General features: G+C 69.6%; 59 protein-coding genes, 1 tRNA gene and 2 pseudogenes (2 of these 62 cut by a window edge). 33 read left to right on the forward strand and 29 right to left on the reverse strand.

What is annotated here, in order from left to right; translation table 11 throughout:
* Positions 1 to 48, forward strand: the final stretch of a protein-coding gene (locus FCN18_RS00865; RefSeq protein WP_112265574.1) for a YbhB/YbcL family Raf kinase inhibitor-like protein. It extends 492 nt beyond the left edge of the window; 48 of the gene's 540 nt are visible here — the last part of the coding sequence; its start codon lies off the left edge, out of view; the stop codon is at positions 46 to 48.
* 216 nt (positions 49 to 264) lie between these two features.
* Here FCN18_RS00865 and FCN18_RS00870 read toward each other — a convergent pair whose 3' ends face one another.
* Positions 265 to 825 carry a TetR/AcrR family transcriptional regulator gene (locus tag FCN18_RS00870; protein ID WP_110334131.1) on the reverse strand — a complete coding sequence of 187 codons (561 nt, stop codon included), beginning with the start codon at positions 823 to 825 and terminating at the stop codon, positions 265 to 267.
* Complete coding sequence (locus FCN18_RS00875; RefSeq protein ID WP_112265576.1) at positions 822 to 1151, reverse strand: DMT family transporter; 330 nt, start codon at positions 1149 to 1151, stop codon at positions 822 to 824. The genes FCN18_RS00870 and FCN18_RS00875 overlap by 4 nt, the downstream gene beginning before the upstream one ends.
* A gap of 148 nt (positions 1152 to 1299) precedes the next feature.
* Between FCN18_RS00875 and FCN18_RS00880 the strand changes: the two genes are divergently transcribed.
* The 5 genes and pseudogenes from FCN18_RS00880 (at position 1300) to FCN18_RS00900 (ending at position 7491) form a co-directional block, all read left to right on the forward strand.
* Entirely contained in the window at positions 1300 to 3588 is a 2289-nt protein-coding gene (locus tag FCN18_RS00880; RefSeq protein WP_112265578.1) for a (Fe-S)-binding protein, read from the forward strand.
* A gap of 143 nt (positions 3589 to 3731) precedes the next feature.
* Positions 3732 to 4472: a DUF742 domain-containing protein gene (locus FCN18_RS40000; protein WP_228713544.1), complete on the forward strand. Its 741-nt coding sequence runs from the start codon at positions 3732 to 3734 to the stop codon at positions 4470 to 4472.
* A gap of 50 nt (positions 4473 to 4522) precedes the next feature.
* Complete coding sequence (locus FCN18_RS00890) at positions 4523 to 5128, forward strand: TetR/AcrR family transcriptional regulator (RefSeq protein WP_112265580.1); 606 nt, start codon at positions 4523 to 4525, stop codon at positions 5126 to 5128.
* Positions 5112 to 6736, forward strand: a pseudogene (locus FCN18_RS40810) (acyl-CoA dehydrogenase family protein). The gene FCN18_RS00890 and the pseudogene FCN18_RS40810 overlap by 17 nt, the downstream one beginning before the upstream one ends.
* The gene (locus tag FCN18_RS00900; RefSeq protein WP_112265584.1) at positions 6727 to 7491 is read left to right on the forward strand and encodes a crotonase/enoyl-CoA hydratase family protein; all 765 of its coding nucleotides are present in this window, start codon (positions 6727 to 6729) and stop codon (positions 7489 to 7491) included. The pseudogene FCN18_RS40810 and the gene FCN18_RS00900 overlap by 10 nt, the downstream one beginning before the upstream one ends.
* Here the strand turns inward: FCN18_RS00900 and FCN18_RS40660 are convergent.
* Positions 7488 to 7838, reverse strand: coding sequence for a CAP domain-containing protein (locus FCN18_RS40660; RefSeq protein ID WP_323808340.1), 351 nt, complete (start codon positions 7836 to 7838; stop codon positions 7488 to 7490). The two genes, FCN18_RS00900 and FCN18_RS40660, sit on opposite strands and share 4 nt — an antisense overlap.
* A gap of 7 nt (positions 7839 to 7845) precedes the next feature.
* Between FCN18_RS40660 and FCN18_RS40665 the strand changes: the two genes are divergently transcribed.
* Positions 7846 to 8229: a hypothetical protein gene (locus tag FCN18_RS40665; RefSeq protein ID WP_323808341.1), complete on the forward strand. Its 384-nt coding sequence runs from the start codon at positions 7846 to 7848 to the stop codon at positions 8227 to 8229.
* Positions 8230 to 8390: 161 nt separating this feature from the next.
* On the opposite strand, the gene dcd is transcribed toward FCN18_RS40665, so the two are convergent.
* The gene (gene dcd / locus FCN18_RS00910; protein WP_112265588.1) at positions 8391 to 8972 is read right to left on the reverse strand and encodes a dCTP deaminase; all 582 of its coding nucleotides are present in this window, start codon (positions 8970 to 8972) and stop codon (positions 8391 to 8393) included.
* Positions 8973 to 8991: 19 nt separating this feature from the next.
* The gene (locus FCN18_RS00915; RefSeq protein ID WP_137092795.1) at positions 8992 to 10227 is read right to left on the reverse strand and encodes an oxygenase MpaB family protein; all 1236 of its coding nucleotides are present in this window, start codon (positions 10225 to 10227) and stop codon (positions 8992 to 8994) included.
* Between the two features lie 120 nt (positions 10228 to 10347).
* Here FCN18_RS00915 and FCN18_RS00920 point away from each other — a divergent pair.
* Positions 10348 to 10421: transfer RNA gene (locus FCN18_RS00920), tRNA-Gly, on the forward strand.
* Between the two features lie 80 nt (positions 10422 to 10501).
* Here FCN18_RS00920 and FCN18_RS39635 read toward each other — a convergent pair.
* The 9 genes from FCN18_RS39635 to FCN18_RS00970 form a co-directional block, all read right to left on the reverse strand.
* The gene (locus FCN18_RS39635) at positions 10502 to 10687 is read right to left on the reverse strand and encodes a hypothetical protein (protein WP_206077781.1); all 186 of its coding nucleotides are present in this window, start codon (positions 10685 to 10687) and stop codon (positions 10502 to 10504) included.
* Between the two features lie 258 nt (positions 10688 to 10945).
* On the reverse strand, positions 10946 to 11218 hold the full coding sequence (locus tag FCN18_RS00930; RefSeq protein ID WP_137092797.1) for a hypothetical protein: 273 nt from the start codon (positions 11216 to 11218) through the stop codon (positions 10946 to 10948).
* A 676-nt stretch (positions 11219 to 11894) separates the two neighbouring features.
* On the reverse strand, positions 11895 to 12617 hold the full coding sequence (locus FCN18_RS00940) for a hypothetical protein (RefSeq protein ID WP_137092799.1): 723 nt from the start codon (positions 12615 to 12617) through the stop codon (positions 11895 to 11897).
* A gap of 201 nt (positions 12618 to 12818) precedes the next feature.
* Positions 12819 to 13289: a hypothetical protein gene (locus FCN18_RS00945; RefSeq protein ID WP_112265607.1), complete on the reverse strand. Its 471-nt coding sequence runs from the start codon at positions 13287 to 13289 to the stop codon at positions 12819 to 12821.
* A gap of 161 nt (positions 13290 to 13450) precedes the next feature.
* On the reverse strand, positions 13451 to 14710 hold the full coding sequence (locus FCN18_RS00950; protein WP_137092801.1) for a WXG100 family type VII secretion target: 1260 nt from the start codon (positions 14708 to 14710) through the stop codon (positions 13451 to 13453).
* Between the two features lie 22 nt (positions 14711 to 14732).
* Entirely contained in the window at positions 14733 to 15017 is a 285-nt protein-coding gene (locus FCN18_RS00955; protein WP_112265611.1) for a hypothetical protein, read from the reverse strand.
* Positions 15014 to 15367 (reverse strand): SAV_915 family protein, encoded by a 354-nt coding sequence (locus FCN18_RS00960; RefSeq protein WP_137092803.1) that lies wholly within the window; start codon positions 15365 to 15367, stop codon positions 15014 to 15016. The genes FCN18_RS00955 and FCN18_RS00960 overlap by 4 nt, the downstream gene beginning before the upstream one ends.
* 146 nt (positions 15368 to 15513) lie before the next feature.
* Positions 15514 to 16242 (reverse strand): class I SAM-dependent DNA methyltransferase, encoded by a 729-nt coding sequence (locus FCN18_RS00965; RefSeq protein WP_137092805.1) that lies wholly within the window; start codon positions 16240 to 16242, stop codon positions 15514 to 15516.
* Between the two features lie 3 nt (positions 16243 to 16245).
* Positions 16246 to 17064 (reverse strand): SDR family oxidoreductase, encoded by an 819-nt coding sequence (locus tag FCN18_RS00970; RefSeq protein WP_112266701.1) that lies wholly within the window; start codon positions 17062 to 17064, stop codon positions 16246 to 16248.
* Between the two features lie 46 nt (positions 17065 to 17110).
* On the opposite strand from FCN18_RS00970, the gene FCN18_RS00975 reads away from it, so the two are divergent.
* Positions 17111 to 17758, forward strand: coding sequence for a hypothetical protein (locus FCN18_RS00975; RefSeq protein ID WP_113644497.1), 648 nt, complete (start codon positions 17111 to 17113; stop codon positions 17756 to 17758).
* A gap of 36 nt (positions 17759 to 17794) precedes the next feature.
* Positions 17795 to 18010, forward strand: coding sequence for a hypothetical protein (locus FCN18_RS00980; protein WP_137092808.1), 216 nt, complete (start codon positions 17795 to 17797; stop codon positions 18008 to 18010).
* A 2-nt stretch (positions 18011 to 18012) separates the two neighbouring features.
* Here FCN18_RS00980 and FCN18_RS00985 read toward each other — a convergent pair whose 3' ends face one another.
* A complete protein-coding gene (locus FCN18_RS00985) occupies positions 18013 to 18573 on the reverse strand; it encodes a GrpB family protein (RefSeq protein ID WP_137092810.1) in 561 nt (186 codons plus the stop codon).
* A 250-nt stretch (positions 18574 to 18823) separates the two neighbouring features.
* Here FCN18_RS00985 and FCN18_RS00990 point away from each other — a divergent pair, with 250 nt between their 5' ends.
* The 4 genes and pseudogenes from FCN18_RS00990 to FCN18_RS01005 form a co-directional block, all read left to right on the forward strand.
* Positions 18824 to 19006, forward strand: coding sequence for a ribbon-helix-helix domain-containing protein (locus tag FCN18_RS00990; protein WP_112265623.1), 183 nt, complete (start codon positions 18824 to 18826; stop codon positions 19004 to 19006).
* Between the two features lies 1 nt (position 19007).
* Positions 19008 to 19373, forward strand: a complete 366-nt coding sequence (locus FCN18_RS00995; RefSeq protein ID WP_112265625.1) for a VOC family protein — start codon at positions 19008 to 19010, stop codon at positions 19371 to 19373.
* Positions 19374 to 19377: 4 nt separating this feature from the next.
* Positions 19378 to 20229 (forward strand): class I SAM-dependent methyltransferase, encoded by an 852-nt coding sequence (locus tag FCN18_RS01000; RefSeq protein ID WP_112265627.1) that lies wholly within the window; start codon positions 19378 to 19380, stop codon positions 20227 to 20229.
* Between the two features lie 50 nt (positions 20230 to 20279).
* Positions 20280 to 20836: pseudogene (locus FCN18_RS01005) on the forward strand (transposase); the annotation flags it as partial.
* Here FCN18_RS01005 and FCN18_RS01010 read toward each other — a convergent pair.
* Entirely contained in the window at positions 20837 to 21241 is a 405-nt protein-coding gene (locus FCN18_RS01010; protein ID WP_206077783.1) for a RidA family protein, read from the reverse strand.
* A gap of 83 nt (positions 21242 to 21324) precedes the next feature.
* Here FCN18_RS01010 and FCN18_RS01015 point away from each other — a divergent pair, with 83 nt between their 5' ends.
* On the forward strand, positions 21325 to 21816 hold the full coding sequence (locus FCN18_RS01015) for a protein-tyrosine phosphatase family protein (RefSeq protein WP_137092815.1): 492 nt from the start codon (positions 21325 to 21327) through the stop codon (positions 21814 to 21816).
* Here the strand turns inward: FCN18_RS01015 and FCN18_RS01020 are convergent.
* Entirely contained in the window at positions 21773 to 22114 is a 342-nt protein-coding gene (locus FCN18_RS01020) for an MmcQ/YjbR family DNA-binding protein (protein WP_112265633.1), read from the reverse strand. The two genes, FCN18_RS01015 and FCN18_RS01020, sit on opposite strands and share 44 nt — an antisense overlap.
* A 153-nt stretch (positions 22115 to 22267) precedes the next feature.
* On the opposite strand from FCN18_RS01020, the gene FCN18_RS01025 reads away from it, so the two are divergent.
* A complete protein-coding gene (locus FCN18_RS01025) occupies positions 22268 to 22996 on the forward strand; it encodes a VanZ family protein (RefSeq protein WP_137092817.1) in 729 nt (242 codons plus the stop codon).
* A 133-nt stretch (positions 22997 to 23129) separates the two neighbouring features.
* Here FCN18_RS01025 and FCN18_RS01030 read toward each other — a convergent pair whose 3' ends face one another.
* Positions 23130 to 23483, reverse strand: coding sequence for a VOC family protein (locus FCN18_RS01030; protein WP_137092819.1), 354 nt, complete (start codon positions 23481 to 23483; stop codon positions 23130 to 23132).
* 43 nt (positions 23484 to 23526) lie between these two features.
* On the opposite strand from FCN18_RS01030, the gene mug reads away from it, so the two are divergent.
* The 5 genes from mug (at position 23527) to FCN18_RS01055 (ending at position 28258) form a co-directional block, all read left to right on the forward strand.
* On the forward strand, positions 23527 to 24072 hold the full coding sequence (gene mug / locus FCN18_RS01035) for a G/U mismatch-specific DNA glycosylase (protein ID WP_112265639.1): 546 nt from the start codon (positions 23527 to 23529) through the stop codon (positions 24070 to 24072).
* A gap of 226 nt (positions 24073 to 24298) precedes the next feature.
* Positions 24299 to 25087 carry a LuxR C-terminal-related transcriptional regulator gene (locus FCN18_RS01040; protein WP_112265641.1) on the forward strand — a complete coding sequence of 263 codons (789 nt, stop codon included), beginning with the start codon at positions 24299 to 24301 and terminating at the stop codon, positions 25085 to 25087.
* Positions 25088 to 25255: 168 nt separating this feature from the next.
* Positions 25256 to 27100, forward strand: a complete 1845-nt coding sequence (locus tag FCN18_RS01045) for an acyl-CoA dehydrogenase (RefSeq protein ID WP_112265643.1) — start codon at positions 25256 to 25258, stop codon at positions 27098 to 27100.
* A gap of 138 nt (positions 27101 to 27238) precedes the next feature.
* Complete coding sequence (locus FCN18_RS01050; protein WP_112266703.1) at positions 27239 to 27520, forward strand: GlsB/YeaQ/YmgE family stress response membrane protein; 282 nt, start codon at positions 27239 to 27241, stop codon at positions 27518 to 27520.
* Between the two features lie 15 nt (positions 27521 to 27535).
* Positions 27536 to 28258, forward strand: coding sequence for a leucine-rich repeat domain-containing protein (locus FCN18_RS01055; RefSeq protein WP_112265645.1), 723 nt, complete (start codon positions 27536 to 27538; stop codon positions 28256 to 28258).
* Here FCN18_RS01055 and FCN18_RS01060 read toward each other — a convergent pair.
* From FCN18_RS01060 to FCN18_RS01095, 8 genes are all read right to left on the reverse strand, one after another.
* On the reverse strand, positions 28255 to 30150 hold the full coding sequence (locus FCN18_RS01060; RefSeq protein WP_228713546.1) for a VanW family protein: 1896 nt from the start codon (positions 30148 to 30150) through the stop codon (positions 28255 to 28257). The two genes, FCN18_RS01055 and FCN18_RS01060, sit on opposite strands and share 4 nt — an antisense overlap.
* A 24-nt stretch (positions 30151 to 30174) precedes the next feature.
* A complete protein-coding gene (locus tag FCN18_RS01065) occupies positions 30175 to 30468 on the reverse strand; it encodes a GroES family chaperonin (protein ID WP_199543389.1) in 294 nt (97 codons plus the stop codon).
* Between the two features lie 70 nt (positions 30469 to 30538).
* Complete coding sequence (locus FCN18_RS01070; RefSeq protein WP_137093307.1) at positions 30539 to 32350, reverse strand: NHL domain-containing thioredoxin family protein; 1812 nt, start codon at positions 32348 to 32350, stop codon at positions 30539 to 30541.
* Positions 32351 to 32483: 133 nt separating this feature from the next.
* Entirely contained in the window at positions 32484 to 32666 is a 183-nt protein-coding gene (locus tag FCN18_RS01075; RefSeq protein ID WP_112265649.1) for a hypothetical protein, read from the reverse strand.
* A 244-nt stretch (positions 32667 to 32910) separates the two neighbouring features.
* Positions 32911 to 35277 (reverse strand): translocation/assembly module TamB domain-containing protein, encoded by a 2367-nt coding sequence (locus FCN18_RS01080; RefSeq protein ID WP_113641101.1) that lies wholly within the window; start codon positions 35275 to 35277, stop codon positions 32911 to 32913.
* Between the two features lie 79 nt (positions 35278 to 35356).
* The gene (locus FCN18_RS01085; RefSeq protein WP_112265654.1) at positions 35357 to 36112 is read right to left on the reverse strand and encodes an amino acid ABC transporter ATP-binding protein; all 756 of its coding nucleotides are present in this window, start codon (positions 36110 to 36112) and stop codon (positions 35357 to 35359) included.
* Entirely contained in the window at positions 36109 to 36918 is an 810-nt protein-coding gene (locus tag FCN18_RS01090; RefSeq protein WP_112265656.1) for an amino acid ABC transporter permease, read from the reverse strand. Before FCN18_RS01090 ends, FCN18_RS01085 begins: the two co-directional genes overlap by 4 nt.
* A gap of 68 nt (positions 36919 to 36986) precedes the next feature.
* Positions 36987 to 37808 (reverse strand): ABC transporter substrate-binding protein, encoded by an 822-nt coding sequence (locus tag FCN18_RS01095; RefSeq protein WP_112266709.1) that lies wholly within the window; start codon positions 37806 to 37808, stop codon positions 36987 to 36989.
* 311 nt (positions 37809 to 38119) lie between these two features.
* On the opposite strand from FCN18_RS01095, the gene FCN18_RS01100 reads away from it, so the two are divergent.
* Genes FCN18_RS01100 through FCN18_RS01120 form a run of 5 tightly spaced genes read left to right on the forward strand, consistent with a single transcriptional unit; the run spans position 38120 to position 42318 of the window.
* Complete coding sequence (locus FCN18_RS01100; protein WP_112265658.1) at positions 38120 to 38695, forward strand: biotin transporter BioY; 576 nt, start codon at positions 38120 to 38122, stop codon at positions 38693 to 38695.
* Positions 38692 to 39948, forward strand: a complete 1257-nt coding sequence (locus FCN18_RS01105; RefSeq protein ID WP_228713548.1) for an AMP-binding protein — start codon at positions 38692 to 38694, stop codon at positions 39946 to 39948. The genes FCN18_RS01100 and FCN18_RS01105 overlap by 4 nt, the downstream gene beginning before the upstream one ends.
* Complete coding sequence (locus FCN18_RS01110) at positions 39945 to 41051, forward strand: thiolase family protein (protein ID WP_137092821.1); 1107 nt, start codon at positions 39945 to 39947, stop codon at positions 41049 to 41051. The genes FCN18_RS01105 and FCN18_RS01110 overlap by 4 nt, the downstream gene beginning before the upstream one ends.
* On the forward strand, positions 41048 to 41722 hold the full coding sequence (locus tag FCN18_RS01115; RefSeq protein WP_137092824.1) for an energy-coupling factor ABC transporter ATP-binding protein: 675 nt from the start codon (positions 41048 to 41050) through the stop codon (positions 41720 to 41722). Before FCN18_RS01110 ends, FCN18_RS01115 begins: the two co-directional genes overlap by 4 nt.
* Entirely contained in the window at positions 41719 to 42318 is a 600-nt protein-coding gene (locus FCN18_RS01120) for an energy-coupling factor transporter transmembrane component T family protein (protein ID WP_112265664.1), read from the forward strand. Before FCN18_RS01115 ends, FCN18_RS01120 begins: the two co-directional genes overlap by 4 nt.
* A gap of 6 nt (positions 42319 to 42324) precedes the next feature.
* Here FCN18_RS01120 and FCN18_RS01125 read toward each other — a convergent pair whose 3' ends face one another.
* Positions 42325 to 43743, reverse strand: coding sequence for a M20/M25/M40 family metallo-hydrolase (locus tag FCN18_RS01125; RefSeq protein ID WP_112265666.1), 1419 nt, complete (start codon positions 43741 to 43743; stop codon positions 42325 to 42327).
* A 138-nt stretch (positions 43744 to 43881) separates the two neighbouring features.
* Here FCN18_RS01125 and FCN18_RS01130 point away from each other — a divergent pair, with 138 nt between their 5' ends.
* The 6 genes from FCN18_RS01130 to FCN18_RS01155 are packed head-to-tail and all read left to right on the forward strand — an operon-like array spanning position 43882 to position 50565.
* The gene (locus FCN18_RS01130; RefSeq protein WP_112265668.1) at positions 43882 to 44670 is read left to right on the forward strand and encodes an ABC transporter ATP-binding protein; all 789 of its coding nucleotides are present in this window, start codon (positions 43882 to 43884) and stop codon (positions 44668 to 44670) included.
* Positions 44658 to 45437, forward strand: coding sequence for an ABC transporter ATP-binding protein (locus FCN18_RS01135; protein ID WP_112265670.1), 780 nt, complete (start codon positions 44658 to 44660; stop codon positions 45435 to 45437). The genes FCN18_RS01130 and FCN18_RS01135 overlap by 13 nt, the downstream gene beginning before the upstream one ends.
* Positions 45434 to 47272 (forward strand): AMP-dependent synthetase/ligase, encoded by a 1839-nt coding sequence (locus FCN18_RS01140; RefSeq protein ID WP_137092826.1) that lies wholly within the window; start codon positions 45434 to 45436, stop codon positions 47270 to 47272. The genes FCN18_RS01135 and FCN18_RS01140 overlap by 4 nt, the downstream gene beginning before the upstream one ends.
* Positions 47269 to 48165: a branched-chain amino acid ABC transporter permease gene (locus FCN18_RS01145; protein WP_137092828.1), complete on the forward strand. Its 897-nt coding sequence runs from the start codon at positions 47269 to 47271 to the stop codon at positions 48163 to 48165. Before FCN18_RS01140 ends, FCN18_RS01145 begins: the two co-directional genes overlap by 4 nt.
* Positions 48165 to 49259, forward strand: a complete 1095-nt coding sequence (locus FCN18_RS01150) for a branched-chain amino acid ABC transporter permease (protein WP_228713552.1) — start codon at positions 48165 to 48167, stop codon at positions 49257 to 49259. The genes FCN18_RS01145 and FCN18_RS01150 overlap by 1 nt, the downstream gene beginning before the upstream one ends.
* 16 nt (positions 49260 to 49275) lie before the next feature.
* Positions 49276 to 50565, forward strand: coding sequence for an ABC transporter substrate-binding protein (locus tag FCN18_RS01155; protein ID WP_137092830.1), 1290 nt, complete (start codon positions 49276 to 49278; stop codon positions 50563 to 50565).
* A 76-nt stretch (positions 50566 to 50641) separates the two neighbouring features.
* On the opposite strand, the gene FCN18_RS01160 is transcribed toward FCN18_RS01155, so the two are convergent.
* Together FCN18_RS01160 and FCN18_RS01165 are read right to left on the reverse strand one after the other, a co-directional pair.
* Positions 50642 to 51913 (reverse strand): aminotransferase family protein, encoded by a 1272-nt coding sequence (locus FCN18_RS01160; protein ID WP_228713554.1) that lies wholly within the window; start codon positions 51911 to 51913, stop codon positions 50642 to 50644.
* 14 nt (positions 51914 to 51927) lie between these two features.
* Complete coding sequence (locus tag FCN18_RS01165; RefSeq protein WP_137092832.1) at positions 51928 to 53337, reverse strand: M20/M25/M40 family metallo-hydrolase; 1410 nt, start codon at positions 53335 to 53337, stop codon at positions 51928 to 51930.
* Between the two features lie 366 nt (positions 53338 to 53703).
* Here FCN18_RS01165 and pdhA point away from each other — a divergent pair, with 366 nt between their 5' ends.
* Positions 53704 to 54910: the 5' portion of a pyruvate dehydrogenase (acetyl-transferring) E1 component subunit alpha gene (gene pdhA / locus FCN18_RS01170; RefSeq protein WP_112265680.1), read on the forward strand. Its footprint extends 11 nt past the window's final position; only the first 1207 of its 1218 coding nucleotides appear in the window; it begins with the start codon at positions 53704 to 53706; the stop codon falls past the right edge of the window.

Genomic DNA, 54910 nt, shown 5'->3' on the forward strand with positions numbered 1-54910 from the left:
ACGCTGGCCAGGGCCACCCTCACGCCGGTCTACGAGAACAAGGGCTGAGACCTCCGGCGTAGACCGAGGTAGCCGAGGGCCCCGAGCCCGAGCAGTCCGGCGGCGGTGAGGCGCGTGACGGTCCATCCGGCCAGTCCGTAGGCCGCCGCGCCCACCGCCGACCCTCGGTGGTGCCGCGGATCCGGCGGATGCTGCTCGGCCCCGACCCGGCCGAGCTGACGAGCGCGCTCCGCACGGCCGTCGAGCGGCTCACCCTGCCCTGAGTCAGCGGGGCTTGAGCAGGTAGTCCACGACGGGCCGCAGCTCCTCTGCCGTCGGTGGCTCGTCGTCGATGAGGCCCTGGATGAGCAACCCGTCGATCCCCGCGAGGAACACGCGGAAGGCCACCTCGTCGTCGTGGCGCACCATGGACGTCAGCACATCGAGCCAGCGCCGCGCCGCGGGCCGCAGCTCGGGGCGGCGTGCCGCGAGCAGGTACAACTCGTACTCGGCCATCGTGCGCCCCCGCCTCGGCCCGAGCGCCTCGGCGAGCAGGTTCGCCACCTCCTCGGCGCCCCGGCTGCCGCGCGAGCGCGCGCGGTCGATCATCCAGTAGACCTCGGTGGCCATGTCCCTCGCGCAGTCGATGAGGGTGGCGATGAGCAGGTCGTCGAGCGTCGCGAAGTGGTAGGTGGTCGACGTCGTCGGCACGCCGGCCTCCTTCGCCACGGTGCGGTGGGTGACGCCGGCGACGCCGTCGCGCTCGATCACCCGCAGCGTGGCCTCGATGATCTCCGTGCGCCGTTTCTCGCCGCGTACCTTGCGGCCGTCGACCCGCTGCCTCAATGCGCCGTCCTGCCCACCTCGAGCAACACCACACCGCCGATCACGAGCAGCAGTCCGGCGACCATCGTCAGGTTCATGGTCTCTCCCAGGAACAGCGTGCCGATGATCGCCACCAGCGCGACCCCGACCGCGGACCAGATCGCGTACACGACGGCGACCGGCATCCCCGCCTTGAGCACCTGCGCCAGCAACGTGAACGAGAGCGCGTAGCCGATGACGACGAGGATCGTCGGGCCCAGTTTGGTGAAGCCGTGTGAGAACTTCAGCGAGATGGTGGCCGTCACCTCGGTGAGGATCGCACCGGCGAAAAGAAGATACGCGCCCATGCGCCGAGAGTATCGGAACGATAGTCCCAATAGTAGCGAGTTTTCCACCACATCAGTGGGACTTCGCGCTGCGACATCGATTACTGATCAGTAAGAAGGGTTAGGCTCCCGAAACCCACCGCGAAGTCCCGAACCGAAAGGCCCGATCATGGGTGCACTGCAGATCACGCTCGGTGTGATCGGCGTTGCCGTCAGTGTTGTCGCTTGGGGTGTGTTCGTCGCCGGCGTCCTGCGCCAGATACGGATCATCCGACTCGGGCAGCCGGACGCGACGCGCAACGGTCCGTTCGTGCCACGCCTGAACACCCTGATCAAGGAGTTCGCGGCGCACACGAGGATGAACAAGCTCCGCCACGTCGGGCCATGGCACTGGCTGGTGATGTGGGGCTTCCTCCTCGGCTCGCTCGCACTGTTCGAGGCTTATGGGGAGACCTTCAACCCGCACTTCGCGTGGCCCATCATCGGGCACTGGGAGCCGTGGCAGCTGCTGCTCGAACTGCTCGGCCTCGGCACCGTGGTCGGCGGCGTCGCGCTCGCGATCATCCGCCAGGCCAACCACCCGCGCAGGGCCGACCGGCAGTCCCGGTTCGCGGGCTCCAACTTCAAGCAGGCCTACTTCGTCGAGGCTGTGGTGATCATCGAGGGCATCGGCATCCTCGGGGTCAAGGCGTTCAAGATCGCCAGCGGGATCGAGGACCCGGCCCTGTGGTCGAGCTTCGTCACCCAGCCGCTAGCCGAGCTCCTGCCCACGAGCACGGCGGCCGTGTCGATCATGGCGCTGATCAAGCTGCTATCGGGTATGATCTGGCTCTACGTCGTGGGCACCACGCTGACGATGGGTGTCGCCTGGCACCGGTTCAGCGCGTTCTTCAACATCTACTTCAAGCGCGAGGACAACGGCGGCGTCGCGCTCGGCAAGCTCAAGCCGATGATGAGCGGCGGCAAGCCGATCGACCTCGAGGAGGCCGACCCCGACGAGGACACCTTCGGCGTCGGCAAGGTCGAGGACTTCAGCTGGAAGGGCTGGCTCGACTTCTCCACCTGCACCGAGTGCGGCCGATGCCAGTCGCAGTGCCCCGCGTGGAACACCGGCAAGCCGCTGTCGCCGAAGCTCGTGATCACGCAGCTGCGCGACCACGCCTACGCCAAGGCGCCGTACCTGCTCGCCGGCGGCAAGAAGGACATGGCGGGCGACGAGGTGGGCCTCACCGGCGACAACCCGTACGCGGGCATCGACGTGCTCGCGATCGCGGAGGCCGAGCGCCCGCTCATCGGAGACGACGGCGGCGTGATCGACCCCGAGGTGCTGTGGTCGTGCACCACCTGCGGCGCGTGCGTCGAGCAGTGCCCCGTGGACATCGAGCACGTCGACCACATCGTCGACATGCGCCGCTACCAGGTGATGATCGAGTCGAACTTCCCGACCGAGCTGAACACGATGTTCAAGAACCTGGAGAACAAGGGCAACCCGTGGGGCCAGAACGCCAAGGACCGCATGGCCTGGGCCGATGATCTGGACTTCGAGGTGCCGGTGTTCGACGGGGACTTCGGCGACACCGAGTACCTGTTCTGGGTCGGCTGCGCGGGTGCGTTCGAGGACCGCGCGAAGAAGACCACCCGCGCCGTCGCCGAGCTCCTGCACATCGCGGGCGTCAAGTACACGGTGCTCGGCCCCGAGGAGACCTGCACCGGTGACCCGGCGCGGCGCGCCGGCAACGAGTTCGTGTTCCAGATGCTCGCGCAGCAGAACGTCGAGGTCCTCAACTCGGTGTTCGAGGATGTCGAGCAGACCAAGCGCAAGATCGTCGTGACCTGTGCGCACTGCTTCAACACCCTCGCCAACGAGTACCCGGACCTCGGCGGCGACTACGAGGTCGTGCACCACACGCAGCTGCTCAACCGGCTCGTGCGGGAGAAGCGGCTCACCCCGGTGGCGCCGATCGCGGAGGACGTCACCTACCACGACCCGTGCTACCTGGGCAGGCACAACAAGGTGTACGAGGCTCCGCGTGAGCTGGTGGGCGCGTCCGGCGCGGCGCTGCGGGAGATGCCGAGGCACGGCGACCGGTCCATGTGCTGTGGCGCCGGTGGCGCCCGCATGTGGATGGAGGAGCGCATCGGCAAGCGGATCAACGTCGAGCGCGTGGACGAGGCGCTCGGCACCGCGCCCTCCAAGATCGCGACCGGCTGCCCGTTCTGCCGCGTGATGCTCACCGACGGCGTCACGTCGCGGCAGAACGACGGCAAGGCAAGCGAGAAGGTGGAGGTCGTCGACGTCGCCCAGCTGCTGCTCTCCGCGGTGAAGCGCGGCGAGCAGAAGGTGCCGGTGCCGGTCGGCGCCGCCACGAGCGGCGGGGAGGCCGAGGCCGACGGCCGCGCCGACGTGCCGACCGACGAGGCGCCGACGGGCACGGCGCAGGCCGAGGAGGACAAGTAACCGAATGAGTCGTCGCCGGAGGCGCCGCTAAGCAGCGTGGCGGTGGACATGCCGAGTAGCATGGTCCCTCCTCGCAGCCGACGTTGCCCGCGAGGTAAGCGAGATCTGCATGACTTCTGCAGGCAGGGCGGACAAGCGTAGGCATGGGCACCCCCGGCGACGACGAACCGGACGAGACCGACGAGACCGACGTCGGTCCCACCGGTGCGCGCTTTCCCTCGTCCCGGCAACGTGCCCGGTTCGGTGACGACGAGCCCGAGCCCGTCGAGGAGACGCCGAAGCGAAAGCGCAAGGGCCGGAAGTCGACGAGGGTCGGCTACACCGGCGGCCGGTTTCCCTCCGCTTCCCGGCTGGAGAAGCTGGCGAAGGAGGAAGCGGGGGCCGCAACGGAGCCGGAGCCCGAGCCCGAGCCTCCTGCCGCGCCGGATCCGCCACCCGAGCCCGAGCCTCGTTTCCGTCCCGCCGGGAAACCGCCGCCGCGCAGCGAGCGCGTGTTCGCCACCGCGAAGGACTCCGACGAGGACGGCGTCGACCCGATGGAGGAGCACCGGCTGCGGGTGCGGCCGTACGTGCTCACGCGGGGCCGCACGCACGCGCGTCAGGACCTCGCCGTCGAGACCCTCATCTCCACCATCCCGGACGCGCCGTGGGGCGCCCAACAGCTCAGCTCCGAGTACCAGGCGGTTCGCAGGCTGTGCATGGAGCCGCGGTCGGTGGCAGAGGTCGCCGCGCTGTTGTCCGTGCCGCTGGGCGTCGCCCGTGTGCTGCTGAGCGACCTGGCCGAGGCGGGGCTCGTCCACGTGCACAGCAGCACGGCGAACTACGGCGGACGGCCCGACTTCACGCTGATGCAGCGCGTGCTCGAAGGGCTGCACAACCTCTGAACCAGCGCCGACGCTTGCCTGAAGAAGTGAATCGGTGCTTCACTTCTTGCATGGTGTACCGGCGCACTCCCCGGATCCAGGCCCGCATGGACTCCCAGCGGGCCGCGATCCTCGACGCAGCCATCGAGCTGCTCGCCGAGCGCGGCTACGCCGGGTGCTCCATGTCTGCCGTCGCCGCGCAGGCTGGCGTCGCCACCGGCAGCGTCTACCGGCACTTCCCCGGCAAGGCCGAGCTGGTCGCCGAGCTGTTCCGGCTCGTGGTGACGCGTGAGGTACAGGCCGTCGAGCTGGCCGCGGAGCAGCCCGGCACTGCGCCGGAGCGTGTGGTCGCCGTGGTGGAGACCTTCGCGAGCAGGGCGCTCAAGGCCCCGCGGCTGGCCTACGCGCTGCTCGCCGAACCGGTCGACGCGCCGGTGGAGGAGCAGCGGCTGGTCTTCCGCCGTGCCTTCCGCGACGTCGTGGCACGCCGGGTCGCCGAGGGCGTCCGCACCGGCATCCTCCCGCCGCAGGACGCCGAGATCACCGCCGCCGCCATCATCGGTGCCGGTGCCGAGGTGCTGACCGGCCCGCTCACCTCCGACAGCACGGACGCCGTGTCCGAGCTGTGCACGTTCACCCTTCGCGCGCTAGGAGCGACAGATGCCACCCACCCATGAGGTAACCAACCAGGTGCCGCTGCTGGCGGGTCACGACCTCGCCGAGGACCCCACGCTGCTGGAGGGCCTTCGCCGCGAAGGGGCGGGCTGGGCCGAGGCCGAGTTGCACGAGCTCGGCGTGCTCGCCGGCACCGAGCGGGTGCAGGAGTGGGGCAGGCTCGTCAACGAGAACCCGCCGAAGCTGCGCACCCACGACCGCGTGGGCAACCGCATCGACGAGGTGGAGTTCCACCCGCACTGGCACGAGCTGATGGACGTCGCCGTCTCACACGGCTGCACGCGGCGCCGTGGCGGCAGGACCGGCCTGGCGCACACGTCGCGCGCGCGGCCAAGTTCTACGTCTGGAGCCAGATCGAAGCGGGCCACACGTGTCCGATCTCGATGACCTACTCGGCCGTGCCCGCGCTGCGGCACAACCCCGACCTGGCCACGGCGTACGAGCCGCTGCTCGCCGCGAACGTCTACGACTTCGGCCTGCGCGAGCCGAGCACCAAACGCGGCCTCATCGCGGGCATGTCGATGACCGAGAAGCAGGGTGGTTCCGATGTGCGGGCGAACACCACCACCGCACGGCCCACAGGGGACGGCGGCTACGTGCTCACCGGACACAAGTGGTTCACCTCCGCGCCGATGTCGGACCTGTTCCTCACGCTCGCGCAGGCGCCGGGCGGGCTGTCGTGCTTCCTGCTGCCGCGCGTGCTGCCCGACGGCACCCGCAACCGCATCCACCTGCAGCGGCTCAAGGACAAGCTCGGTAACCGGTCCAACGCCTCGGCCGAGATCGAGTACGACGAGGCGGTGGGCTGGCTCGTCGGCGAGGAGGGCCGGGGCGTCCGCACGATCATCGAGATGGTCAACAACACGCGGCTCGACTGCGTGATCGGCGGCGCGGCCGGCCTGCGCTACGGCGCCGTGCGGGCAGCACACCACGCGCGGCACCGGCACACGTTCGGCCAGGCGCTCGACCGGCAGCCGCTGATGACCAACGTGCTAGCCGACCTCGCCGTCGAGTCGGAGGCCGCGACGATGGCGGCCCTGCGGCTGGCCGGGGCGAGCGACCGCGCCGCCGCGGGCGACCGGCAGGAGGAGGCGCTGCGGCGGCTCGCCCTCGCGGTGACGAAGTACTGGGTGTGCAAGCGCGCGCCCGCGCACGCGGCCGAGGCGCTGGAGTGCCTCGGCGGCAACGGCTATGTCGAGGAGTCCGGCATGCCCCGGCTCTTCCGCGAGTCGCCGCTGTCCTCGATCTGGGAGGGCTCCGGCAACGGCGCCGCGCTCGACGCGTTGCGCGCGATGGGCAAGCAGCCCGACTCGGTGGAGGCGTTCTTCACGGAGGTCGAGCAAGCCGAGGGCGCCGATCCCCGGCTCGACGACGCGATCGGCCGGGTGCGCAAGGAGCTGGCCGACCTCACTGACGTCGAGTTCCGCGCGCGGCGCGTGGTGGAGTTGCTCGCGCTGGTGTTCCAGGGCTCGCTGCTCGTGCGCCACGGCGACAAGGCCGTCGCCGACGCGTTCTGCGCCTCCCGCCTCGGCGGCGACTGGGGCATCGCCTTCGGCACGCTGCCCGCCGGTGTCGACACCCACGCCATCAACTCGAGGGTGTGGCCGTGAGCGTGCGAGTGGAGCGTGACGGCACCGTCACCACCGTGGTGCTGAGCAGGCCGCAGGCGCGTAACGCCGTCGACGGCCCGACCGCGGCGGCGCTGGCCGAAGCGTTTCGCGAGTTCGACGCCGACGACAGCGCGCACGTGGCCGTGCTGTGGGGCGAGGGCGGCACGTTCTGCGCGGGAGCCGACCTCAAGGCGCTCGGCACGCCCGAGTCGAACCAGGTGACCGAGGACGGCGACGGCCCGATGGGCCCGACCAGGCTCCGCCTTGGCAAGCCCGTGATCGCGGCCGTCTCCGGCTACGCGGTGGCCGGCGGGCTGGAGCTCGCGCTGTGGTGCGACCTGCGGGTGGCCGAGGAGGACGCCGTGTTCGGGGTGTTCTGCCGGCGCTGGGGCGTGCCGCTGATCGACGGCGGCACCGTGCGGCTGCCGAGGCTGATCGGCACGAGCCGGGCGCTGGACCTGGTGCTCACCGGCCGCCCGGTGCCCGCGCGGGAGGCGCTGGCGATGGGCCTTGCAAACCGCGTCGTGCCCACCGGGCAGGCGCGTGCGGCCGCCGAGGAGCTCGCCGCCCAGCTCGCCGCGTTCCCGCAGGTCTGCCTGCGCGAGGACAGGCTGTCGCTGCTGGAACAGGACGGCCTCACCGAGGAGGAGGCCATGGCCGGCGAGCTGCGGCACGGCTTCGTGTCGCTCGGCGCAGGGGCGCTCGACGGGGCCCGCCGATTCGCCTCCGGCGCCGGACGACACGGAGCCTTCTAGTAGCCGAAGTTCTGCGTCCAGTACCAGCCGTCGGAGTTCACGCCGACGCCGATGGTGGTGATGTCGCAGTTCAGGATGTTGCGGCGGTGGCCGTCGGAGGACATCCACGCGTCCATGACGGCCTCCGGGCTGGAAAGGCCCATCGCGATGTTCTCCGCGGCGGGCCTCGGGTGGCCCTCGTCGCGGATCCGCTCGTCGAAGGTGGTGCCGTCTGGTGAGGTGTGCGAGAGGTACTCGCGCTCGGCCATGTCGTCACTGTGCCTCTGCGCGGCCCTGGCCAGCCTGCTGTCGACGGTGACGGCCGCGCAGCCCACGTCCGCGCGCTCGTCGTTGACCAGGTCGACCACCCTCGCAGTGGACGACGGAGAGTTGCCGCCGGAGGACGACTCGGTCCTGGGACTCTGGGAGGAGGATTCGGGGTCGCTGGTGGTCGGGGCGGGTCGGTTCGGCGGGGAGTGTGGGGAGCGCGGGGGATTCGACGACTCGCTGGCGGACGAGGAGTCCGGGGTGGGGGATCGCGTCGTCTGCCCGTTGGCGGGCGCGGGTTGTCGCGTTTCGGGGGAGGTGGTGGTGCTGGAGGGCTGCGTGGGCGCCGCCGAGGTCGACTCCGTGACCGGAGCCGACGAGGCCGGGTTGGGGCCGGAACGTCGGATGGAACCGTTGAGGGGATCGTCCGCGGATCTGCCGGGCAGAGCGACGGGGGATTCGCCGCCCGGCGGACGCAACCACAACAGGTGACCACCCGCCGCAACCGCGACACCCACGAGCACACTCACCATCACTAAAAGTGATCGAATGCGTGAACTCGGGGTAGGCACAAGAGCGGAAGCTACCACCAAAGCGTGAGTTATTGAACCGTTATCTGTGCCGCATTTGCGTTGTAACCTGGCGTGATTTTCTCAGCGACGGGTGTCGATTCGGTCGAAGTTCTTGTAGGCGCGGCTGGGCGTCGGCCCGCGTTGCCCCTGGTAACGCGACCCGGCCTCGGCGGAGCCGTAGGGGAACTCGGCGGCGCTGGTGAGCCGGAACAGGCACAGCTGGCCGATCTTCATGCCCGGCCAGAGCGTGATGGGGAGGTTCGCCACGTTCGACAGCTCGAGCGTGATGTGCCCGGTGAAGCCGGGGTCGATGAACCCGGCGGTGGAATGGGTGAGCAGCCCGAGACGGCCGAGCGACGACTTGCCCTCGAGCCTGCCCGCGAGGTCGTCCGGCAGGGTGAACAGCTCGAACGTGGAGCCGAGCACGAACTCGCCGGGGTGCAGCACGAACGGGTCCTCGCCGGCCTTCTCGACCAGCGAGGTCAGCTCGTCCTGCTGCAGCTGCGGGTCGATGTGGGTGTACTTCGTGTTGTCGAACACGCGGAAGAAGCGATCGAGCCGCACGTCGATGCTCGACGGCTGGAGCATCTTCGGTGTGAAGGGCTCCACCCCGAGCCGCCCGGAGTCGAGCTCTTTGCGGAGGTCGCGATCACTCAGTAGCACGCGCCCACCCTATCCGGGCTCAGGCCGCGGGCTGGCTCTCGGTGCGCATGTGCCGCGCGTAGGTGGTGTCGACGCGGAAGATCTTGCCGAGGCGCTCCGCGTACCGCCGCCTCCCTGCGTCGCCGATCAGCTCCTGCAGCACCGTGGCGCCGGGCACCCACTGGCGAACGGTCTCCGCGGCGAAGTTGGTCGCGGCCGCCGCCAGCACTAGGCCCTGTGCGATGGGGTCGTTCGGCAGCCCGAGGAAGTCGGCGTTGGACTTGCCGAGCACGAGTCGGCTGATCGAGGAATGGACGCGAACGGAGACATGGGAGAGCACCTTGCCGACGGCCCCGCGTCCGGCACCGACCTGGGCGTGCGAGGCCAGCAGCGCGGCGGCGAGGCGCTTCGAGTCGTCGTCGGGGATGAACTCGGTGGTCGCGAGCAGCCAGAGCAGGCGCCAGGCGTCCCCCTCGGTGGCGGGCAGGATCTCCTCGTCGACGCCCATGAGCCAGCCGACGTAGCGCCAGAGGTGGATGATGTCGGCGCGCTCGCGGTCGGTGTAGCGGACGCCGAGCAACTGCATGCCGAGCACGTAGACGAGCGAGAAGAGCAACAGCGTGCCGACGGTCTGTACCTGGTTGACGGGCCGGTCCCAGGCGGCGTAGTCCCAGTCGGGCCGGCGGTTCATGGCGGCGCGGACGTGGGCGTGGACGAGCCGGACGCGCAGGGCGGAGGCGTAGCCGTGTGCGCCGAGCCGTAGCGCGCCGGGCGTGGTGACGTCGATCCACCAGTTGGCGGTCTCGACGAGGCGCCTGCTCGCCGTTCGCTCGATGGCACCGGTGCCGACCAGCGCCTTCGTCGCTCTGGACGCGAGGTACCCGCCCATGAGCGACATGTCGCCGAGCGGGAAGAGGCCGAGGATGCCGGTGCGGGCGATGGCGCGAGCACCCCGTTCGATCCGTTCCTGGTCGGCCCAGTACGGCGTGGCCTCGACGTCCCGGAAGAAGTCGGTCAACGCCGGAGGCGGATCGTCGAGGCTGTCGATGCCGTTCAGCAACGCCCGCTCGAACAGTCGCCGCCCCTCACCGGCGGGCAACTCGTCGATCATGGCGACGACGGCGTCGGCGAGGGGATCCTCGGCCTGTGCATGCTCGCGCAACCGCCGCACCTGCCGCTCGGTGCCCCGCAGATCGCCCGGAGCGAACAACCTGGTGGCGAGCCGGAAACCCCCCTGCCGCAGCAACTCCGGATCCGGCAACCGCTCGTCCGCCATCGCACTCACCTACCCGCGCCGACTTCAGACAACAAGTGTTGTCACTTTGCGCCGAAGTAGTCAAGAAGGGGAAGGCGGTGGCGAGCGAGAGATCGGCACCGTGTATGCTTTCGGTGCTCTGCGGATGTAGTTCAATGGTAGAACATCAGCTTCCCAAGCTGAGAACGCGGGTTCGATTCCCGTCATCCGCTCCAAGTCGAAACCCCCAGGTCACACACCGTCTGATGTGGACCTGGGGGTTTTGCTTTCGGAGATCAACTCGTCGACTGGGCCATTAGCGAACCGGCACGACCGCGCCAGCCGCCCCATCGTCCGGGTCGTCATCGTCCTGTGAGTTGGCCGCGTCCGTGCCCTGCCGGTGCTTGTCCACCAGCTCCGACAACCGGTCGGCGATCCGCTCGTCGGCATCGCTCGTGGCCCGCTGGTAGATAAGCGCAGCCCGCAAGTCGTTGTGACCCATCCGCGCTTCGCGCGCCGCCGCCGGAAACCGCGCGGCCTCCCGCTGACGCTCCGGCCGGCGCACCCGCCGCACGCCACCAACCAGCGAGGCCCTTGGCACCAGCGCGTCATCTCGCAGGCCCCCTTCTCGCCCGGTGATCGTCTTACGCCGAGCCGCCCGCATCAAGGGCGCCTACGGCGTCGCTACGCGATGAGCTGCGCTCACCCTTGAACCGGCCGCCAGAGCGAAGGGGCCGGGGAGGAACGGGCGGGCCCAGCCTCAGACACCGAGCGCGGACCAATCGGTGGCTGCGATCGCTGCCTGTAGATCCCAGGTTGGCTCGCCTGGTGTCGCCGACCGGCCGTTTTCGTCCCGGGCGACGACAACAAGGCCGCGCTGCTCACCTCGGAGAACCTCAATCGTGATCTCGATGGTGGTGCCGTCTGCTCGTCTTCGGTGGGCGCGATATGAGTGAACTATCTGCCAGACATCTGCCTTGGTCACATCGGCCAGTAGTGCGGCGATCTTCTCGTAATCCTGAATGTGAAGCATGCACGTGAGCCTAGACTGCACGCGGGCCATTAGCGGGCCATTAAGGCCGGTCAACCACGGTCAACAGCGGCGCCCCGCGCACATACTCGCCCGCAGGTCAGGACCACTTTCCAGCATGATCACGCTGGTTCCAAGCTGCGAACGCGGGTTCGATTCCCGTCATCCGCTCTCGTAGCGAAGGCTTAGGTCAGATGTTGTCTACTTCGGACCTGGGCCATCGTCGTTTCGCGATCAACTCGGCTCGCGTGCCATTAACGTGCCATAGCGAACCGGCACGGGCGCATCAGCGGCGCCATCGGCCGGTCGTCATCGTTCTGCGAGTGGACGCCTCCTGACAATCGGCCGGCGATCCGCTAGTCGGTATCGCTCGTGACTCGCTGATAGATCAACGCCGCACGCATGTCGTCTCTGCCCATCAGCGCATCAGGTCCATGGTCGAAGACCCGGCCTTGGACGCTCAGATGTTCCCAGCGTGCGGAGGGCATGGAAGTGTGGCCCGGCGAAGCCCATATCCACTGCGACCTTGGTCCACTTGGACCGCTGGTTGAAGTGGGCCGACGCAACGCGGTGCCGTCCCGGGCCCGGTGAACAGCAGCGACATGGGTCAAGGGGCGGCGCGCAAGCCCGCCGCTACCTACCAGCGAAGCCCTGGAACCCACGCGCGACCGGAAAGGCGTCAGGCGTCGATGCTCTCGTCGAACGGCACCCAGATACCGCGGGGATCAAGCAGGAGTATGAGGTCGTCGAGTGCTTCCGTAATCGCAGTCAGCCGTGGCCGCGCCCGCTCGAGGTCCGATATGTAGGCCGCGATGTCCTGCTTCAGGGACTGAAACCAGCGGGCAAACTTGGGGTCGTCGAGCCGGTCGACAAATTTGACGTAGCTGATGCAGCCGGGATCATCGGCCGGACGATCCGGATCGACCATCAGCTCACCCAGGGCCCACTGCTCGCCCCCGAGCAACATGAACGTGAGGTCACCGTCCCTGCTGGAGATCGCGCGCTGCACGGCGGCGAGCCGACGCACCAGCTGACGGTTCCGTTCCTCGTTACCCATATCGAGCACCCGGACGTGGCGCGATGTGATGTGCACCCAGCACAGATACCTGCCGATGCGGTACAGCGTCTCATTGATCGCGTAGCCGAGATATCGCTGGCCACGTTGTTCGTCCTCGGAGCTGAACTCTTTGACCTGCTCAGGATCCATAACATTGCGCAGCCGACTCGCCAAGGAGGAGGCGGCGGCCAGTAGTGGCCCGCTGTACCGGTCAGTGTGGTCCCGGCGTTCCTGCCGCCGCTGTTCGAGCAGCCTGCGACGCTCAAACCGGGCACCCAACACCACCGTGACGAGGGCGCCGCTGACCGACGTGAGCGCAGCAATGACGGCGAGCGCATTCCCCATCCGGGCAAGCGTACTGCACGGATCTAGCATGGACGTGCTGATTCGCCGATCCGTCCGGCGTGACAGCACAGCGGGGCGAGCATCGGCTTTAACAGCGCCATTCGCCCGCCACGTGCAGAATCGGCGGAGTCTCACCACACCCATCACGCCGGTGCCCCGACGAATTGGCGTGTCGTGCCATTCGCCGCGCCACGAACGGTCTCAAGCGCGCAGATGCGGCGGGAAGTCAAGCAACAGGTACTCCCTCGCACGCTTGTTGGTCTCGGCCCCGCCCGCATGCACCGAATGCAAGATCCCGTTGTAGACCAGGTCCCATAGCTCGTGGTTCTGCTGCAAAGCAAAGGTCTTCACGCGCACGGACCCGCCTTGTTTATCGGTCATGTCGATGACGTGCGCGGCGCCGTCAACAAATACTTTCACCGTGGTCAACTCATATGTCTTGATGAAGATATCCTTGCCTATGCCGAGCCAATCGGCCCCGGCGGACATTCTTCCAGTTCGCCCGGTCAGCAGGAACACGAATGGCCACGGTAGCAATATCAACCAGATCCACCAGTACCCAACCCAGCCAAATCCACCCTCCCTGATCACACAAAAGACAACGCCGATCAGGGTCAAGGTAAGACCCGCCATCAAACGTCCCGTGCGGTCAGGGTAGAACCATTCGAGCATTCGACCCTCGCCAGGCGGCGGCTGCATTACCTTCGAGATTGCGGCTCCCTGGCGGCGACCAGGTTTGGCGCCTTCCGCATCCAATGGAGCACGAGGCGGGCGCGGCTCACCCGTCAGAAGGTCGGGTTTCGGGGGAAGGCTAGAGATATCCATACGAACGCCTAGAACAGGTCGCCAAAGAAGTCACCGACGGCCTTTCCCGCCTTGCCGATCATGTTGCCTGCGTCGGAGAGGCGATCTCCGGCCCAATCCACCGCGTCACCTGCCATGTCGGCGATATCGTCACCCCACTCTTCAATAACGAAGCCGACTCCCGCCGAGACCACTGCGCCACCTGCGACGGCCCAGCCTACTGGCCCTCCAGCGGCGGCGATCCCCGCGGTAGCCAACGAACCAGCAACGAAGCCACCAACACCGGAAGACACCGCGGTCGGCGCGTCCTTGCCACCTGCGATGTCGAGTCCGATCCCAAGACCGGTGATGACGCCGCCCACAATCGGAAGCTTACTTCCTACCTTTGTCGCTCCACGCAAAATATGATTCGCAATTGGTTTCTGCGCCTGTTTGAAGTCAAGGTTTGTGGTCAATATGGATTTGACATTGGAGGGAAGTCTGTCGACCATACGGGCCGTTCGCGTCGCCACCGCCTTGTTCAGCTCCGCCTGCTTGGCGAGCCGCCGCTCGATCTCCAGGGCATCGGCGCGCACCTGCGCGAACGGATTCGTCCGACCGCTCTTGGCGTAGGCCGCAGCCCGCTCGATCGCCGGGTCCATGGCCCTCGCCGCGGCTCGGAAGTTGCTCGTGCGCTGCGCGACCGCGCCCGCAAGTCCGGTCGAGATGTCCGCGATGTTGATCGGCGCCTTCTCCGCGTACCCCTTCGCGAACTTGACGAAGGTGTTCTGCGAATCGATGAAGCTCTGGCGCGCCGGGGTCGCGACGCGTTCCGCTTCGACGTACGCCTTGACCTGCTGCGCATGAGCGGACTGCGCTTGCGTCGCCTGGTCGTGGATCTGCTGCTGACGTGGCGTCGGTTCCTTGTCGGTGGGCAGGGGAGCCGGAGCGGCCGGTGCCGGCCCGGGCTCCTCAATGATGTGGCCGTTGACGGTCAGGCCGCCCGCGCGGGCGATCTCGAGTGCCTGAGACATCCGCGACTTCGCCGTGTCGACGTCGTCGGCGTGCGAGTTCAGCGCGGCAGTGGTGCCGTTGAGGTCACCGACCAGTCCATCGATCTGCTGACCGAACCGAGTCATCGTCGACCGGAAGCCGTCCGACGCAGGCCCAGTCCATGTCGACTCCGAGTCACCACGGGCTCCATAGACCTGCGAACCCGTTCCGTGCGCCTCACCGGCTCGGGTCGACAACCACTGCGCCACCGTGCGGATGCTCGCCGCATTCGACTTGATCTCGGTATCGCTCGGCATCGCTGTCCCCCCAGAGACTTTCTCAGCGTCCGCCGGCCTTCTCGACATCGGCGCGGCTGTCCTGCTCGGCCGTTTCGTACGCCTCACGGCCCGAGTCGACGGCATCACCGGCGGCACCGCATCCTTCGACCACACCGGCGAGCGAGGTCGACAAGGCACCCACGAGCCCGTTGACAACTCCGCTGATCTCACCCGCGTCGGGAGGTGGCGGCGGCGAAGCCGCTCCTTCTTCCAAGGAGTTGGCGCCGTTGCGAAGCTTCGAGGCGATGCCGTCCAGGCCTCCAGGGTCGGCTGCGTATCCGTTCACGACTGTCCCCCTGAAACGGGCGCCTCCTGCCGTTGTTCGTCGGGCAGCACCGCGTTCCACAGCACTTCGGTCGCCCCGCTGCCACTGACGATCTGTTCCAGGTATTCGCTGCGCACCGAGAGCCACGGCTGCCGCTCGCCGCATCCTTCGACGAGCGCTTCCACTGACGTGTACGCGAGAACGACCAGCCGCCCGTCCTCGAGGCGCCGGAGCTCGACGGTCGCTTCCGCATCCCCCTGTCGCACCCGTTCGGACGGGAGGTAGACCAGGTCCGTCTCCGTAGCGCCCTCGTCCAAACCGATCACCGGCGGAGTCGGGACATTCCGTGCTGTCGAGTCGTCGCCGGGCACGTCGTCTCCCCTCGTCGTGTCCCAGTTCAGAGATACACACCCTGTGACCAGGCAACCTGATGCCCATGGTCTTCGGCGGGGGGCTAACACGACGTGACGCAACGTGCCCGGGTCTTGACGAAAAGCGACCGAAGGGGCGACTGCGGTCAGCGGGCGCGATAAATCGACACGTGTTTCGTGCTCGTGGCGTCGAACGGTCGGCGGTCCCAGTCTCCGTGGCGGTGCCCGAGCCGGAGGCCCGCCAGCTGCGCCATCAGGTCGAGTTCCGCAGGCCACGCGTAGCGCAGCGCCGCCGGGCGCAGCTGGTTTCCCTGTTCGGTCACGGTCACGTGCTGCGAGTCGACGCGCTGGTGCACCGGGTCGTGCCGCGCGATCTCATAGCTCGCCGATTCCCCTGTCACCGCCAGTGGCCGGACGTGGCGATCGAACCGTCCAGGGTCTGGGACGAAGCACTCCAGCACGAACGAGCCGCCGGGCTGCAGCACCCGGGCCACAGCGCGGAAGCAATCGACCTGCCTGGCCTGCGTGAGCAAGGCGAAGAAGCTGTTGGCCACCACGTAGACCAGCCGGAACGACCCCTCCACGGGCACATCGGCCATGTCGCCGACGGTGACGTGGATGGCCTGGCCGCCCGGCTTGTCGCGCATCCGCGCCACCATCGCCTCGGAGGCATCGACGCCGGCCACCTCGACGCCACGCGCGGCGAGTGGCACCGCCACCCGGCCGGTGCCGATCCCCAGCTCCAACGCCCGCCCGTCCTGCGCGAGGCTCGCCAGCAGCTCGACCGCGGGCGCCACGTCGGAACCACCGAACCGATCGTCGTACACCGACGCCCACGCCTCGCCATAGGAAGCCGGATCCTCGAACCGGGGCACCGCTCAACCCCTCGGGCGCCAGCGGCCGAAGCCGCCCTCGGTGTTGATGACCTGACCCGTCACCCAACGGGCTTCGTCGGTCACCAACCAGCTGATCAGCCGCGCCGGGTCGTCCGGCTCGCCGTAACGGCCGAACGGGAACATCGGGGCCACCATGCGCCACATGTCCTCGGTCAGGTAACCCGTGTCGACCGGGCCGGGGTTGACCGTGTTGAGCCGGATTCCCTGATCCGCCAACTGATCGGCGAGCGTGACCGTGATGCCTTCGAGCGCGGCCTTCGCGGCCCCGTACGCGACCTCGCCCGGCAACGGGCCGAGGCTCTGCCCCGAGGTCAGGAAGATCGCAGCGCCGCCTTCGCGACCGTCGTGCTGGTTGGCGAAGGCCTGCGCGAGCAGGATGCAGGACCGGGCGTCGACGGCCCAGTGCCGGTCGAGCTCGACGGCGGACAGTTCGCCGAGCGGCCCGTCGGCACCGGTCAGCGCGTGATTGCACACCAGGATGTCCACGTGCCCGAACTCGGCGACGGCCGCGTCCACGATCCGTTGCGGTGACTCGGGTTCGGCGAGATCGGCGTGCCCGTGCGCGACCTTCGCGGCACTGCCGGTGAGGCACGAGCGCACGCCGTCCAGCACCGCGTCGAGATCGTCGGCGCCCCAGTCCTGCTCGCGATCGTGCGGCTGAAAGTGCTGCAGGAACACGCTCGCGCCGTAAACTGCCAGGCGGCGGGCGATCGCGTACCCGATGCCACCGCGCCTGCTCACCCCGGTCACCACCGCGACCCGGCCCTCCAGCGGACGGGGATCTCGTTCCAGTTCACTCATCGCCGCGATCATGACATGCGGCCGGCCGAATGGAGACCCGCTGAACGTGCACCCTGTCTGGGACTCGCTCGAGGTCGAGCTGAACCGGTTGCTCGACGAGAAGCCCTGCCCGCTGACCAGGTTTCCCGATACCCGCGTTGACGACCACCGGCTGCCGCCGTTCGGCGTTCAGCTCGCGCCTTGGGCGTTGAGCGTGGCCGAGGAGCTGCATGCCCGGTTCGGCGACGACGTCGAACTGACCGTTGGTGCGCTGTCCTTCCCACCGCGCGGCGCCCGGGTTCCGGTGCCGGTGCCCGATGCGCCGCTCGGGGATTCTGCCGAACTGACCGTTGAGCTGAACGGACCGCTGTCCATCAGGTCCGGCCACACGGGCAGGCACGGGCTGCGCCTCACCAACCACACCGACCAGAGTGTGACGGTCCGAACGGGCAGGCACCTGACGGCGGTGGTCGTTGATCCCGCAACCCATCACGTGGTCGGCGGGTTTGCCGGTGCGCACCGTGGACCGTACGTCCGCTTCAAGGTCCCCAGTGGGGCAACGCGGGTGATCCCGCTGCTCGTCGGCACGGCGAGCTTAGACCGGGCGCTCGGCTACGCCATCCCGCCGGGCGAGTGGGCCCTGCGCACCGTCGTCGCGCTGGACGACGGCCGCAGCCTGCTCACACCCGCCTTGCCGTTCACCGTCACCGAGTAGCTACGGCTCCACCCAGCCCAACCGGAGATGTCGAACATGAGTGACGCGGTCCCGTGCCCCAGATGCCACGGTCAGGGCGTTGTCCTTACGGCCAAGATCGTTCGAACGCAGGAACTGATCCGCATCTGCGACGAGTGCGACGCCGTGTGGCCGCCCGACGCTGACCTCGATGTCCGTCGTTTCGTCGATTTCGGCACCTACATGGAGCGCCAAGGATTTCCCGGACTCTGGGACGAGATCGTCGAGCTGTGACGCTACGGCTCCCGCCAGCCCGCCCTGGCGAGGATCTCGAAGATCACCGGGCGTTTGGCCTCGGCGTAGTAGTTGATGTCCCGCCATTCGCGCTGGGCCAGCTCGCGCTTGGTGGCCTCGTACAGTTCGCGGTCACCCGCGTCGGCGCGGAGCCGGTCACGGAAGGCCAGGTACCGGTGCACCTCGACGTGGTCGGGCGGGTAGCAGTGAAGGTTCACGGGCTCGTCGGGCTCGCCCGCGCGGAAGCAGCGGTGGCCTGGTTCCCGCACCCGCAGGTCGTAGCCCGCCGCTTCGAGAGCAGGCAGGTAGGCCGGTTCGTCGTCGGGATCGGCGATGCCCACCACGATGTCGATGATCGGTTTCGCCGCAAGCCCTGGCACGGACGTCGAGCCGATGTGCTCGATGAGCCTCGCCCGGTCGCCGAGGATCCTGCGCAGTTCCGCGGCGCGGGCCTCGTAGTGGGCAGGCCAGGCGGGGTCGTAGTCGGCGAGGGTGACCGTGGTCGGGCTGAGCCCGCGCACGAGCATGCCGGACAGCTTCTCGTCGTCGAGTTCTTCGGACATCGGTGTACCTCCAAGCAGGTTGAGATCATGTCCTGGCCGGTTTTCGGGCTCATCACAGTTCAGGGTGTAGCGCTGGTCCGCCGGCTGCTTTCGATTGCTTAGAACTGCGGCGACTCCTTCCAGGCGAACAACTCGGATGAATCGGCCCGGATCGCCAGTGCTTCTGGAAGCGGCAACGCGATCGCTCCGCTCGCGGATCGGCGCCGGCCGTCTCTCCTAACCTAGGTTCCTAGCATGCTAGCATCGCGACGTGAGCACCGATGAGGTCAAGCAGTTCAACGTGTACCTGCCGGTGGAGCTGATCAAGCGCGTCAAGCACCACGCAGTCGAATCGGAGCGATCGCTGAGCTCGATCGTGACTGAGGCACTGGCGACCTATCTGGACCAAGCAGACGGCTCACAACCCGGATCCAGCGAGAGGATGAAGAACTGACATGGTGAGCGAGGGCATTGAGGCTCTGTTCCTGGAGACGCACAACTGGGGCAAGGCGGCCCGGTTCTTCCAGGCATTGGGGTACGAGATCGAGTTCGAGACCGATCATCAGTCCGGCCAACTGCGCAGCAAGGTCGGGCCGCCGGTGTTCATCGCCGAGATTCCCGAGGACCGCACTCCGGGCATGCAACTAGTGCTGAGGATCGCCGACGCCGAAGCAGCCGAGCAGCAACTGAAGGACCTTGGCCTCGAAGGCCCGTTCGAGCCGACGCACTTCGGAACCATGATGACCACCCTGCGCGATCCCGACGGGCGCGTGTGGGGCCTCCAGGCGCCGCTAAGCGGCCACACATCGGAACAGGCCTGAGGGCGTGTCCGAGGAACCCGACTCCACCGCAGTGCGTACGGCGCTGTGGCGAGGGCTGCACACGCTGGTGGACGATCCACCGCACGTTCTCGACGACGCGATCGGGGTCGAGATCGCGGGGGTGGATGAAACGTGGCGGGCACGTCCAGACATGGACCCTGCACGGACGCGCGCCAACCGCGCTTCGATCGTCGCCCGAGCCAGGGCCGTCGAGGACACGGTGATCGCCTCTGGTGCGGGCCAGTACGTCATCCTTGGCGCCGGCCTCGACACCTTCGCTCAGCGACACAAGGGCCCTGTGCGTGTCTTCGAGATCGACGCGGCCGCGACCCAGGCATGGAAGAGGGCGCGGCTCGTGCAGCTCGGGCTTTTCGACTCGACGCGGCTGCACCTGGTGCCTGTCGATTTTGAAGCCGGTGAATCGTGGCTCGACAAAGCGGTCGAGGCCGGACTGGATCCCGCAGTGCCAACGGTTGTCTCGATGCTCGGTGTGACCATGTACCTCACACCGGAGGCGATCTCGACGACGCTACGCCAGCCTGCTTCGCTGGCAGCGGGTTCGATCATGGTGTTCAGCTACTCACGACCGATCGAGATGGCACCGCCCGAGGTCCGCCCCATCCTCGAAGGCGCCGCGAAGGGCGCCGCCGCCTCCGGGCATCCCTGGCTGAGCCTGTTGACACCTGACCAGGCCGCCGGTCTTGCCCGCCAGGCGGGGTTCGCCGAGGTCGAAGTCGTGACCTCGACCGCGCTGCACGAGCGCTACTTCGCCCACCGCCGCGATGGCCTCAGCCCGGTCGGAGGAGAAGACCTCGTGATCGCCACAGCCGGTGGGGATCACCTCAGTCCAGAGTAGAAGTCCAGATTTCCCGAGGATCTCGAACTGCCCATCCAGAAGACCTCGACTTGCCTGGCGCTACTTTTGCACGCCTCGAACCCGACCGAGCCGTCCTCACGTGCGGGGTCGTCGAGCCCGATCAGTGGTTCCGACGCTGCGGCTGCGAGGGAAGCCCACGCGACACCGTGACCCGCCGGTTGGCACACGAGCCGCTGGGCTGGCGTCCGACGATGTTGGTGGTGCTCGTGCGCCGCTACCGGTGCACCGGCTGTGGGCATGTGTTGCGGCAGGACACGGCCTTGGCGGCCGAGGCGACAAGTACGTCACCGTGATCATCGACCTGACCGGCATCCGCAACGGCTCCGGCCCCGCCCGGCTGCTCCACATGGTCGAAGGCCGCTCCAAGCACGCCTTCAAGACCTGGCTCGCCGAACGTCCCACCGCGTGGCGCGACACGGTCGAAGTCGTCGCGATGGACGGCTTCACCGGCTTCAGGACCGCCACCACCGAGCAGCTCCCCGACGCAGTCGCGGTCATGGACCCCTTCCACGTCGTCCGCCTGGCCGGCGACGCACTCGACCGCTGCCGACGGCAGGTCCAACTTGCCATCCACGGCCACCGCGGCCTAAACCGCCGCTACGGCCTCCACCTCGACCAGCTGGTCGTCGTAGCCCAGCGCCGCGACGCCCAGCAGAGTGCTCGGCGCGTCGTGCTCGCCGAAACGGTCACGCACCACCTCCCACGCCGCGACCAGGTCGGGCTGGCGCGCCGAAGCCACGTACACGGTGGTCTTGACGACGTCGCCGAGCTTCGCGCCGGCCTCCGCGAGCGCGATCTCGAGGTTGTCCATCACCTGGCGGGCCTGACCGGCGAAGTCACCGGGTGCGACGGTGTTGCCCTCGGCGTCAAGCGGGCACGCGCCCGCGGCGAAGATCAGGCGATCGGCCTTGAGGGACACCGCGGAGGCGTAGGCGTACTCGGCGACGGACGACAACCGGGCACTACGGATGAGTCGGACGGCAGCTGTCACGGTTGGAACGCTATCGGCGGCCGCAACCGAATTCGGGCCGCGCATCGTTGCCTGCGTCTTCCGGCATTTCTCATAATCGGGACATGGCGAGCGCGGCACTGATCGGCGCGACCCGGCTGCCGGACGGCGTCTGGGTCCGCGGGCGAGGCCTCGGCAAGGCCTGGCCCGGCGGCCCGCCGCCCGAGTTCGGCCTCTACCTCGGCGCCCATATCCTGCGCCGCCGCCACGGCGCCTCGCTGCCCTGGGAACACGAGTGGGTGCAGTGGGTGGACGGGTGGTTGCCCTCGGACTGGCGCGCTGCGGCCGCGAGCATCGTCTCCCTGCACGAGCGCGCCAAGGCGGGCGCCGCCGTAGAGGTCGCCTGCCACGGCGGCATCGGCCGCACCGGCACCGCCATCGCCTGCATGGCGACCCTCGGCGGGCTGACCCCGCGCGAGGCGTTCATGTGGACGCGCAAGCACTACCACCGCTGGGCCGTAGAGGCGCCATGGCAACGCGCTTGGATCGGCTGGTTCGCCCGCAACGCCGAACTCAGCCGCCGTCCAGGGCCTTCCGCAACCGGGCCGGGGCTTTGAGCCGCCAGGACTCCTCGATCAGCTCGGTCAGCTGACCGGCGTCGACGAGCTCGAGGTTCACCAGGATCGCCCCGTACCCGTCGTAGTGCGGGGTCGTGTAGAACGCCGGGTCGCCGGACTCCAGCAGGGCGGCCTTCTCGTCGAGCCCGCACATCAGCACCAATCCGCCCTCCGCCTCGGCGCGAAGGCGGGCGAAACCCTTGCCCGCGACCTTCAGCGAGGGCGTGCGGTACCACGTCGACTCCTCGACTTCCGGCAGTTTCATGGCGATGGCGACCACGTCTTCCCACGTCGGCATGCGCCGATTCTCCGCCGGTTCCCTCACCGGGTCTTGGTGAAATGGGAACTCGCCATCCGGCCGGACGGCCATCGGCCGAATGGCCGACGCGGCAGTAGATCAGCGGCCCTTCGACCGAGGTCAACGCAGGTCAGCGAGCCATAGCTTGAGATCATGACTTGGGCACAGCAAACGGCACTCGGATACGGGCTGCTCGGCTTTCTCGTGGTGTGGGGCACTCTGCTCGTTCCACAGGTGCTGACGCAGTACGCGCGCTTCGGCCGCGTGTTGCCCAAGCGCATCGCCGTGACGGCGGGGGTGACGCTCTACGCGTGCCTCGCCGTCGCGGTGGTGCTGCTCCCGCTGCCCGGCCCCGGCACCCCGCCGCTCGCGCAGACGGTGCAGCTCGTGCCCTTCCAATGGGTCACCGACATCGGCACGGAGCTGGCGAAACACCACGAGCCCGCCTCGGCCGCCCTGTTCACGCAGACCTTCCAGCAGCTGGCGATGAACGTGCTGCTGTTCGTGCCGCTCGGGATCTTCGCCAGGATGCTGTGGCGCCAGGGCGCCGCCCGCACGGTGCTGCTCGGTTTCGGCGCCTCGCTGCTGATCGAGTTCACGCAGGTGACGGCCAACTTCGGTACCGCGCCGCAGGTCTACCGGATCTTCGACGTCGACGACCTCATGAGCAACACGGCCGGCGCGCTGCTCGGCTGGATCGCCGCCGCGCTGTTCGTAGCGCTGCGCGGGCCGTCGCGCGCCGTCAGCTCTGCGGGCGCTGCCCCAGCCGAGCCTGCAACCGTGCCGGTGCGAGCGGGTCGACCTCACCGAGCCGAGCCAACCTCGCCTGCCTACGCTGCGCGTGCCGTCGCGCGGCCCGGCGGTCTTCGAGCGCGACAGTGAAGGCGGCGGCCGTGAGGAACAGCACCGCGAGGCCGATGACCCATGCCAGTTGCACGCCATCCCCCTTGATGCGTCGTGTGCGGCGGATCACACAGAGTACGCAATCAAGTGTGGTTCGCGCCACCCTCGCTGGTCAGCGGCGCGGCAGGACGCAGAACTCGTTGCCCTCGGGGTCGGCGAGCACCACCCACGGATGGCGTTCCTCGTCGGCCAGCACGGCGGCTCCGAGCCGGATGAGCCGCTCGACCTCGACGTACTGATCGCCCTCCGCGGGCGCCAGATCGAGGTGCAGCCGGTTCTTGCCCGCTTTTTCCTCGGGCACCGGCTGGAAGACCAACGGCGGGTCGCCGTCGAGCTCCACGTACTCCACACCGTCGGCGTCGCGCCAGCGGCGCGGCTCCGGATAGGCGAGCGCCTCGCGCCAGAAGGCGGCGAGGCGCTCCGCGTCGGCACAGTCAACAGCGATGGCGAGCACCCGCGCAGGCATGGCGACTGAGTACCACAGCGCCCAAGCGGTCACACTCCTTTTCATGCCGCAACGGCCGACGAGGGAGCAGCTCGCCGCGGCGCATGGCCGCACCATCGACGATGTCATCGCGCCGGGTCTGCGTGTGCTGTTCTGCGGGATCAACCCGGGCCTGTACTCGGGGGCGACCGGCTACCACTTCGCCAGGCCGGGCAACCGCTTCTGGCCCGCCCTGCATCGCAGCGGCTTCACGCCCCGCCTGCTCGCGCCGAGCGAGCAGGCCGAGCTGCTCGGATTTCGCCTCGGCATCACCAACCTCGTAGCGCGAACCACGGCGCGGGCCGACGAGCTCACCGCTGAGGAACTGCGCGCGGGTGGCATAGATCTCACCAGGAAGGTAGCCCGCTACCGCCCCGGCTGGCTCGCGGTCGTCGGAATCACCGCGTACCGGGCCGCGTTCGGCAGGCCCAAGGCCGTGGTCGGCCCACAGGAAGAGCAGGTCAGCGGCGTGCCGGTGTGGCTACTGCCCAACCCGAGCGGGCTCAACGCGCACTGGACGCCCGCCAAGCTCGCCGAGGAGTTCGCGCGACTGCGCGCCGCCGCGCGGTGACCCAGGGTCGCGTGCACCAGGCGGCACATAGGCGCAGCTCAGCCAAGTGAGAGCCCCCCGACTGGGGGAAACTCCGTCATGGATTAATTGAATGGTCGTCCAAAGCGTCACGAGGTTGTTATCAACGCGTCCCAGCACCGGAGGACACGGGGCGACCTCAAGGGGGGCCGTGTTCACGGCAAGCGAGCGCGTTCCAGAAGCGGGGCGCGTTGGAGACGGAGTACGAATGACGCACAGCATGGACAGGGGCAGGCCAGGCCCGGCGCTCGGCGCGGCGGGGACCCGCGCGCTGACCGTCGCGGCACTGGATCCGGTGCCGATCTTCCGCGAGGGGCTCAACGCGCTGATCAGTCGCACACCGGGTCTGCGCTGGGTCGGCTACGCCACCAACCACCACGCCTCGTTGCAGCTGTGCGAGCAGCTCCGCCCCAACATCGTGATCGTCGACTCGGGGTTCGACCCGCACTGCCACCTGATCCGGCTACTGAGCGACGGCGACCCGACGCTGGTCATCGTCGTGCTGGTGCGCGAGGCGCAGCGGACGGCCCAGTTCCTCTCCACAGCGGTCTCGGCCGGGGCGCACGGGGTGCTGCTGCGATCGGCCGAGCCGAGGCGGCTGGCCGAGGCGATCCGCAGGGCGCACGTCGACCGCCGCTACATCGACCCGTCACTGGCGGCGCTGACCGCGCGGCCCAAGCGGCAGCCGCCGACCACGAACGGGCAGGCCATGAGTGCGGCGCACCGGCCGCAGATGCCGCTGTCGCGCCGGGAGTACCAGGTGCTGCAGCTCGTGGCGGAAGGGCTGGAGAACTCCGCCATCGCGAAGGTCCTGTTCCTGTCGGTGGAGACCGTGCGCACTCACGTCAAGAGCATCCTGCGGAAGCTGTCGGCCAAGGACCGCACCCATGCCGTGACCACGGCTTTTCGCAGCGGAATCCTGATCGCCAAGGCCGACGACTCACTCGGCGCGTCCCGCGAGGTCCTCTCGCCACCCGTCCAGAACGGGCCTACCTAGTGCCCCCCGCCGGAAGGCACTAGGCGATCTCTTCGTCACAAATGGGCGAGCTGCCTTGCCGAGGGTTACTTGCAGGTAATATTCTTGATGTTACCGGCGAGTAGGGCAGTGATGTCCGATCGAGGAGTGCCCAGCCGGAAACCCGAACGACCCGTACGGAGCGACGACATGGGCCACTACAAGAGCAACGTCCGAGACCTGGAGTTCAACCTCTTCGAGGTGCTCGGCGTACAGGAACGCCTCGGTAAGGGCGTGCTGGCGGAGTCCGACGAGGAGACCGCCCGCGGCGTGCTGTCCGAGCTGAACAACCTCGCCGTCGGACCGCTCGCCGAGTCCTTCGCCGACGCCGACCGCAACCCGCCGGTCTACGACCCCAAGACCTTCTCCGCGACCCTGCCGGAGTCCTTCAAGAAGAGCTACCAGGCGCTGTGGGACGGCGAGTGGTGGCGCATCGGCCTCACCAACGACCTCGGCGGCTTCGGCCTGCCCCCGACGGTGCAGTGGGCGGCTTCCGAGCTGATCCTCGGCGCCAACCCGGCGCTGTTCATGTACATGGCCGGCCCGAACTTCGCCATGATCGTCGACAAGAACGGCACCGAGGAGCAGAAGCGCTGGGCGCGCATCATGATCGAGCGCGCGTGGGGCGCCACGATGGTGCTGACCGAGCCCGACGCGGGCTCCGACGTCGGCGCGGGCCGCACCAAGGCCGTTAAGCAGGAGGACGGCTCCTGGCACCTCGAGGGCGTCAAGCGCTTCATCACCTCCGCCGACCAGGACATGACCGAGAACATCATGCACCTGGTGCTCGCCCGCCCCGAGGGCCCCGGCATCGAGACCAAGCCGGGCACCAAGGGCCTCTCGCTGTTCCTCGTGCCGAAGTTCCACTTCGACTCCGAGACCGGCGAGCTGGGTGAGCGCAACGGCGCCTTCGTGACGAACGTCGAGCACAAGATGGGCCTCAAGGTCTCCACGACCTGCGAGCTGACCTTCGGCCAGCACGGCACGCCCGCCAAGGGCTGGCTGCTCGGCGAGGTGCACGACGGCATCGCGCAGATGTTCCAGGTCATCGAGTACGCCCGCATGATGGTGGGCACCAAGGCCATCGCGACGCTGTCCACCGGCTACCTCAACGCGCTCGAGTACGCCAAGGAGCGCGTGCAGGGCGCCGACCTGACGCAGATGCTCGACAAGACCGCTCCGCGCGTCACCATCACGCACCACCCCGACGTGCGCCGGTCGCTCATGCTGCAGAAGGCCTACGCCGAGGGCCTGCGGGCGGTGTACCTCTACACCGCGTCGTTCCAGGACCAGATCTGGACCGGCGAGGGCGATGAGGAGTCGCTGAACCTGGCCGAGCGCGTCAACGACCTGCTGCTGCCGATCGTCAAGGGCGTCGGCTCCGAGCGGGCGACCGAGCAGCTCGTGCAGTCGCTCCAGACGCTCGGTGGCTCCGGCTTCCTGCAGGACTACCCGATCGAGCAGTACATCCGCGACGCGAAGATCGACTCGCTGTACGAAGGCACCACGGCCATCCAGTCGATGGACTTCTTCTTCCGCAAGATCGTCCGCGACAAGGGCAAAGCCCTCACCTACATCGCGGGGGAGATCACGAAGTTCATCGAGTCGGAAGCGGGCAACGGCAGGCTCAAGAACGAGCGCGCGCTGCTCAAGCAGGCGCTGGACGACGTGCAGGGCATGCTGGGCTCGATGATCGGCTACCTGACGGCCTCGCAGGAGGACGTCCGCAACACCTACAAGGTGGGCCAGCACACCGTGCGGCTGCTGCTCTCGGCCGGTGATCTGCTCGTCGGCTGGCAGCTGCTCAAGCAGGCCGAGATCGCGCTGGCCAAGCTCGACGGCGGTGCGTCGGCCAAGGACACCGCGTTCTACCAGGGCAAGGTGGCGGTGGCGTCGTTCTTCGCCAAGAGCGTGCTGCCGGAGCTGACCGCTCGCCGCGCGGTGGTCGAGGCCGCCGACAACGACCTGATGGACGTCCCCGAAGCCGCGTTCTGACGGCAACGCTCCCCAAGGCCACCTTTGGTGCGTTCAACGCACCAAAGGTGGCCTTGGGTGCGTTTACGGGCGGTTACCAGGGGATCAGTTGGGTACTCCTGTGTGGTCATTCGTTGACACGGAACAGGAGTGGAGACCATGGCTGTCTCGGGAATCATCTCCGCGATACTGGTCGGCCTGCTACTCGGCGTGCTGGGCCGGCTGATCGCTCCCGGTAAGCAGGGCATCCCCATCTGGCTGACGATCCTCGTCGGCATCGCCGCGGCGTTCCTCGGTACCGCGATCGCGCGCGGGATCGGCTACGCCGACACCGATGGATGGGACTGGCTTGAGTTCATCACCCAGCTCGGCATCGCCGCGATCGGCGTCTCGCTGGTTGCCGGCCTGTACGGCAAGAACAGGAAACGCCTGCGTACCTAGCTAGAGTGGTCCATCGTGGAGACGCACGCGCTGGACCTCGCGGGCAAGGGACTCAGCCGGCTTCCCGACTCGGTCAGGGAACTCACCGGGCTCAGGGAGCTGAACGTCTACCGCAACCGCCTCACGACGGTTCCGGACTGGCTGTGGGACCTCCGCGAGCTGCGCGTGCTGATCCTCGCTGACAACGATCTGACCGACCTGTCCCCACGGATCAGCCGGTTGTCGCGGGTACACACACTCGACATCGGCCACAACGCCATCACGTCGTTGCCCGACGAGATCGGCGAGCTGCCGAACCTCACCGAGTACCTGTACCTCAGCGACAACCGGCTGGTCTCGCTTCCGGAGTCCCTGTTCAAGCTCCACAGGCTTCGCTACCTCGGCGCCACAGACAACGCGCTCACCGAGCTGCCCGAGGCCGTCAGCGGCCTGACCGCGCTGCGGGAGCTGCGCCTCTACCACAACCGGCTCGCCGCGCTGCCGGAGTCGATCGGCGAGCTCACCGCTCTGCGGGAGCTGCACCTGCGCGGCAACCGCATCAGCAGGCTGCCCGACACCATCGGCAAGCTCACCGACCTACGAACGCTCGACCTGCGCGACAACGGGCTGCGCGAGCTGCCCGAATCGCTGCTCGGCCTGCCCAAGCTCGCCAAACTCGACCTGCGCTGGAACCGGGACCTGCGGGAACCCGGCTGGCTGCCGGAGCTGGAGGCGAACGACTGCGTGGTGCTCCGCTAGCGGCGGTCCCGGTCGGGCGGTGGCAGGCAGATCACCACCGGCCTCGGGGCGTAACGGACCTCCGTTGTCTCGCGGCCGGCCTCCCGGTTGGTCGCGACGTCGTAGCGCACCCGCGTGTCCGACACCGTGAAGCCGAACTCGCCGTCCGAGGGCACGCAGCCCTCTCGCCGCTCGCGCAGCACCTCGGGCCGCTCGAAGTCGGTCCGATCAGCGGTGGAGCTCTCGACGCGGTACTGCCGGGTGCCCCAGATCTTCACGGTGACGCCCGATCCGCCCGCGGTCGCGGTGATGCCCACGGCCTTGCGCAGGTTGTTGGTGAACGCGAAGTCGACCCGGGAGCCGTCCGAGCGCAGGGTGATCGCGTCGCGCGCGAGCGGGTAGCGGTCGTCGAAGTGCTCGTGCGCGGTGTGCCCGGCGTCGGCGAGGCCCGCGAGGTAGACGGCGTTGTAGAGCGTGCTCGTGAACTGGGAGACACCGCCGCCGAGCACGTCGGCGCCCGTGCCGTCCTCGTTCGCGGGCGCGAGCACATAGCCCTTCGACGCCGTGAGGGCGCCCGTGTGCGCGTTGAGGCTGAACGTCTCGCCCGGGCGCACGAGTGTCCCGTGCACGGCCTCGACCATCGCCGCGACGTTGCGCGCGGCGGGCCCGGAGACGCCGCTGGTGCTGAACTCGCCGATGACCTCCTTGACGCCGAGCCCCCGCACCGCCTCGGTGGTCACCTCCGGTTCGCGCACGTCGTAGACCACGGGCAGGTCCCGTCCCTCGCGCTTGCCCGCGACGTCGAGGAACGGCGCGAAGGTGCGCTCCCAGTTGATCCGCGTGCCCTGTTCGGACGGCTCGATCTCCGGCGAGGTGCCCACGAAGCGCAGCTCGGCGTCCCGTGCCTCCCTCTCGGTGCCGGCGAGCTGGGGCCGCACCACCTCCTGCAGCGGCGCGCGGTCGAGGGTCATGCTCAGCCCACCGCCCTCGGCGGGGGTGAAGCGCAGGGCCGCGCTGACGTTCCTCGGTGTGAGCACGGCCGTCCTGCCCTCGCCGCGCAGCGTCACCGGGCCGGATACCAGCGGGCGCGTCCGCTCCAGCGCGGCCTGCACGCCGGCCATCGTCGCCCGCGGAGACGTGACCGCAACCGGCAGCTCAACGACGCGATCGTTGAGCCAGCCCTTCTTCACGATCGCCATGGCGCCGTCGACGTCCGCGAGCCGCTGGCCCGCCTGCGGCCGGACGACGAACGGGCGGACCCCGCCCTCGTCGTCGCCGCCGACGCGGTGGAAGCCGATGTCGCCCTCCACCACCGGATAGTCGATCCGCTTGTCGGCGAGTGCGTGCAGCGCCTCCCGTAGCGTCTGGTCGTCGGCCTTGCTGACCACGCCGACCTCGCGAGAGGTGAAGAACGACGCGATGCGCGTGAAGGGGTTCAGCGGCTGGCTGCCCGCCCGGTCGACGGTCGCCCGCCAGTCCAGGCTGAGCCCGGCGCTCTCCGGCTCCAGCGTGGTCTCCACGTCGCCGGCCCGCACCGTCAGCGGCTCGGTGAGGCGTGGTTCGAGCTCCCGCCGGAGCGTGTCCTCCGCGGCGGACGGCGTCAGCCCGCCGACGTCCACGCCGCTGACGGTGACCCCGCGAGGCACGTCGCCCGCGCTGAGGAAGAGGTCCGCCGCGTACAGCAGCACGAACACCACGGCGGCGCCCCCGACCAGCATGAAGGCCCTGCCGAGGCCGCGCCGGACCCGCTTGCCGGTGGTGGGTGGCGGCGGCCTGCGCGGCTCGTCGGGCTGGAGGAGCTCCTCGATGAGCTCGTCGTCGTTGCCCACCTGGGGGTACGCAGAGAAGGCCTGGGGTGCCGCCTTGGGCATGGGATCGGTGTCCCAGTCAGGCCAGAAGTGTTCCTCCCGCACTCGACCCCCTCCACCGACGTACGCCTACAAGTACAAGCCTGTACCGTGCTCCGCCCGCTCGCTGGCCATGGCGTGGATGTCGCGCTCCCGCATCACCAGGTACGCGTCACCCTGGATCTCCACCTCCAGCTGGTCCTCCTGGTTGAACAGCACCCGGTCGCCGACCTTCACATTCCGTACATTGTTCCCCACGCCGAGCACGTTTCCCCAGGAGAGACGGCGAGCGACCTGAGCCGTTGCCGGAATCACGATGCCGCTGCTGCTGCGGCGCTCGCCCTCGTCCACCGGGACCCGGACGAGCACCCGATCGTGCAACATCTGAATCTCGAGCTTGGCATCCGGCGCGACGGGGTTCCTGCTGTCTGACACGGAGCTAATGCTACGTCCGTCAGGTGGCCGGGTTTCCGGCCATCACCAGGCGCAGGCTGCGCTCTCCGTCCGGATCGATGCGGATCGGGACGCCCCAGTCCTGCCGGGTGACGCGGCACGCCGGGTGCTCCGCGTCGCTGTCGCAGCTGGCCGCCTGAGCGACGACCTGCAGCACGCCCTCACCGAAGCCCTCCGCGAGCTTGATGGTGCGGGTCAGCTCGGTGCCGCTGCCCTCGCCCTCGGCGAGCAGGCCCGGAGGCGAAGCGCTCACCTCCAGCCGCGTGGACGGGCCGAAGCGGTCGTCGAGCCGTTCGCCGGGCGGTGGCACGAACACCACGGAGAAGTCCAGCGCACCGGGCGCGAGAACCGTCGGGGGCCTGCGCACGGCGAGCGCCTCGCCGTCCACCTGGCCCGCCGCCGAGGCGTCGAGCGGCCGCAGCCGGTGCGCCGCGGTCTCGACCACGAGCACCCCGGCGTCGGTGACGACCAGCCCGGCCGGCTCGGCCAGGCCGCTCGCCAGCGTGCTGACCTCGCCGGAAGCGGGGTCGTAGCGGCGGATCGCGCCGTTGTAGGTGTCGGCGATCGCCACCGAGCCGTCGCCGAGCACGGCGAGACCGAGCGGGTGCTGCAGCAGTGCCTGCGCGGCCTTGCCGTCGCGGTGGCCGAACGAGAACAGATCGGTGCCGACGGCCGTGTAGACCGTGAAGTCGTCACCCGACGGCTCGATCCAGCGCAGCGCGGAGGTCTCGGCGTCGACGAACCACAGCCGGTCCCTGCCCACGGCGAGGCCGGAGGTCTGGGCGAGGAACGCCTCGGCGGCCTTGCCGTCGCGCAGGCCCTCGACCGTGGTGCCCGCGAAGCGGCTCACGGTGCCCGCGGCCGGATCGAACAGCCCCAGCGTGTGGTTGCCCGCCATGGCCACCACGACGCCGCCCGCGGCGTCCCACCAGCGCACATCCCACGGGCTGGTCAGGTCCACGTCCAGCGCGCGGCCGGAGTCCGAGCCGTCCCGCCACTGCGCGCCGGTGCCCGCCACCGTGATGACGCCGCCGGTGCGCAGGTCGACGCCGCGCAGGCGGTGGTTGGCGGTGTCGGCGACGACGAGGTGGTAGCCGACCTGCTCGGCCACCTCCCCGGGCAGCAGCGCCAGGCCGGACGGCTCCGCGAAGGAGGCGACGTCGAACGCGCCGTCGGCCGCGCCGCGCTCGCCGCTGCCGAAGCGGCGCACGAGCGTCTCGGCGTCGGAGGCGAACTCGGCGATCGAATGGTTGGCGGTGTCGGCGACCAGGACACGGCCCGCTGCGGTGACCACGGCCTTGCTCGGGAACCGCAGCTCGGTGCTCTCGACCTCGGCGGGCACGTACGGGCTACCGCCTCGGCGCAGCGTGCCCTTGGCCTCGTGGGAGGCGACGAGCTCGGTGACCACGCGGCGCAGCGCCTCGGCGTGACCCTCGCCCGCCGCGACGTGCACGACGTAACCCTCGGGGTCGACCACGACGAGCGTCGGCCACGCCTTCACGGCGTACTGCTGCCAGTTGGTCATGTCCGGGTCGTTCAGCACGGGGTGGTGCACGCCGTAGCGCTCGACGGCGGCCTCGATGGCGGCGGTCTCGCCCTCGTGCAGGAACTTCGGGGAGTGCACGCCGATGGTCACGAGCACGTCGGCGAACTCCTGCTCCAGCGGGCGGAGCTCGTCGAGGACGTGCAGGCAGTTGATGCAGCCGGAGGTCCAGAAGTCGAGCAGGACGATCCGGCCGCGCAGTTCGGCGAGCTTGATCTTCTTGCCACCCGTGTTCAGCCAGGTGTCACCGGCGAGCTCGGGTGCGCGCACGTTCTGGCGCAGCGTCGGGGCACTCACACCTCAAGTGAACGCGACACGCGTTGCCCAGCTTCCGTCCGGGGGGTGTGATCCACCCGAGCGGGGTATGTAATAAGAGGCCGTTTCAGATGGTCGTTCGCGCACCTCAGGTGCGATCTCGAGTGGGTCCGCCCGCCGGTTCGGTGAGCGTGACGGTTGGCGTGCGGGTACCGGTCTGCCAGACCTTCGGCGACGACGTGTCGGGGCTCTCGCCCCCGCAGCCGGCGACCATGGCCGCGAAGGCGACCGCGGTGACGCTCGAAACGGCGATCGAGGTGGCGATTCGCATGGATGCTGTCTTCCGCTGGGGACTGGGACGACACCCCCACATCGCCCCCGAACACGCCCGCGTTACGCGCCGCCCGCCCGCCCGCAGTGAAGGCCACCTTCACTGCGTGGAATCAAACGCAGCGGCGCGGAGCGCCTCCGGTTGGGTGGTGGTGGGAGACGGGCGGGCGCAGGCATGGTGGCCTTCACTGCGTTGAACGCAGGCATGGTGGCCTTCACTGCGGTTGGCGGACAGGTGCCGGGGGCTAGCTGCCGTTGCGGCGGAGTGTGCGCGTCATGCCTGCCGCCACCGTGGTGGCGAGCACCCAGCCCATCGCCGTGAACCCGGTGGAGACCCACTTGTCCTCGTCGGCCATGTACCAGCGGCCCTTGTTGCCGAAGTCGGCGATCGGCACCAGCAGGTCGGCGGTGTAGAGCACCGGGTTCCACTCCAGGCCCGAATCGTCGCGGTTCACCGTGCAGCGCTCGCCGATCACCTCGAACCGCTCGGTGTCGAGAGTGCACTCGTCGCTGCGCAGGCCGAACCACAGGCTGCCCGCCACGAGCAGCATGACCAGCCACGCGAGCGCGCGGACCGGGCGGTAGCCGTAGCCGACCATCGAACGCTGCAACCAGCTCCACAGCCGCACGCCCAGCCCGAGAAACCGGTAGCCACGAGCGAGCGACTCGTAGCGGTACTGCTGCTTCTTGAGCAGCACGGTGTCGGCGTGCTCCTCGTTGCCGCTCGTGCGCAACATCGTGGCGAGCTGGTCGTACGGGCCCGGCCGGTAGCCCGGCATGGCGTCGTGCAGCATCCGCAGCCGCGCCTTGACGGTGCCGTCGTCGCGCAGGTCGATCGGGGTATCGAGCGCGTCGTAGCGGAAGTCCTCCAGCTCGAGGCCGCCCGTGGCCCGCCACAGCGCAGGCGTGTCGGACAGCGTCCCGCAGTGGGCCCTGCGCAGCACCACCGTGCCGTCCGGCGGAACCTCGGGGGCGAGCACGAACTCGTCGGCCACGGTGTCACCCGCGTCGAGCGCGATCCCGTCCCTCGGCGTCGAGACCAGCTCGGAACCGGTGAAGTCGATCTGCCGCTTGACCACCGCGCCGTCCATCGTCACGCCGCCCCTGGCCCGGAACGGCCGGTCGCGGTTGGCCATCAGCAGCAGGCTCCTGGCGACCTGCACCGACCGCAGGTCCACCGCCCAGCTGCCGGCCTCGGTGACCTCAGGCTGGCCCACGTCGGTGCCCCGAAGGTCGATGCTCCCGCCGACGGTCATGCCCTGCAGCCGCAGCGTTCCGGCCACCGCGCAGTCGGTGAGCAGCAGGTTGCCGGACACGGTGCTGCGCCGGGCCGAGACCACGTCGCGCTCGGGGTGGAAGAACGTGGCCCCGGAGATCAGCACGTTGCCGCGCACGGTGACGTCGGCCAGGCGCAGCTGCCCCTCCGACCACATGCCCTTGCCGTCGATGTCGCCGTTGATCTCGCTGCCGTCGAGGTGCACGGCCCGGTCGTGGAACGGCGGCGTCTGCCCCCGCAGCACCTTGATCCGCGCGCCCGCGAGCCGCAGCGAACCGCCGAGGTGGGCGTTGACCATGCGGATGGTGCCGGTGACGTCGAGCTGGTCGCTGAGCTCGACGTTGCCCTCCACGTGCATCCGGTCGGCGATCAGGGACGGCCGGGGATCGACGTACCAGTCACCGGTCTTCCACGCGTCCACCACGATCTCGCCGGTCTGGTCGACCGCGAGCCGCCCGCCCCTGAACACGATGTCGCCCGCCACGTTCAGGCTCGGCATGAACAGCATCCCGTTGGCGGTGAACCGTCTGCGGGAGGCGCGGGGACCGTAGTTGTCCACCTCGCACAGCAGGCTGCCACCGATCTGCATGCCGTTGCCGTTGAGGGCGAAGCCCTCCGGGTTGTCGAGCGTGGCGCCCGAGAAGTTCACGTTGCCGCCCGCGCGCAGGCCGGGCACGCGCACCTCGCCGCTCGCCTCCAGCCGGTACGCGAGCAGCGCGCCGGTGATCACCAGCCGGTCGGCCTGCACGGCCTTGCCGCGCGGGTGGAAGATCCGCGTGCGCGTGAGCACCACGGAGCCCTCGATCACGGCGTCGGTGAGGTTGACGGCCGCGTCGGGCAGCCCGCGCTCCAGGTCGTCGGCGCGGCGCACCGTGGTCTCCGAGTCGTCCCGCCCCGAGTCGACCTCCACCAGGCAGCGGATCAGCCGGACGTCGTTGCGGCTGCGGAAGTTGCGGGCCTTGAGCCCCGGCAGCCAGCACCGCCGGAACACGAGCCCGAGCAGGTTGGCCTCCCGCACGTCGGGCGGCTGCTCGAACCGGCAGCGCTCGAACCGGAACAGGTACTGCAGGTCCGCCGCGCGCAGGTCGAGCTTGCCCGTGATGTAGGCGTCCTCGACCTGCACGATCGGCGCGTTGGTCGCCTGCTTGCGCCAGCGCAGCAGCCCGCCGCTGCCGGGCTCGATGAAGGGACGCAGCAGGTCGGCGGCGTTGACCTCGTAGCGGCGGTCCGGGCTCGGCGCGAAGGGGTCGAACGGGGGCCGCTCCGGCTCAGCCGTCTCGACCTGCCCGTCCTCGCTTTCGCCGGGTTCACGGCCTGCTCGGCGAAAACCCGGCATCGCGCGTCTCCTCTGTAGCTCGGCCGTGTGAAACCACATTCTGTATGTGGACGACCGCGCAGCGAGGTTGGTTCCCGGATCAGTCGATCACGTGCACGGGGTTCAGCACCCGGTGCAGGAACGTCTGCGTGCGCTCGTGCCGTGGTTCGCCGATCACCTGCGCGGGTGGACCCTCCTCCACGACCACGCCACCGTCCATGAACAGCACCTTGTCGGCGACCTCGCGGGCGAACTGCATCTCGTGGGTCACCACGAGCATCGTCATGCCCTCGTTCGCCAGCTGGCGCATGACGCCGAGGACGTCGCCGACCAGCTCGGGATCGAGCGCCGAGGTGGGCTCGTCGAACAACATCACGGCGGGCTGCATCGACAGCGCCCTCGCGATCGCGGCCCGCTGCTGCTGGCCGCCGGAGAGCTGCGACGGCATGGAGTTCGCCTTCTCCTCCAACCCCACCCTGCGCAGGTTCTCCCTCGCGATCGCCGTGGCCTCGGCCGGGTCGCGCTTGAGCACCTTCCGCTGGGCGATGGTGAGGTTGTCGAGCACGGAGAGATGGCCGAACAGGTTGAAGCTCTGGAAGACCATGCCGATCGTGCGGCGGGCCTTGTCGATGTCCACGTCAGGGTCGGTCATCTCGAAACCGTTGACGCGCACCGCGCCCGAGTTCGGCTCTTCCAGCAGGTTCACGCAGCGCAGCAGCGTCGACTTGCCGGAGCCCGACGGCCCGATGATGCACACGACCTCGCCGCGCCGGACGCTCATGTCGATGCCCTTGAGCACCTCGAGCTTGCCGAACGCCTTGTGGAGGCCGGAGACCTCGATGATCACGTCACTCATGCCGTCACCTTCAGTCCTTCGTCCACCTTGCGGCCCGTCCTGCGCTCCAGGTACCGCGACAGGTAGCCGAGCGGCACGGTGATGATCAGGTAGCAGAGGCCGGCGAGCAGGATCGGGGTCAGTGAGCCCGTCGCGTTCAGCCCCTCACGGCCGAACTTCGCCAGCTCGTACTCGTCACGCACCAGACCAAGCAGGTAGATCAGCGACGAGTCCTTGGTGAGCAGGATCAGCTCGTTGGTCAGGGGCGGCAGGATGATCCGGAACGCCTGCGGGATCACCACCGTCACTGTGGTCCGCGTCTGGGACATGCCGAGCGAGCGGGCCGCCTCGATCTGGCCCGGCGGCACGGCCTGGATGCCGGCCCGCAGGGTCTCCGCGATGTAGGCGGAGCCGACGAGGCCGAGCGCGATCGCCGCGGTCGAGTAGATGTCGAACCGGATGCCGAAGGCCAGCGGCACGCCGTAGCCCAGCGCGATGAACACGAGCAGTGCGGGGATGCCGCGGAAGAACTCGATGTAGATCGTCGCGAGCCAGCGGTACGGGCCGACCGACGAGAGCTTCATCAGCGCGAGGATGAGGCCGAGGCCGAGACCGAGGGCGAACCCGAGTGCCGTGTAGATGATCGTGTTGACGAGAGCGGTGGAGAGGATCTCCGGGAACTGCGTTGACGCCGCGTCCAGGTTGAAGAACGCGTCGCGGATCGTGCCCCAGTCGGCGAACACCGCCAGCAGCACGATCGCGAGGATGAGGACGCCGTACTGCCCGCCGCGGAAAGCCCGCGCACGCTGGCGCCGAGACATCGCCATGAAAAGAACTCCTCGAGAAGTGGCTCGTGAGTGGGGGACCCCGCCATTCACGAGCCGAGGTCAGCGGGTTACTGGCTGTCCGGCTTCCGGCCGAACCACTTCTCGTAGATCTCGTCGTAGGTGCCGTCCTGCTTCGCGGCGGCGATCACCTCGTTGATCTTCGACCGAAGCGCGTTGTTGCCGGTGCGCACGGCGATGCCGTACTCCTCGCCGGTCTCGAACTCGGCCGTCACCTCGGTGTCGGGGTTGTTCTTGACGAAGTCGTAAAGCACGGAGTTGTCGTTGATGCCCGCGTCGATCTGCCCGGTCTTGACGGCCGTCTGCAGGAGAGCGAGGTCCTCGAACTGGCGGACCGTGTAGCCGTGCTTGGCCCTGTTCTCCTCGGCGTAGTCCTCGCCGGTGGTGCCGAGCTGCACGCCGAGCACCTTGCCGCGCAGCTTGCCGAGCCCGTCGATGCCGGAGCCCTTCTTGACGAGCAGCGCCTGGTTGGCGTCGAAGTATCCGTCGGAGAAGTCCATCACCTTGTCGCGCGTCTCGGTGATGGTGATCGCGGCGGCGGCGAGGTCGCACTGGCCGGTGTCGAAGGAGGCTCCGGACTCGATGCCCTCGAACGAGGTGTCGAAGATCTCCTGCTGCACCCCGAGGTCCTTGGCGACGAGGTCGACGAGCTCGACGTCGAAGCCGACGGTCTTGCCGTCCTGGGTGAACTGGAACGGCGGGTAGGGCAGGTGCGTGCACGTGGTGAGCTTGCCCTCGTTGATGAGCGAGACCTCACCGCCGGCCTGCGAGTCCTCGCCAGGGTTCACCTCTTCGGCGCACGCGGCCGCGGTCGCGGCCAGGGCGAGGGCCGGAAGGAGAATCAGCGCTCTGGTGTGCAGTCGACGCGCCACGATGTTCACTCCTAGTAGTTCATACTGGTTGAGTGCACGCATCCTGCCACCCTCCGGGGCTAGTGCACAGCACCAGGGACGTTACGGAGGCGTTGCGACGCGCTGAGACCCATCCGCAGTGAAGGCCACCTTCACTGCGTTGATCAGGCACAGCGGCGCGCAGCGGCTCCGTTCGGATGGTGGGGGGAGACGGGTGGGCGCAGGCATGGTGGCCTTCACTGCAGGTTGCCGAACGCCACTCGACCGGGTGATGGGGCAAACGTGACGCACGTCTTGTCGACGTGCGCCCGAGCCGGGTTACCTTGCCAGACGTGCCCGCACCACGTGTCTCACTACCTGCGGCGGACCTCGCCAGGACGGTCGTCTTCGCCGCCTTCATCGCCGTGCTCGGGATCTTCCCCGGCATCTACCTCGGCGGCTCCGGCGTGCCGATCGTCATCCAGAACGCGGGGCCGCTGCTGGCCGGGGCGATCCTCGGCGCACGCAGGGGCACGGCGTCGGTCGTGCTGCTGCTGGCTCTGGTGGCCATCGGCCTGCCCTTGCTGTCCGGTGGTCGCGGCGGTCTCGCGCCGTTCGTCGGACCGAGCGGCGGGTTCCTGTTCGGCTGGATCGCCTCCGCGCTGGTCACCGGCCTGATCGTGCAGCGAGCGGAGCGGCCGGGCCTGCCGGTGCTGCTGATGGCGACCACGGCGGGTCTCGCGGTCGACTACGCCATCGGCATCCCGTTCCTCGGCGCCTACACGGGCGACCTCGGCGCCGCCGCCGTGCAGTCCCTCGTGTTCCTGCCGGGTGACGCGGGCAAGGTGGTGGCCGCGGCGGTGATCGCGGCCGTGGTCCACCGCGCGCTGCCCGGCACCCTGGCCCGCCCGGCGGTGCACGGCGAGTGACCCATTCGCCCCCGATCCTCGGCGGGGCAGAACTGCCCGCCGACCTGCTCGCCCCGGTGCACGGGGCGGCCGCGGCGCTGGCCGCGCGGGGGATCGGCGAGGGCGCGCGCGTCGCCGTGGACTCCGTGGAACCGCTGCCGTGGCTGCTCGGCGCCGACCTGCTGGGCGCGGCCACGCTCGTGCTCGAACCGTCGTGGACACCGGCCGAGCGGGCGGCGGTGCTGGCGGACGCCGCGCCGCACGCGGTGGTGAAGGGCGCCCCGGAGCCCGCTTCAGCGCTCGTAGAGCCACGCGGGGACGACCGCACGGCGTTCTACCTGGCCACCACGTCGGGCAGCTCCGGGACGCCTAAGGTGCTGAGCCGGACGCGCGTCTCGTGGCTGAGGAGCTTCGCCGCGCTCGGGCCCGCGCCGGGGCCGGTGCTGATCGGCGGGCCGCTGAGCTCGTCGCTGTTTCTCTTCGGGGCGCTGCACGCGCTGTGGTCGGGCGCGGAGCTGCGCGTGCGGCCCCGGTTCGAGCCGAGGGAGGCGGCGGCCGCGGCTACCGTGCACGTGGTGCCCGCACAGCTCTCCACACTGCTGACCGAACGGCGTCCCTCCGCGCTGCGGACGGTCGTGTGCGGCGGCGCGCACGTGGACGACGGTCTGCGCGAGCGCTTCGCGCGGCTGCTGCCGCAGGCCGAGCTGGTGGAGTACTACGGCTCCGCCGAGCACTCGCTGATCGCCCTGCGGCACGCCGACAGCCTGCGGCCGGTGCCGGGGGTGGAGCTGGACGTGCGCGACAGCGTGCTGTGGGTGCGCTCCCCGCTGGCTTTCTCCGGCTACCTGCGCGACGGCGCGCTCGAGCCCGCGCCGGAGTGGTCGAGCGTCGGCGACCGCGTGGAGCTGAGCGTGGCGGGTGTGCTGAGCGTGCACGGGCGGGGTTCGGCGACCGTGTCCAGCGGGGGCAGGCTCGTCGCCGCCGAGGAGGTGGAGGCCGTGCTGCGTGCGGTGCCGGGTGTGGCCGACGTGCTGGTGACGGGCACGCCGCACTCCAGGCTCGGCGAGCTGGTGACCGCGATCGTGGAGTCGGACGATCCGCCGTCGCTGCGTCGGCTGCGGACCGCGGCACGCGAAGGGCTCGCGTCCGGCAAGCGGCCCCGGGTGTGGCTGACCACCAAGGCACTACCGCGCACGGCCTCGGGCAAACCGGCCAGGGCGCGGGCCGCCGCGCAGCTGCGCGACGGCACCCTGCTCGCGGAGCCGTTGCGATGAGTGACGAGCGGACCCCCGTGGTCGTCGCCGCCCGGCGGAGCCCGATCGGCAACGCGGGCGGCGCGCTGCGCGGGCACCCGGTCGACCGGCTCGCGGCACCCGTTCTGCGCGCCGTGCTCGCCGACGCGGCCGTGAGCACCGTGGACGACGTGCTGCTCGGCAACGTGTTCGGCCCCGGCGGCAACCCGGCCCGCGTCGCCGCGCTGCGCGCGGGGCTGGGCGCCGAGGTGCCCGGCGTGACCGTCGACCGGCAGTGCGCGAGCGGGCTCGCCGCGATCACGCTGGCCGCCTCGCTGATCCGCGCCGGCGAGGGCGAGGCGTACCTAGCGGGCGGTGTCGAGAGCGCCTCGACCGCGCCGTATCGCGCGTGGCGCACCGAGCCGCCGACCTGGTACACGCGGGCGCCGTTCGCTCCGGCCGAGCTGGGCGACCCGGATATGGGACCCGCCGCCGACCGCGTCGCCGCCGAAGCCGGGATCTCCCGCGCCCGGCAGGACGCGTTCGCCGTCCGCAGCCACGACCGCGCCGTCGCGGCGCAGCGAGCAGGCCGCTTCGCCGCCGAGGTGGTTCCCATCGGCGGGGTGGAGCGGGACGAGCGGCCGAGGGCTGGATTCACCGTCGAGCGGCTCGCCCGCTTCCGGCCCGCCTTCACGCCGGGCGGCACGGCGACCGCGGCGAACTCGTGCGGCGTCAACGACGGCGCCGCCGCGGTGCTGGTGGTGAGCGAGCGGTTCCGGCGTGAGCGCGGCCTGCCGGGGTTGCGGCTCGTGGCGTCGGCGACCTCTGCCGTGGACCCCAACCTGCTCGGACTCGGGGCCGTCCCCGCGATGAAGTCGGTGCTCGACCGCGCGCCGGACGCCGTGGAGTTCAACGAGGCCTTCGCCGGGCAGACGCTCGCGTGCCTCGACGCGGCGGGGATCGACGAGGAGACCGTGAGCCCCGACGGCGGCGCGATCGCGCTCGGGCATCCTTGGGGAGCGTCGGGCGCGGTGCTGGTGGTGCGGCTGTTCCACCGGCTGCTGGGCACCGGCGGCTCGGGGCTTTCCGCGCTGTCGGCCGGCGGCGGTGTGGGCGTGGCGGCGATGTGGGAGGCCGTGTCGTGATCGAGTTCTCCCGCGTGGGGCACCGCTTCGGCGACCGCGTCGTGCTGTCCGACGTGGAACTCACGCTGCCGGAGCGGCGGGTCGCGTTCGTCGGCGCCAACGGCTCCGGCAAGTCCACGCTCGCCCGCATGATCAACGGCCTGGTGCTGCCGGACGACGGCAAGGTGCTGGTGGACGGCCTCGACCCGGCGAAGGACGGGCGCAAGGTCCGCAAGCACGTCGGGTTCGTCTTCACCAACCCCGACAGCCAGATCGTGATGCCCACCGCGGGCGAGGACGTGGCGTTCTCCCTTCGCGGCAGCGGACTGTCCAAGGCGGAGCGCGCCCGGAGGGCGGCCGAGGTGCTCGCCGAGTACGGCCTCGACGGCTACGCGGAGCACCCCGCCCACCAGCTCTCCGGCGGGCAGAAACAGCTGCTGGCGCTGTGCGCGATGCTGGTGCTCGACCCGGCGGTGCTCGTGTGCGACGAGCCGACGACGCTGCTCGATCTGCGCAACAAGCGCCGGTTCGCCGAGCTGCTCGGCACGCTGCGGCAGCAGGTGGTGCTCGTCACCCACGACCTCGACCTGCTGGACGGCTTCGACCGGGTGGTGGTGCTCGACGGCGGGCGCGTGGTCGCCGACGACGAGCCGGAACCCGCGCTGCGGTACTACCGGAAGCTCGCCGAATGATCTCCGCGCACGAACCCGGCACGAGCGTGGTGCACCGCGCGCCGGTGGGGGCCAAGCTGCTGGCGTTGTTCGCGCTCGCCGCGGCGGTGTTCGTGCTTGGCTCACCGCTGTGGCTGGGCGTGCTGTGCGGCGTGGTGCTGCTCGGCTACGCGCTCGCGAGGATCCCGGCGAGACGCTGGCTGCGGACGGCGCGGGCGCTGCTGATTCTCGCGGTGTTCGTGTTCGCGTTGCAGTGGTGGCTGCTGGGCGCGCAGGCCGCGCTGGTGGTGTGCCTGCGGCTGGTGACGGCTCTGGCGGCGGCGAACCTGGTCACGCTCACGACGCCGGTGGACGACGTGGTGTCGGCGGTCGAGCGCTGGGCGCGGCCGCTGCGGCGGTTCGGGGTGCGGCCGGAGTCGGTGGGCCTGCTCGTGGGGCTGACGATGCAGGCGGTGGCGACGTTGTCCGGCATCGCGCGCGAGGTGCGGGAGGCCGCGAAGGCTCGCGGCGCCGAGCGCTCGGTCACCGCCTTCGCCGTGCCCTTTCTCGTGCGTACCCTCCGCCACGCCGACGAGCTCGGCGAAGCCCTCGCCGCCCGCGGCGCCGGGGACCGCTGACCGGGGTCAGCCCTTCGCGTGGGCGTCGAGGATGTGGGCGACCGCCTCGGTGACGCGCTGGGCGTGGTCGAGGTGGAGCCACTCGTCGGGCACGTGGGCGTTCGAGTCGGGGCCCAGCGCGCCGGTGACCAGGAACTGCGCCTCGGGGTACTTCTCGCCGAGCAGGCCCATGAACGGGATCGACCCGCCGAGGCCGACGCTGCGCCAGGGGTTGCCGAACACACCGTCGCTGACCAGCTCCAGCGCGCCCGCGAGCCACGGGGCAAGCTCGGGCGCGTTCCAGCCGTCGGCGTGCTCGATGCCGGTCAGCTCCACGGTCGCGCCGTACGGGACGTCGGTGGTGAGCGCCTTCTCGATGGCGTTCAGCGCGGCCGAGGAGTCGGCGGTGGGCGGGAGCCGGAAGCTCAGCGCGAGCGTGGTGTGGTCGCGAAGGACGTTGCCGGCCTCGTCGGGCTGGGGGAAGCCCGAGGCGCCGATCACGGACAGGGTGGGCCGCCAGCTGTTGTTGAGCAGCAGCTCCAGCTCGTCGTCGGACACCGGCCGCGTGGAGCCGTGCAGGGGGAACGCCGTGCGCGTCGCACCGGGGGCGACTTCCGCCGTGGCGCGGGCCTCCTCGACGCGGTTGGCCGGGATCTCGACGTTGCACTCCGCCAGTAGGATCTCGCCGCTCGCCGCGTCCTCGATTCGGGCGAGCAGCTGCCGCAGCACCCGGAAGGAGCTGGGCACCACACCACTCGCGAGGCCGGAGTGCTGCGCGGAGTCGAGCACCCGTGCGGTCACCCGCACCTGCGCGAGGCCGCGCAGGCTCGTGGTGAGCCAGAGCCGCTCGTAGTCGTTGCCGCCGGAGTCGAGGCACACGACGAACGACACGCGGCCGAGCCGCTCGGCGAGGTGGTCAAGGTAGGCGGGCAGGTCGGGGCTGCCGGACTCCTCACCGGTCTCCAGCAGCACGACGGCGCGCGCGTGCTCACCACCGGCGGCGTGCACGGCCTCCAGCGCGACCGTCGCCGCGTAACCGGCGTAGCCGTCGTCGGCGGAGCCGCGCCCGTAGAGCTTGCCGTCCTCGATCACCGGCTTCCACGGGCCGAGCCCGTCAGCCCAGCCGCCCACCGGCGGCTGCTTGTCGAGGTGACCGTAGAGCAGCACCGTGCCCCGGTCCTCCGCCCCGGGGGTGGCAGGCACGTCGAGCAGCAGCACGGGGCTGCGGCCTTCGAGGCGCACGACGTCGATCGTGGCCCCCGGCAGCTCGCGCGCGGACAGCCACTCGCGGACGTGGTCGACGGCCGCGTCGAGCTGTCCCGTCCGTGCCCAGTCCCGGTCGAAAACGGGAGAAAGCGCGGGGATCTCGACCAAACCGGAGAGGCTCGGCAGTACGTCATTCGCCCACAGCTCACGGACTGTGTCACTTACGGCTCGCTGTTCCACGGATTCATCCTGCCAAACGGCTGAAGGTCACAGTTCGGATCGGGGCTTGTGTGAGCGCTCGGTATGCGAATAACGTCCATATTCGTCGTGATCCACATCACATTCGAGGACGAAGGAGTGGATCCGTTGCCCCCGCCGATGCTCTCCGTCAACAACCTCGAAGTCGTCTACGACGACGTGGTCCTCGTGCTCAGGGGACTCAGCCTCGAGGTGCCCGCGGGCGCCGTCGTCGCGCTCCTCGGCGCCAACGGCGCGGGCAAGACAACCCTCCTGCGCGCCATCACCGGATTGCTCGTGCCCCACCGCGGCAAGATCACCAAGGGGACGGTCCAGCTGGAGGACACCGACATCACCGCCGCCGACCCCGCCGAGATCGTGCGCAGGGGCATCGCGCAGGTGATGGAGGGCAGGCGCGTCTTCGCCGAGATCACGGTGGAGGAGAACCTGCGGGCAGGCGCCTACACGCGACGCTCCCGCACCGAGATCCGCGAGTCCTACGCCCGCGTGCTCGACCTGTTCCCCGTGCTCGCCCAGCGACGGAAGTCGATCGCGGGCTACCTCTCCGGCGGCGAGCAGCAGATGCTCGCCATCGGCAGGGCGCTCATGGCCTCGCCCCGGCTGCTGCTGCTCGACGAGCCCTCGCTCGGGCTCGCGCCCAGGCTGGTGGAGCAGGTGCGCGACATCGTGGTGCAGATCAACGAACAGGGCACGAGCGTGCTGCTCGTGGAGCAGAACGCCGTGATGGCGCTGTCGATCGCGGACTACGGCTATGTGCTGGAGACCGGCAAGGTCGTCAAGGACGGCCCCTCCGCCGAACTGCTCGCCGACTCCGACATCCGTGAGTTCTACCTCGGGACCAGCGCCGGACAACGGCGCTCCTTCGCCGACGTCAAGAGCTACCGGAGGAAGAAGCGATGGAGCGCGTGAGCGAGCCGCTGCTGGAGTTCACGGACGTGACACTGCGTTTCGGCGGCGTCACCGCGCTCGACGACGTGTCGTTCGACGTCGAGCCGGGGGAGCTGTTCGCGATCATCGGCCCCAACGGCGCGGGCAAGACGTCGATCTTCAACTGCCTCAACGGCGTCTACCGTCCGCAGCGGGGCACGATCACGCTCGACGGCACGTCGCTGCTCGGCCGTCCGCCCGCCGCCATCGCGGGCCTCGGCGTGGCGCGCACGTTCCAGAACCTCGGCCTGTTCGCCCATCTCACGCTCATCGAGAACCTCATGCTCGGCAGGCACCACCTCATGCACACGGGCTTCTTCTCCGGCATGTTCTGGTGGGGCAGAGCCAAGCGCGAGGAGATCACCCACCGGGCCGCGGTCGAGGAGATCGTCGAACTACTGGAGCTGGAGCCCTACCGCAGGATGCCCGCGGGCATGCTGCCCTACGGCGTCGCGAAACGGGCAGAGCTCGGCAGGGCGCTCGCGATGGAGCCGAGACTGCTGCTGCTCGACGAGCCCGTGGCCGGCATGAACCTGGAGGAGACCGAGGACACCGCGCGCTACCTGCTGGAGGTCCGTCGCGAGCTGGGGCTGGCGATGATCCTCGTCGAGCACGACATGAGCCTGGTGATGGACCTCGCCGACCGGGTGCTGGCGCTGGACTTCGGCGTCGCGATCGCCACCGGCAAGCCGAGCGAGGTGCAGGACGACCCGCAGGTGATCGAGGCGTACCTCGGAGGTGCGGCATGACGTCCGGCACCGTCGCCGGCGCGGAGGCCGCCCTCGCGGCCACGGGCGATGCCCGCCCGACCCTGCCCGGCAGGCTGCTCGCCAACGCCAGGCAGCGCGGGAAAGCGGTGGCACTGCGCGAGAAGCACCGGGGCTACTGGCGCGAGTGGACGTGGGCCGAGTACGCCCACCGCGTCGCTTGCGTCGCCGCCGGGTTGCGTGAGCTGGGCGTGGAGCCGGGCACGCGCGTGGCCGTGCACGCCGAGAACCGGCCGGAGTGGGTGATCGCCGACCTGGCCGTGCAGGGCCTCGGCGCCCAGTGCGTCGGCGTCTACCCGACCTCGCCGGAGAGCGAGGTGGAGTACCTGCTCGGGCACTGCCGCGCCCGCGTGCTCATCGCCGAGGACGAGGAGCAGCTCGACAAGGCGCTAGCGGTGCGCGACCGGCTGCCCGAGCTGCGCCACATCGTGGTGATCGACCCGCGCGGAATCCGGCAGGAGGGGCTGCTCACGTTCGCGGAGCTGGAGAAACGCGGCGCCGCGAGCGGCGATCCGCTCGCGGCGTTCACGGACTCCGTGGCCGCGCTCGACCCCGGTAAGCCCGCGATCATCGTCTACACCTCCGGCACCACGGGGCCGCCGAAGGGCGCGCTGCTCTCCCACCTCAACCTCGTCGCCTCGGCGAGCACGTTCGTCGACGCGCTCGGCGGCTCGGCGTCCGACGAGGTGCTCAGCTACCTCCCGCTGTGCCACATCGCCGAGCGGCTCACGTCGGTGATCGACTCGGTGTGGGCCGGCTCGGTGGTGAACTTCGGCGAGGGCGGCGCGTCGTTCGCCCACGATCTGCGCGACATCCAGCCCACCGTGTTCCTCGGCGTGCCCCGTGTGTGGGAGAAGATGCTGGCCGGCGTCGAGCTGCGCATGGCGGACGCGTCCCGGCTCAAACGCGCCCTCTACCGCCTGTGCCTGCGGCAGGGCAGGCGCATCGCGCCTCGCCGCATGCGCGGGGCCACGACGGTCGGCGACCGGATCGTGCTCGCGCTGTGCGAGCTGCTCGTCTTCCGTGCACTGCGGGAGAAACTCGGGCTGGTGCGCGTGCGCGTGGCGCTGAGCGGCGCCGCGCCGATCGCCCCGCAGGTGCTGGAGTACCTGTGGGCCATCGGCGTCGCCGTGCGCGAGGGCTACGGGCAGACCGAGAACACCGCCATCTGCACGCTCACGCCGCCCGGCGACGTCCGGCTCGGCTCGGTCGGCACCGCGCTGCCCGGCGTGGAGCTGCGGATCGCCGACGACGGCGAGATCCTCACGCGATCGGCGGGCGTGTTCCTCGGCTACCTCGACAACCCGGCGGCCACCGCCGCGACGATCGACGAGGACGGCTGGCTGCACACCGGCGATGTCGGCGAGCTCGACGAGAACGGCTTCCTGCGCATCACCGACCGCAAGAAGGACATCATCATCACGGCGGGCGGCAAGAACGTCTCTCCCTCGGAGATCGAGAACCTGCTGAAGGTCTCGCCGTACATCCGCGAGGCCGTGGTGGTCGGTGACCGCCGCAAGCACCTCACGGCACTCATCGGCATCGAGCTCGACACGGTGGGCGACTGGGCCCGGCGCCGCGACCTCGCCTACACGACCTACGCCGACCTCTCCGCGAAACCGGAGGTGCACGCGCTCGTCGAGGGTGTGGTCGCCGAGACCAACCGGCGGCTCGCCAGCGTGGAGCAGGTCAAGCGGTTCACGCTCATCGGCAGGGAACTCGACCACGAGGGCGGCGAGCTGACGGCGACCCAGAAGGTCAAGCGCAGGGCCATCGAGCAGCGCTTCGCGGCGGAGATCGAGGCGATGTACCAGTGACGGCTTTCCTGCAGAACTGCTTCGCCGGCCTCGCGCTCGGCTCCACGTACGCGTTGGTGGCGCTGGGTTTCGTGGTGATCTTCAAGTCCACCGGGGTGATCAACTTCGCGCAGGGCGGGCTGCTCGCGCTCGGTGCGTACCTCGGCTACACGTTCTCCAACAACCTCGCGGTCGCGTTCGGCGTCGCGGTGCTGCTGTGCTGCGCGTCGGCGGCGCTCGTCGGGGCGACGTTCGAGCGGATCGTGCTGCGCCGCATGGTGGGGCAACCCCCGTTCGCGGTCATCATGATCACCATCGGCCTGCTGTTCATCCTCGAACCGATGATCACCGCGATCTGGGGCTTCGACCAGAAGCAGGTCACCAACCCGTGGAACATCCGCACGGTCGAGGCGGGCGGGCTCGTGTTCGGCGTACGCGACCTGTGGACCATCGGACTCACCGCCGCCGTCGTCGCCGCGTTCTTCGCGTTCTTCCGGTACTCGTCGCTCGGCCTCGCCATGCGCGTCACCGCGTTCGACCCCGAGGCCGCGCTCGCGCAGGGCATCAGCGCACGCCGCGTGTACGCGACGTCGTGGGCCATCGCGGCGGCACTCGCCGCACTCGCCGGGATCCTCATGGCAGCGGGGCCGGGCGGGCTGACGCCGTCGATCGGGTTCATCGCGCTCGCCGCGTTCCCGGCGATGATCCTCGGCGGCATGGACTCGCCGGCGGGCGCGGTGCTCGGCGGGCTCGTCATCGGGCTCGCCGAGGCGCTCACGCGCGGCTACCAGGACGAGCTGTTCTCGTGGGCGGGCTCCAACGTGTCGGTGATCGTGCCGTACCTGCTGATGATCGTGATCCTCCTGATCCGTCCCTACGGGCTGCTCGGCACCAAGGAAGTGAGGCGGGTCTGATGGGCGCGCACCGCAACGTGACCCGGGGCTACGCCGACGAGCTGCGGCTCTTCGGCACTCCGCTCGCGCGCACCGGCCTCGCCGCGCTGGTCGTGGTGTTCCTCGTGCTGCCGACGGTGTTGCAGGACGACTTCTGGCTGTCGGTGCTCATCTACGTCGGCATCACCGCGATCGGCGCGATCGGCCTCAATCTCCTGACCGGCTACTGTGGACAGATCTCGCTCGGGCACGCGTTCTTCATCGGCGCCGGTGCGTACGTCGCGGCGCGGGTGGGTGGCGAGATCGGACTCCCGCTGCCGTTGTGGCTGCTGGCCGCCGCCGCGATCGGCGCCGCGCTCGGCGGGCTGATCGGTCCGTTCACACTGCGGCTGCGCGGGCACTACCTCGCGATCGTCACCCTCGGCCTGGTGTTCATCGGCGAGCACCTGTGGCGCAACCTCACCGACCTCACCGGCGGCAACTCCGGCACACCGGTGACGGCGGGGGCGTCGATCGACCCGGTCGACTTCGCCGCGCTGAACCTGTTCGGCGAGAGCTACTCCCGCAACCAGGGCTGGTTCTGGCTCGTGTGGGGGCTCGTCGCGCTGGTGGCCCTGCTCGCGAAGAACCTCGTGCGCACCAGGCCGGGCCGGGCGCTGCAAGCGGTGCGCGACCGCGACCAGGCGGCCGAGGTGATCGGTGTGCGCGCGGGCCGGTACAAGATCGGCGCGTTCATGCTCTCCAGCGCGATCGCGGCGATGGCGGGTGCGCTCTTCGGCTCGTACCAGCAGTTCGTGAGTCCCGACGAGTGGAACCTGCTGCTGTCCATCCAGTACATCGCGATCGTCATCGTCGGCGGGCTCGGCACGATCTTCGGCGCCGTGCTCGGAGCGATCTTCGTGGGCGCGCTACCCGCGCTCATCGATCGCTACAGCGAGGCCATCCCCGGCGTTCAGGCCAGCGTCGGCGGTGAGGGCTTCATCAGTGTGTTCGCGCTCAACCAGGCCCTGTTCGGGCTGCTGATCGTGCTGTTCCTGGTGTTCGAGCCACGGGGGCTGGCCGGCATCTGGCTACGGATCAAGGCCTATTTCAAGGCCTGGCCCTTCTCCTACTGAGGCAAGGAGGCTCGTCATGTACGCGAAGCGGTGGAGATCCTGGCGATACGGGGTGGCGCTGGCTGGCACAGCGCTGCTGGTGGCCGCGTGCGGCGGTGCCGGTGACGAGGGCGATACCGGCGGCGGGCAGGCTGGCGAGCCCGCCAGCGGAGCCGGTTTCGACGGCACGACGATCAAGCTCGGCGTGCTGAGCCCGCTCTCCGGTCCCATCGCGGTGATCGGCCAGCCGTTGACCGAGGGCAACAAGGTGTGGTTCGACGCGCTCAACGCCAAGGGCGGCGTCGCGGGCAAGTACAAGGTGGAGCTGGTCCAGGAGGACACGCAGTACAAGCCCGACGTCACCGTGCAGCAGTACAACAAGGTGAAGAGCGACGTCGTCGCGTTCACCCAGGTACTCGGCACGGCGCCGACGCTCGCGGTGCTGCCGCTGCTCGACTCTGACAACATGCTCGCCGCACCGGCGTCGCTCGACGCGTTCTGGGTGCGGGAACAACACCTGCTGCCGGTGGGGGCGCCGTACCAGATCCAGGCGATCAACTCGCTGCAGCACTACCTCACGGAGGGCGGCGGCAACCGGCAGTCGCGGATCTGCACGATGGTGCAGGACGACGTCTACGGCGAGGCGGGCCAGGAGGGTGTCGACTTCGCGGCGGAGCGGCTCGGCTTCACGGTGGCCAACACCCAGAAGTTCAAGGTGGGCACCGAGAACTACGCGGGGCAGATCGGTGCGCTGGCCGCGGCCCGCTGCGAGATGGTGTTCCTGACGGCGACGCCGACCGACGCGGGCAAGATCTGGGGCACGGCGGCGCAGGCGCGGTTCGGGCCGAAGTGGTACGCGCAGTCGCCGAGTTTCGTGGGCGCGCTGGCGAAGTCGGCCGTGGCGCCGTACCTGCGGCAGTACGTGACGATCGCCGCCGAGGGCACGGAATGGGGCGACACCTCGGTGCCCGGCATGCGGCAGATGATCGACGACGTCGAGCGGTACGCGCCGCAGCAGCAGCCGGACTACTACTTCGCGTTCGGCTACAACCAGGCGCGCGCGATGACGGCGGTGCTGGAGAAGGCCGTGGAGAACGGTGACCTCTCGCGTGACGGCATCATGAAGGCCAGCGAGCAGATCGGCACGGTGTCCTTCGACGGGCTCACGGGCGACTACACCTACGGCACCGCGGCGAAGCGCAACCCGCCTCGCTCGACGACGCTGTTCTCGGTGGACCCGAGCAAGCCCTTCGGCCTGGCCACGCTGAAGTACAACTTCACCTCCGACGCGGCCAAGCAGTTCGAGTTCCAAAAAGCCAACCCCTAGCCCACTAGCCCACCTGCCCCCAAGGCCACCTTTGTTGCGTTCAACGCACCAAAGGTGGCCTTGGGGGGCAGTTCGCTCACGCGGTGAGGGCTCCGTTGATGCCGGCTTCGATCGTGTCGGCCAGCAGGGTCAGCTCGGCTTCGGTGATCGTGAGCGGTGGGGAGACCACCAGCGTGTTGCCGCACAGCACACGCACGATCGCCCCGCGCTCACGGATCGCCTTCTGCGTGCGCGTGATCAGGCCCCTGTCGCCCGCGAGGACAGCGGCGTCGATCTCCACGGCGCCGATCAGCCCGGTGCCGCCGCGCACCTCGGCCACCGCCGGGTGGTCCGCCAGCCGGAGCAACGCGTCGTGCAGCGGTTTCTCCAGCTCCCGCGAGCGCGCCAGCAGGTTCTCCCGCTCCAGGATGTCCAGGTTCGCCAGTGCCGCCGCGGCCACGCTCGGGTGCCCCGAGTACGTCGGCCCGTGCATGAACGCGGCGCCCGGCGCCTCCCAGAAGACGTCCGACACCCTTGCCGAGACGGCGACCCCGCCCAGCGGCAGGTACCCGCTCGTGACGCCCTTGGCGAAGGTGATCATGTCCGGCCGCAGGCCCCAGCGCTCGACCCCGAACCAGCCGCCGAGCCTGCCGAAGCCGCCGATCACCGAGTCGGCGATGAACAGCACGTCGTGCTCTGCGCAGATCTTCGCCACCGCCTCCAGGTAGCCGGGTTCCGGCGGCCGAGCCCCACCCGCGCCGATCACGGGCTCCGCGAAGAAGGCGGCCACCTTCTCCGGGCCGATGCGCTCGATCGCCGCCCGCAGCTCCTCGGCGTCGTCGTAGGCGACGCGTGTGGCCTCGGCGACGAGCGGGCCGAAGCCGTCGCGGTTGCCCTCGATGCCCGCGATGCTGGTGCCGAGGCCGTTCGTGCCGTGGTAGGACTGCCGCCTGCTGATCAGGTGGGTCCGCTCGGGCTCACCCCGGCGCGCCCAGTACAGCCGCGCGAGCTTGGCCGCGGTGTCGATGGACTCGCCGCCGCCCGTGGTCAGGAAGATCTTCGCCTCGTCCATGGGCGCGAGGCCGGACAGCCGCCGCGCGAGCTCCTCTGCGGGCTCGTTGGAGTAGTCGTTGAACGTGAAGTAGTTGTCGAGCCGTCGCATCTGCGCGGCGACGGCGTCGACGATCTCCGTGCGCCCGTGCCCCACGTTGCAGTACCAGAGCCCCGCGGTGCCGTCGAGGTATCGCTTGCCGTCGCGGTCGTAGAGCCACACGCCCTCGGCGCGGTCCACGACGAACTTGTCGTCCTTGACCTCCGCCATGTTGGCGAAGGGGTGCCACAGCCGCGACTGCGCCGATCCGGTTGCCATCCCTCTCCTTTCGTTCAGGCCGTCGCGTGCGCGTGCAGGATGCGCGCCACGGCCTCGGTCACCCGCTCGGTCTGCTCGAGGTGCAGCCACTCGTCGGGCACGTGCGCGTTGTTCCCGGGGCCTCGCGGCCCGGTGACGACGAACTGCGCGTCGGGGTAGGCCCGCCCGAACAGGCCGAGGAACGGGATGGTGCCACCGAGCCCGAGCGCCCGCCAGGGCTTGCCGAAGACGTCGGCGCTCACTTCGTCCAATGTGGACTCCAGCCACGGCGCCCTCGGCGTGGCGTTCCAGCCATCGGCGGCCTCGGCCCTCGCCAGCTCCACCTGCGCGCCGAATGGTACGTCCGTGGTGAGCGCCTTCTCGATGGCCTGCAGCGCCGACCCGGCGTCGACGGTGGGCGGCAGGCGGAAGCTCAGCTTGAGGCTCGTGTACGGCCTCAGCACGTTGCCCGCGTCGAGGATCGGCGGGAGCCCGTCGGCCCCGGTGATCGAGAGCGTGGTGCGCCAGGTGTTGTTGAGCACCAGCTCGACGGGGTCGTCGGTGACGTAGCGGACCCCGTCGGCGAGCGGCAGCTGCGGCGCGAGGAACCCCTCCTCGGCGGCGACCCTGATCTCGGCGAGCCGGTCGGCGGGCACCGCCACCTCGAGTTCGGGCAACTTCATCCGGCCCGTGCGCGGGTCCTCGATGCGGTCGAGCAGCTCCCGCAGCACGCGGAAGCTGCTGGGCACGAGCCCGCTGCCGTGCCCGGAGTGCACCCCTGAGGTGAGGACGCGGACGGTGAGGTCGAGGAAAGCGATACCGCGCAGCGACGTGGCGAGCCAGAGCCGCTCGTAGTCGGCGCCCGAGGTGTCGAGACACACCACGAGGCCGACGCGACCGAGCCGCCCGGCGAGGTGTTCGAGGTAGGCGGCGAGGTCGGGGCTGCCCGACTCTTCGCCGGTCTCCAGCAGAACCACCGTGCGCGCGTGCCTGCCGCCCGCCGCGTGCAGCGCCTCCAGCGCCGTGGCCGCCGCGTACCCGGCGTAGCCGTCGTCGCCCGCGCCGCGGCCGTAGAGCTTCTCGTCCTTCACCACGGGCGTCCACGGCCCGAGTCCAGGCGACCACGTTCCCGCCGCGGGCTGCTTGTCGAGGTGGCCGTAGACGACCACGGTCTCCGGGTTGGTGGCCGCGCGCGCCGGAACGTCGAGCAGGAGCACCGGGGTACGCCCCGGTAGCTCCACGACCTCGGCCTTCGCTCCGGCGATGGGCCGCTCGGCGAGGTAGGCCCGCAGATGTTCGACGGCGGCGTGGAGATGGCCGGTTCTCGGCCAGTCGGCGTCGAAGGCCGGGGAGAGCGCCGGGATGGCGACGAACTCGGAGAGGCCGGCCAGTGCCTCTCGCGCCCACAGGTTCCTTACCGTCTCCCGCACCAGTCGCTCGTCCATGCCCCTGATCGTGGCACGAAAGCTTTGTGGCACACGTCACAGTGGGTGTACCGGCTGGTATTGCCACGCCACCGGCGAACGGCCGGGTCTCCGGCGAAGGGCTGGTTAACGCCCGTTCGCACCACCGAATTTCGGCGGGCACATGGTCGGTCTTCCAAGCGTTTCCGCAGCTCAACAGCAGATTCGGGGCAACGAAACGGACTCGGGGCCTCTCCAGAACCGGCCGGTTCGTGCCAGGATGACGACGTGAACCGTCACCGCCGACGGATACCTGAGCGCTCGGACCCGAGACGCGAACGGTGGCCGCCGGTGCGCCGTAGCGACCGCCACAAGCGGCTGCGCGGCACGATCCCAAGGAGATAGCGCATGCCGTCCCCCGAACAGTGGACGCGCCCGGAGCCTGGCGCCGGACCGGCCGCGACAGCGGCGGAACCGACCCCAGAACAGGTGATTGCGGGTTTGCGAGCAACTACAGAAGGCGGTGCTGAGCTCACTCAGCTCCTGACTCCCGAAGGTGAGCGCGTCTCGTCGGCGATGTTCGACCCCTATGTCGCCGACATCGACGCCGAGGCACTGCGCGGGCTCTACCGCGACATGGTGCTGGTCCGCCGCGCCGACCGGGAAGCGAACGCGATGCAGCGCCAGGGCCAGCTGGGCATCTGGGTTCCGCTGCTCGGGCAGGAAGCCGCACAGGTCGGCTCCGGCCGCGCGCTCAAGCCGCGCGACATGGCGTTCCCCAGCTACCGCGAGCACGGCGTCGCCTACACGCGCGGCGTCGACTTCCGCGAGCTGCTGGGCATCTTCCGGTGCACTGACCACGGCGGCTGGGACTTCCAGCAGCACCGCTTCCATCCGTACACGATCGTCATCGGCAACCAGGTCCTCAACGCCGCCGGCTACGCGATGGGCCAGAAGTTCGACGGCAAGGTGGGCGGAGCCGACGCGGACGAGACCGCCGAGGCCACCATCTGCTACTTCGGCGACGGAGCCACCAGCCAGGGCGACGTGCACGAGGGCTTCGTGTGGGCCGCGGTCTACGACGCGCCGCTCGTGTTCTTCTGCCAGAACAACCAGTGGGCCATCTCCGAGCCGACGGAGCGCCAGTCGCGACTGCCGCTCTACCAGCGCGCGCGGGGCTACGGCTTCCCCGGCATCCGCGTCGACGGCAACGACGTGCTCGGCTGCCTCGCCGTCACCCGCTGGGCGCTCGAGGAGTGCAGGCACGGCAACGGTCCGGTGCTGATCGAGGCGTTCACCTACCGCATGGACGCCCACACCACCACCGACGACCCCACGCGCTACCGGCTCTCCGACGAGCTCGAGGTGTGGAAGCACAAGGACCCCATCGAGCGGGTCCGCGTGCACCTGGCGCGCACGGGCAGCGCCGACCAGGAGTTCTTCGACGAGGTACAGGCCGAGGCCGACCGGTTCGCCGCCGAGCTGCGCGACTACTGCTTCAACATGCCGGAACCGCCGCCGGAGCGGGTCTTCGCCAACGTGTACGCGGAGCCCTCGCCGGTGCTTGAGGCCCAGCGCGAGGAGTACCTCTCCTACCTCGCGGGCTTCGGGGCGG

The organism is Prauserella endophytica, assembly GCF_005146945.1.
Taxonomy (GTDB): Bacteria; Actinomycetota; Actinomycetes; order Mycobacteriales; family Pseudonocardiaceae; genus Prauserella_A; species Prauserella_A endophytica.

Excerpts from the sequence above, each read along its gene's own strand:
- FCN18_RS00875 (WP_112265576.1), bottom strand. The coding sequence starts at position 1,151 with ATGGGCGCGTATCTTCTTTTCGCCGGTGCGATCCTCACCGAGGTGACG.
- FCN18_RS00880 (WP_112265578.1), top strand. The coding sequence starts at position 1,300 with ATGGGTGCACTGCAGATCACGCTCGGTGTGATCGGCGTTGCCGTCAGT.
- FCN18_RS40000 (WP_228713544.1), top strand. The coding sequence starts at position 3,732 with ATGGGCACCCCCGGCGACGACGAACCGGACGAGACCGACGAGACCGAC.
- FCN18_RS00890 (WP_112265580.1), top strand. The coding sequence starts at position 4,523 with ATGGTGTACCGGCGCACTCCCCGGATCCAGGCCCGCATGGACTCCCAG.
- FCN18_RS00915 (WP_137092795.1), bottom strand. The coding sequence starts at position 10,227 with ATGGCGGACGAGCGGTTGCCGGATCCGGAGTTGCTGCGGCAGGGGGGT.
- FCN18_RS39635 (WP_206077781.1), bottom strand. The coding sequence starts at position 10,687 with ATGGGTCACAACGACTTGCGGGCTGCGCTTATCTACCAGCGGGCCACG.
- FCN18_RS00930 (WP_137092797.1), bottom strand. The coding sequence starts at position 11,218 with ATGCTTCACATTCAGGATTACGAGAAGATCGCCGCACTACTGGCCGAT.
- FCN18_RS00940 (WP_137092799.1), bottom strand. The coding sequence starts at position 12,617 with ATGGGGAATGCGCTCGCCGTCATTGCTGCGCTCACGTCGGTCAGCGGC.
- FCN18_RS00945 (WP_112265607.1), bottom strand. The coding sequence starts at position 13,289 with ATGCTCGAATGGTTCTACCCTGACCGCACGGGACGTTTGATGGCGGGT.
- FCN18_RS00950 (WP_137092801.1), bottom strand. The coding sequence starts at position 14,710 with ATGCCGAGCGATACCGAGATCAAGTCGAATGCGGCGAGCATCCGCACG.
- FCN18_RS00970 (WP_112266701.1), bottom strand. The coding sequence starts at position 17,064 with ATGAGTGAACTGGAACGAGATCCCCGTCCGCTGGAGGGCCGGGTCGCG.
- FCN18_RS00980 (WP_137092808.1), top strand. The coding sequence starts at position 17,795 with ATGAGTGACGCGGTCCCGTGCCCCAGATGCCACGGTCAGGGCGTTGTC.
- FCN18_RS00985 (WP_137092810.1), bottom strand. The coding sequence starts at position 18,573 with ATGTCCGAAGAACTCGACGACGAGAAGCTGTCCGGCATGCTCGTGCGC.
- FCN18_RS00995 (WP_112265625.1), top strand. The coding sequence starts at position 19,008 with ATGGTGAGCGAGGGCATTGAGGCTCTGTTCCTGGAGACGCACAACTGG.
- FCN18_RS01015 (WP_137092815.1), top strand. The coding sequence starts at position 21,325 with ATGGCGAGCGCGGCACTGATCGGCGCGACCCGGCTGCCGGACGGCGTC.
- FCN18_RS01020 (WP_112265633.1), bottom strand. The coding sequence starts at position 22,114 with ATGCCGACGTGGGAAGACGTGGTCGCCATCGCCATGAAACTGCCGGAA.
- FCN18_RS01025 (WP_137092817.1), top strand. The coding sequence starts at position 22,268 with ATGACTTGGGCACAGCAAACGGCACTCGGATACGGGCTGCTCGGCTTT.
- FCN18_RS01030 (WP_137092819.1), bottom strand. The coding sequence starts at position 23,483 with ATGCCTGCGCGGGTGCTCGCCATCGCTGTTGACTGTGCCGACGCGGAG.
- mug (WP_112265639.1), top strand. The coding sequence starts at position 23,527 with ATGCCGCAACGGCCGACGAGGGAGCAGCTCGCCGCGGCGCATGGCCGC.
- FCN18_RS01040 (WP_112265641.1), top strand. The coding sequence starts at position 24,299 with ATGACGCACAGCATGGACAGGGGCAGGCCAGGCCCGGCGCTCGGCGCG.
- FCN18_RS01045 (WP_112265643.1), top strand. The coding sequence starts at position 25,256 with ATGGGCCACTACAAGAGCAACGTCCGAGACCTGGAGTTCAACCTCTTC.
- FCN18_RS01050 (WP_112266703.1), top strand. The coding sequence starts at position 27,239 with ATGGCTGTCTCGGGAATCATCTCCGCGATACTGGTCGGCCTGCTACTC.
- FCN18_RS01065 (WP_199543389.1), bottom strand. The coding sequence starts at position 30,468 with ATGTTGCACGATCGGGTGCTCGTCCGGGTCCCGGTGGACGAGGGCGAG.
- FCN18_RS01075 (WP_112265649.1), bottom strand. The coding sequence starts at position 32,666 with ATGCGAATCGCCACCTCGATCGCCGTTTCGAGCGTCACCGCGGTCGCC.
- FCN18_RS01080 (WP_113641101.1), bottom strand. The coding sequence starts at position 35,277 with ATGCCGGGTTTTCGCCGAGCAGGCCGTGAACCCGGCGAAAGCGAGGAC.
- FCN18_RS01085 (WP_112265654.1), bottom strand. The coding sequence starts at position 36,112 with ATGAGTGACGTGATCATCGAGGTCTCCGGCCTCCACAAGGCGTTCGGC.
- FCN18_RS01090 (WP_112265656.1), bottom strand. The coding sequence starts at position 36,918 with ATGGCGATGTCTCGGCGCCAGCGTGCGCGGGCTTTCCGCGGCGGGCAG.
- FCN18_RS01110 (WP_137092821.1), top strand. The coding sequence starts at position 39,945 with ATGAGTGACGAGCGGACCCCCGTGGTCGTCGCCGCCCGGCGGAGCCCG.
- FCN18_RS01120 (WP_112265664.1), top strand. The coding sequence starts at position 41,719 with ATGATCTCCGCGCACGAACCCGGCACGAGCGTGGTGCACCGCGCGCCG.
- FCN18_RS01130 (WP_112265668.1), top strand. The coding sequence starts at position 43,882 with ATGCTCTCCGTCAACAACCTCGAAGTCGTCTACGACGACGTGGTCCTC.
- FCN18_RS01135 (WP_112265670.1), top strand. The coding sequence starts at position 44,658 with ATGGAGCGCGTGAGCGAGCCGCTGCTGGAGTTCACGGACGTGACACTG.
- FCN18_RS01140 (WP_137092826.1), top strand. The coding sequence starts at position 45,434 with ATGACGTCCGGCACCGTCGCCGGCGCGGAGGCCGCCCTCGCGGCCACG.
- FCN18_RS01150 (WP_228713552.1), top strand. The coding sequence starts at position 48,165 with ATGGGCGCGCACCGCAACGTGACCCGGGGCTACGCCGACGAGCTGCGG.
- FCN18_RS01155 (WP_137092830.1), top strand. The coding sequence starts at position 49,276 with ATGTACGCGAAGCGGTGGAGATCCTGGCGATACGGGGTGGCGCTGGCT.
- FCN18_RS01160 (WP_228713554.1), bottom strand. The coding sequence starts at position 51,913 with ATGGCAACCGGATCGGCGCAGTCGCGGCTGTGGCACCCCTTCGCCAAC.
- FCN18_RS01165 (WP_137092832.1), bottom strand. The coding sequence starts at position 53,337 with ATGGACGAGCGACTGGTGCGGGAGACGGTAAGGAACCTGTGGGCGCGA.